The organism is Pedobacter lusitanus, assembly GCF_040026395.1.
Taxonomy (GTDB): domain Bacteria; phylum Bacteroidota; class Bacteroidia; order Sphingobacteriales; family Sphingobacteriaceae; genus Pedobacter; species Pedobacter lusitanus.
The window spans coordinates 5,767,140-5,824,810 of sequence record NZ_CP157278.1 but is presented as its reverse complement, the minus strand read 5'-3'; the positions used below and the strand labels follow the sequence as shown (position 1 = coordinate 5,824,810).

General features: G+C 37.3%; 59 protein-coding genes (2 of these 59 cut by a window edge). 22 read left to right on the top strand and 37 right to left on the bottom strand.

Annotated elements, in window-relative coordinates:
• Positions 1–541, top strand: the 3' end of a protein-coding gene (gene bioA, locus PL_RS25085; RefSeq protein WP_041887153.1) for an adenosylmethionine--8-amino-7-oxononanoate transaminase. It extends 749 nt beyond the left edge of the window; the window shows 541 of its 1,290 coding nt (coding positions 750–1,290); its start codon lies beyond the left edge, outside the window; it ends in the stop codon at positions 539–541.
• A gap of 44 nt (positions 542–585) precedes the next feature.
• Here the strand turns inward: bioA and PL_RS25080 are convergent, their stop codons facing one another.
• From PL_RS25080 to PL_RS25065, 4 genes are all read right to left on the bottom strand, one after another.
• On the bottom strand, positions 586–1,458 hold the full coding sequence (locus tag PL_RS25080) for a glycosyltransferase family 10 domain-containing protein (protein ID WP_052496643.1): 873 nt from the start codon (positions 1,456–1,458) through the stop codon (positions 586–588).
• A gap of 148 nt (positions 1,459–1,606) precedes the next feature.
• Positions 1,607–1,798 (bottom strand): cold-shock protein, encoded by a 192-nt coding sequence (locus tag PL_RS25075; protein ID WP_041887151.1) that lies wholly within the window; start codon positions 1,796–1,798, stop codon positions 1,607–1,609.
• Between the two features lie 236 nt (positions 1,799–2,034).
• The gene (locus PL_RS25070; RefSeq protein WP_041887149.1) at positions 2,035–2,598 is read right to left on the bottom strand and encodes a hypothetical protein; all 564 of its coding nucleotides are present in this window, start codon (positions 2,596–2,598) and stop codon (positions 2,035–2,037) included.
• 10 nt (positions 2,599–2,608) lie between these two features.
• Positions 2,609–3,085 carry a hypothetical protein gene (locus PL_RS25065; RefSeq protein WP_041887148.1) on the bottom strand — a complete coding sequence of 159 codons (477 nt, stop codon included), beginning with the start codon at positions 3,083–3,085 and terminating at the stop codon, positions 2,609–2,611.
• Between the two features lie 154 nt (positions 3,086–3,239).
• Here PL_RS25065 and PL_RS25060 point away from each other — a divergent pair, with 154 nt between their 5' ends.
• Positions 3,240–3,878: a glycosyltransferase family 2 protein gene (locus tag PL_RS25060; RefSeq protein WP_082036090.1), complete on the top strand. Its 639-nt coding sequence runs from the start codon at positions 3,240–3,242 to the stop codon at positions 3,876–3,878.
• 54 nt (positions 3,879–3,932) lie between these two features.
• Entirely contained in the window at positions 3,933–4,265 is a 333-nt protein-coding gene (locus PL_RS25055) for a DMT family transporter (RefSeq protein ID WP_041887145.1), read from the top strand.
• Positions 4,266–4,274: 9 nt separating this feature from the next.
• On the opposite strand, the gene PL_RS25050 is transcribed toward PL_RS25055, so the two are convergent.
• The 5 genes from PL_RS25050 to PL_RS25030 form a co-directional block, all read right to left on the bottom strand.
• Positions 4,275–5,015 carry a glycosyltransferase family 2 protein gene (locus PL_RS25050; protein ID WP_200890826.1) on the bottom strand — a complete coding sequence of 247 codons (741 nt, stop codon included), beginning with the start codon at positions 5,013–5,015 and terminating at the stop codon, positions 4,275–4,277.
• 316 nt (positions 5,016–5,331) lie between these two features.
• Complete coding sequence (locus tag PL_RS25045; RefSeq protein WP_052496642.1) at positions 5,332–6,192, bottom strand: glycosyltransferase family 10 domain-containing protein; 861 nt, start codon at positions 6,190–6,192, stop codon at positions 5,332–5,334.
• 167 nt (positions 6,193–6,359) lie between these two features.
• On the bottom strand, positions 6,360–7,055 hold the full coding sequence (locus PL_RS25040) for a glycosyltransferase family 2 protein (protein WP_041887143.1): 696 nt from the start codon (positions 7,053–7,055) through the stop codon (positions 6,360–6,362).
• Positions 7,056–7,076: 21 nt separating this feature from the next.
• Positions 7,077–7,340 (bottom strand): hypothetical protein, encoded by a 264-nt coding sequence (locus tag PL_RS25035; RefSeq protein WP_041887141.1) that lies wholly within the window; start codon positions 7,338–7,340, stop codon positions 7,077–7,079.
• Positions 7,341–7,416: 76 nt separating this feature from the next.
• Complete coding sequence (locus tag PL_RS25030) at positions 7,417–8,139, bottom strand: glycosyltransferase family 2 protein (protein WP_041887139.1); 723 nt, start codon at positions 8,137–8,139, stop codon at positions 7,417–7,419.
• 209 nt (positions 8,140–8,348) lie between these two features.
• Here PL_RS25030 and PL_RS25025 point away from each other — a divergent pair, with 209 nt between their 5' ends.
• Positions 8,349–8,639: a hypothetical protein gene (locus tag PL_RS25025; protein WP_041887138.1), complete on the top strand. Its 291-nt coding sequence runs from the start codon at positions 8,349–8,351 to the stop codon at positions 8,637–8,639.
• 21 nt (positions 8,640–8,660) lie between these two features.
• Here PL_RS25025 and PL_RS25020 read toward each other — a convergent pair whose 3' ends face one another.
• Entirely contained in the window at positions 8,661–9,398 is a 738-nt protein-coding gene (locus tag PL_RS25020) for a glycosyltransferase family 2 protein (RefSeq protein ID WP_052496641.1), read from the bottom strand.
• A gap of 223 nt (positions 9,399–9,621) precedes the next feature.
• On the opposite strand from PL_RS25020, the gene PL_RS25015 reads away from it, so the two are divergent.
• The 10 genes from PL_RS25015 to PL_RS24970 all read left to right on the top strand — a co-directional run bounded on the left by PL_RS25015 (position 9,622) and on the right by PL_RS24970 (position 14,125).
• Positions 9,622–9,879 (top strand): hypothetical protein, encoded by a 258-nt coding sequence (locus tag PL_RS25015; protein ID WP_152620405.1) that lies wholly within the window; start codon positions 9,622–9,624, stop codon positions 9,877–9,879.
• Positions 9,880–9,888: 9 nt separating this feature from the next.
• Positions 9,889–10,554 (top strand): glycosyltransferase family 2 protein, encoded by a 666-nt coding sequence (locus tag PL_RS25010; RefSeq protein WP_082036087.1) that lies wholly within the window; start codon positions 9,889–9,891, stop codon positions 10,552–10,554.
• Positions 10,551–11,246 carry a glycosyltransferase family 2 protein gene (locus tag PL_RS25005; protein ID WP_082036085.1) on the top strand — a complete coding sequence of 232 codons (696 nt, stop codon included), beginning with the start codon at positions 10,551–10,553 and terminating at the stop codon, positions 11,244–11,246. Before PL_RS25010 ends, PL_RS25005 begins: the two co-directional genes overlap by 4 nt.
• A gap of 258 nt (positions 11,247–11,504) precedes the next feature.
• The gene (locus PL_RS25000; protein ID WP_348620631.1) at positions 11,505–11,762 is read left to right on the top strand and encodes a hypothetical protein; all 258 of its coding nucleotides are present in this window, start codon (positions 11,505–11,507) and stop codon (positions 11,760–11,762) included.
• Positions 11,763–11,865: 103 nt separating this feature from the next.
• Positions 11,866–12,123, top strand: coding sequence for a hypothetical protein (locus tag PL_RS24995; RefSeq protein ID WP_348620629.1), 258 nt, complete (start codon positions 11,866–11,868; stop codon positions 12,121–12,123).
• Between the two features lie 94 nt (positions 12,124–12,217).
• Positions 12,218–12,475, top strand: a complete 258-nt coding sequence (locus PL_RS24990; protein WP_041882487.1) for a hypothetical protein — start codon at positions 12,218–12,220, stop codon at positions 12,473–12,475.
• Positions 12,476–12,573: 98 nt separating this feature from the next.
• Positions 12,574–12,831, top strand: a complete 258-nt coding sequence (locus PL_RS24985; RefSeq protein ID WP_348620627.1) for a hypothetical protein — start codon at positions 12,574–12,576, stop codon at positions 12,829–12,831.
• Between the two features lie 303 nt (positions 12,832–13,134).
• The gene (locus PL_RS24980) at positions 13,135–13,392 is read left to right on the top strand and encodes a hypothetical protein (RefSeq protein ID WP_041882490.1); all 258 of its coding nucleotides are present in this window, start codon (positions 13,135–13,137) and stop codon (positions 13,390–13,392) included.
• 97 nt (positions 13,393–13,489) lie between these two features.
• Positions 13,490–13,744 carry a hypothetical protein gene (locus PL_RS24975; RefSeq protein WP_041882491.1) on the top strand — a complete coding sequence of 85 codons (255 nt, stop codon included), beginning with the start codon at positions 13,490–13,492 and terminating at the stop codon, positions 13,742–13,744.
• A 126-nt stretch (positions 13,745–13,870) separates the two neighbouring features.
• Positions 13,871–14,125 (top strand): hypothetical protein, encoded by a 255-nt coding sequence (locus PL_RS24970; RefSeq protein WP_041882492.1) that lies wholly within the window; start codon positions 13,871–13,873, stop codon positions 14,123–14,125.
• 124 nt (positions 14,126–14,249) lie between these two features.
• Here PL_RS24970 and PL_RS24965 read toward each other — a convergent pair whose 3' ends face one another.
• From PL_RS24965 to PL_RS24940, 6 genes are all read right to left on the bottom strand, one after another.
• Complete coding sequence (locus PL_RS24965) at positions 14,250–15,815, bottom strand: S8 family serine peptidase (RefSeq protein ID WP_041882494.1); 1,566 nt, start codon at positions 15,813–15,815, stop codon at positions 14,250–14,252.
• 1 nt (position 15,816) lies between these two features.
• Entirely contained in the window at positions 15,817–17,616 is a 1,800-nt protein-coding gene (locus PL_RS24960) for an FKBP-type peptidyl-prolyl cis-trans isomerase (RefSeq protein WP_160292103.1), read from the bottom strand.
• A gap of 97 nt (positions 17,617–17,713) precedes the next feature.
• Positions 17,714–18,559, bottom strand: a complete 846-nt coding sequence (locus tag PL_RS24955; protein ID WP_041882495.1) for a hypothetical protein — start codon at positions 18,557–18,559, stop codon at positions 17,714–17,716.
• Positions 18,560–18,628: 69 nt separating this feature from the next.
• Complete coding sequence (locus tag PL_RS24950) at positions 18,629–20,002, bottom strand: RagB/SusD family nutrient uptake outer membrane protein (protein ID WP_041882496.1); 1,374 nt, start codon at positions 20,000–20,002, stop codon at positions 18,629–18,631.
• Between the two features lie 13 nt (positions 20,003–20,015).
• Complete coding sequence (locus PL_RS24945; RefSeq protein ID WP_348620625.1) at positions 20,016–23,699, bottom strand: SusC/RagA family TonB-linked outer membrane protein; 3,684 nt, start codon at positions 23,697–23,699, stop codon at positions 20,016–20,018.
• A 141-nt stretch (positions 23,700–23,840) separates the two neighbouring features.
• On the bottom strand, positions 23,841–25,061 hold the full coding sequence (locus PL_RS24940; protein ID WP_052496305.1) for a FecR family protein: 1,221 nt from the start codon (positions 25,059–25,061) through the stop codon (positions 23,841–23,843).
• 203 nt (positions 25,062–25,264) lie between these two features.
• Between PL_RS24940 and PL_RS24935 the strand changes: the two genes are divergently transcribed.
• Positions 25,265–26,584 carry a glycosyltransferase family 2 protein gene (locus tag PL_RS24935; protein WP_082035932.1) on the top strand — a complete coding sequence of 440 codons (1,320 nt, stop codon included), beginning with the start codon at positions 25,265–25,267 and terminating at the stop codon, positions 26,582–26,584.
• A 257-nt stretch (positions 26,585–26,841) separates the two neighbouring features.
• Positions 26,842–29,226, top strand: a complete 2,385-nt coding sequence (locus PL_RS24930; protein WP_041882499.1) for a family 78 glycoside hydrolase catalytic domain — start codon at positions 26,842–26,844, stop codon at positions 29,224–29,226.
• Positions 29,227–29,248: 22 nt separating this feature from the next.
• On the opposite strand, the gene PL_RS24925 is transcribed toward PL_RS24930, so the two are convergent.
• Positions 29,249–29,440: a hypothetical protein gene (locus PL_RS24925; RefSeq protein WP_041882500.1), complete on the bottom strand. Its 192-nt coding sequence runs from the start codon at positions 29,438–29,440 to the stop codon at positions 29,249–29,251.
• 827 nt (positions 29,441–30,267) lie between these two features.
• Between PL_RS24925 and PL_RS24920 the strand changes: the two genes are divergently transcribed.
• Both PL_RS24920 and PL_RS24915 read left to right on the top strand, forming a co-directional pair.
• Complete coding sequence (locus PL_RS24920; RefSeq protein WP_041882501.1) at positions 30,268–30,846, top strand: Crp/Fnr family transcriptional regulator; 579 nt, start codon at positions 30,268–30,270, stop codon at positions 30,844–30,846.
• A gap of 294 nt (positions 30,847–31,140) precedes the next feature.
• Complete coding sequence (locus PL_RS24915) at positions 31,141–31,560, top strand: MauE/DoxX family redox-associated membrane protein (protein WP_082035933.1); 420 nt, start codon at positions 31,141–31,143, stop codon at positions 31,558–31,560.
• A gap of 3 nt (positions 31,561–31,563) precedes the next feature.
• Here the strand turns inward: PL_RS24915 and PL_RS24910 are convergent, their stop codons facing one another.
• From PL_RS24910 to PL_RS24895, 4 genes are all read right to left on the bottom strand, one after another.
• Entirely contained in the window at positions 31,564–31,773 is a 210-nt protein-coding gene (locus PL_RS24910) for a DUF6965 family protein (protein ID WP_041882503.1), read from the bottom strand.
• 83 nt (positions 31,774–31,856) lie between these two features.
• A complete protein-coding gene (locus PL_RS24905) occupies positions 31,857–32,354 on the bottom strand; it encodes a DinB family protein (RefSeq protein ID WP_041882504.1) in 498 nt (165 codons plus the stop codon).
• A 65-nt stretch (positions 32,355–32,419) separates the two neighbouring features.
• Positions 32,420–33,373 carry a helix-turn-helix transcriptional regulator gene (locus tag PL_RS24900; protein WP_041882505.1) on the bottom strand — a complete coding sequence of 318 codons (954 nt, stop codon included), beginning with the start codon at positions 33,371–33,373 and terminating at the stop codon, positions 32,420–32,422.
• Positions 33,374–33,382: 9 nt separating this feature from the next.
• Positions 33,383–34,030: a DUF1269 domain-containing protein gene (locus tag PL_RS24895; protein ID WP_052496306.1), complete on the bottom strand. Its 648-nt coding sequence runs from the start codon at positions 34,028–34,030 to the stop codon at positions 33,383–33,385.
• 145 nt (positions 34,031–34,175) lie between these two features.
• Here PL_RS24895 and PL_RS24890 point away from each other — a divergent pair, with 145 nt between their 5' ends.
• The gene (locus PL_RS24890) at positions 34,176–34,415 is read left to right on the top strand and encodes a hypothetical protein (RefSeq protein ID WP_041882506.1); all 240 of its coding nucleotides are present in this window, start codon (positions 34,176–34,178) and stop codon (positions 34,413–34,415) included.
• Positions 34,416–34,606: 191 nt separating this feature from the next.
• Here PL_RS24890 and PL_RS24885 read toward each other — a convergent pair whose 3' ends face one another.
• Positions 34,607–35,290 (bottom strand): substrate-binding periplasmic protein, encoded by a 684-nt coding sequence (locus PL_RS24885; protein WP_041882508.1) that lies wholly within the window; start codon positions 35,288–35,290, stop codon positions 34,607–34,609.
• Positions 35,291–35,478: 188 nt separating this feature from the next.
• Positions 35,479–36,195: a DUF92 domain-containing protein gene (locus tag PL_RS24880; protein ID WP_041882509.1), complete on the bottom strand. Its 717-nt coding sequence runs from the start codon at positions 36,193–36,195 to the stop codon at positions 35,479–35,481.
• A 72-nt stretch (positions 36,196–36,267) separates the two neighbouring features.
• Between PL_RS24880 and PL_RS24875 the strand changes: the two genes are divergently transcribed.
• A complete protein-coding gene (locus tag PL_RS24875) occupies positions 36,268–37,485 on the top strand; it encodes a BamA/TamA family outer membrane protein (RefSeq protein WP_348620620.1) in 1,218 nt (405 codons plus the stop codon).
• Here PL_RS24875 and PL_RS24870 read toward each other — a convergent pair.
• The 11 genes from PL_RS24870 to PL_RS24820 form a co-directional block, all read right to left on the bottom strand.
• Positions 37,482–40,043 (bottom strand): DUF5686 and carboxypeptidase-like regulatory domain-containing protein, encoded by a 2,562-nt coding sequence (locus PL_RS24870; protein WP_041882510.1) that lies wholly within the window; start codon positions 40,041–40,043, stop codon positions 37,482–37,484. The two genes, PL_RS24875 and PL_RS24870, sit on opposite strands and share 4 nt — an antisense overlap.
• A gap of 249 nt (positions 40,044–40,292) precedes the next feature.
• A complete protein-coding gene (locus PL_RS24865; protein WP_041882512.1) occupies positions 40,293–41,207 on the bottom strand; it encodes a helix-turn-helix domain-containing protein in 915 nt (304 codons plus the stop codon).
• A gap of 62 nt (positions 41,208–41,269) precedes the next feature.
• Entirely contained in the window at positions 41,270–42,373 is a 1,104-nt protein-coding gene (locus tag PL_RS24860; protein ID WP_052496308.1) for an efflux RND transporter periplasmic adaptor subunit, read from the bottom strand.
• 64 nt (positions 42,374–42,437) lie between these two features.
• Complete coding sequence (locus tag PL_RS24855; RefSeq protein WP_041882513.1) at positions 42,438–45,719, bottom strand: efflux RND transporter permease subunit; 3,282 nt, start codon at positions 45,717–45,719, stop codon at positions 42,438–42,440.
• A gap of 14 nt (positions 45,720–45,733) precedes the next feature.
• Positions 45,734–47,131: a TolC family protein gene (locus PL_RS24850; RefSeq protein WP_041882514.1), complete on the bottom strand. Its 1,398-nt coding sequence runs from the start codon at positions 47,129–47,131 to the stop codon at positions 45,734–45,736.
• Positions 47,132–47,452: 321 nt separating this feature from the next.
• A complete protein-coding gene (locus PL_RS24845) occupies positions 47,453–48,085 on the bottom strand; it encodes a class I SAM-dependent methyltransferase (RefSeq protein WP_041882515.1) in 633 nt (210 codons plus the stop codon).
• Positions 48,086–48,115: 30 nt separating this feature from the next.
• Positions 48,116–48,964 carry a hypothetical protein gene (locus PL_RS24840; RefSeq protein ID WP_235324532.1) on the bottom strand — a complete coding sequence of 283 codons (849 nt, stop codon included), beginning with the start codon at positions 48,962–48,964 and terminating at the stop codon, positions 48,116–48,118.
• Positions 48,965–49,079: 115 nt separating this feature from the next.
• Positions 49,080–49,547, bottom strand: a complete 468-nt coding sequence (locus PL_RS24835; protein WP_041882518.1) for an RES family NAD+ phosphorylase — start codon at positions 49,545–49,547, stop codon at positions 49,080–49,082.
• Positions 49,548–49,555: 8 nt separating this feature from the next.
• Positions 49,556–50,002: an antitoxin Xre-like helix-turn-helix domain-containing protein gene (locus PL_RS24830; protein WP_052496309.1), complete on the bottom strand. Its 447-nt coding sequence runs from the start codon at positions 50,000–50,002 to the stop codon at positions 49,556–49,558.
• Positions 50,003–50,086: 84 nt separating this feature from the next.
• Positions 50,087–52,663 carry a M1 family metallopeptidase gene (locus PL_RS24825; protein ID WP_041887305.1) on the bottom strand — a complete coding sequence of 859 codons (2,577 nt, stop codon included), beginning with the start codon at positions 52,661–52,663 and terminating at the stop codon, positions 50,087–50,089.
• A 12-nt stretch (positions 52,664–52,675) separates the two neighbouring features.
• A complete protein-coding gene (locus tag PL_RS24820) occupies positions 52,676–53,719 on the bottom strand; it encodes a CobW family GTP-binding protein (RefSeq protein ID WP_160292176.1) in 1,044 nt (347 codons plus the stop codon).
• Between the two features lie 204 nt (positions 53,720–53,923).
• On the opposite strand from PL_RS24820, the gene PL_RS24815 reads away from it, so the two are divergent.
• Positions 53,924–55,120, top strand: coding sequence for an aminopeptidase C (locus tag PL_RS24815; RefSeq protein ID WP_041887304.1), 1,197 nt, complete (start codon positions 53,924–53,926; stop codon positions 55,118–55,120).
• 65 nt (positions 55,121–55,185) lie between these two features.
• Here the strand turns inward: PL_RS24815 and rpiA are convergent, their stop codons facing one another.
• Positions 55,186–55,920, bottom strand: coding sequence for a ribose 5-phosphate isomerase A (rpiA, locus tag PL_RS24810; protein WP_052496667.1), 735 nt, complete (start codon positions 55,918–55,920; stop codon positions 55,186–55,188).
• Between rpiA and PL_RS24805 the strand changes: the two genes are divergently transcribed.
• The gene (locus PL_RS24805) at positions 55,919–56,932 is read left to right on the top strand and encodes a Gfo/Idh/MocA family oxidoreductase (RefSeq protein ID WP_041887323.1); all 1,014 of its coding nucleotides are present in this window, start codon (positions 55,919–55,921) and stop codon (positions 56,930–56,932) included. The genes rpiA and PL_RS24805 overlap by 2 nt on opposite strands.
• A 54-nt stretch (positions 56,933–56,986) precedes the next feature.
• Here PL_RS24805 and PL_RS24800 read toward each other — a convergent pair whose 3' ends face one another.
• Both PL_RS24800 and metE read right to left on the bottom strand, forming a co-directional pair.
• Positions 56,987–57,373 (bottom strand): acyl-CoA thioesterase, encoded by a 387-nt coding sequence (locus tag PL_RS24800; RefSeq protein ID WP_041887321.1) that lies wholly within the window; start codon positions 57,371–57,373, stop codon positions 56,987–56,989.
• 57 nt (positions 57,374–57,430) lie between these two features.
• A protein-coding gene (gene metE, locus PL_RS24795) for a 5-methyltetrahydropteroyltriglutamate--homocysteine S-methyltransferase (RefSeq protein ID WP_041887329.1) crosses the window boundary here: on the bottom strand, positions 57,431–57,671 show its final stretch. Its footprint extends 2,084 nt past the window's final position; only the last 241 of its 2,325 coding nucleotides appear in the window; its start codon lies beyond the right edge, outside the window; its stop codon occupies positions 57,431–57,433.

Here is a 57,671-nt window from a genome sequence, read left to right as displayed (position 1 = left end):
TACAGGAAAACTCTTCGCCGCCAACCACCTGAAAGAACAGCCTGATGTCATGTGTTTTTCAAAAGGTTTAACCGGGGGAACAATGCCTCTGGGCGTAACAACTTGTTCGGAAGATATTTACAATGCATTTTTATCTAAAGACAAGTTAAAAACACTGTTTCACGGACATTCTTTTACGGCCAATCCCTTAGCCTGTACTGCAGCTTCGGCAAGTATTGACTTACTGTTACTGGATCAGACACAAAAGCACATCGAAAGAATCTGCCGCAAACATGCAGATTTTGCCAGAAGAATTGCAGATCACATGCGGGTTAAATCAGTAAGACAGACCGGAACAATTCTTGCAATTGAGTGGCGCACTGAAACCGGTACTTCCTATTTTGATGACCTCAGGAATTTATTATATGATTACTTTTTAAATAAAGGTATTTTAATGCGTCCCCTGGGAAATGTCATCTATATTTTACCCCCATACTGTATCAGTGATGAAGATCTGGATTATATCTATGCTGAAATAGAGGGAACCCTGGAGCTTTATTAAAGTATAGGAAGGAGCCGTTTATTTTATTGACAGCTCCTTCCTGCTTATGAATCATAGCGTTTTTCAATAATAATCTCTTTCAGCTTCTTATACAGATTATAGTTATTATAATAAATGGCCTTATTCACGTCAGAAACAGGCGCAGGTTCTGCGATAATCTTTTTGATATCTTCTATTATGGACGGACTGTCAAGATCTATTTTTCTGAAATAACGTTTATCATAGATATCACTGATATTTGGGGCTCCATTATAAATGGGAATAGTATTACATAAAACACAATCCACAAATTTCTCAGTGACGTAATTTATTTCATTGGAATTTTCAATGGCAATAGAGTATTCATAAGGCAGCAAGCCCGTAAATTTGTATTCTAAAGACCCTTTATATCTTCTATCCTCTATTTCCAGTCTTTTGCCATAAATATCGATATCCAGATCTGAAGCCAATATCTGATTTAAAAGACCTGTACGCTTACCATAATTCCCCTCCGGTTTATTCAGATAAGAAACAATCATAGATAATTTCCTTTGTTTTTCAGTACTGGCAGCCGATTCAAAAAAAGCCCTGGGTACATGGTCATGATAGAACATAAAGGAAGGAGAAGTAATCACATCTCCTCCGATATGCAGATTATGCGTTTGCTCAAACAACGCGGGATCATGTACAATCACATAATCACTATGCAATAAAAAATCAATGTATTCATGTGCTTTACTCCATGAAGGTTCCTGGATAACCGTAATTACTTTCGCTTTTGGATTAACGGGTTCATCAGTACGGTTGAAAACTACTGCATAATCATAATCATTTGCAATAGTGAAGCTCAGATCACTATCATAAATGGCATAATTTGCTTTAAACCGTCTTAAAAGGTTCTCTGAACCATCGTAATTGGAGAGAAATTTAATCTTCATATAGTTAGCTGTTTTTGTCCTAACTAAGATAAAGAATGCGAAAAGCAGATAATAGTCTCTGCAAATTTTGGGACATTTGTCCTTATTGCATAAAAAAACCGGTCCGATAAATCGGACCGGTCAAGGTCAATTATATAGTTATATAAACTTAAACTAACTGAACATTAACTGCGTTAAGACCTTTACGGCCTTCTTCTACATCATAAGTAACTTTATCGTTCTCACGAATGCTAGCCATTAGGCCTGTTGAATGAACAAAGATTTCACTGTCACCATTAGATGGTACGATAAATCCGAAACCTTTAGTCTCATTAAAAAATTTTACTACTCCTTCTTGCATTGTATTATTATTATAAATATTCACAAATGTAGTTATATATTTTTAAATATAATTAAAAAGACGAATTATATTTTTCTTACTGCATTAAAATACAGGTGTTATCATGTTTTATGACGCTTAAATAACCGGTATATGATCTTATAATAACTTTTAAGATTGTGTTTTGCATATAACCTGGCATAACAACTCCGATATCTGTTATATCTTCCGTAATTAAATTTGTTGATATATCCCATTTAATATAATCCTAATGCTACTTCCACCTGATTGTCCTGGATCAGATCCAGATTATTCAACTGCTGCGCCATATAAATACTGGTTAACCGCCCTGTTCCTTCTACTGCCACATATGGACCTATTTTGTCAACAGCTAAAAGAGTTATCCCCTGCAACTTTACATCCCTGTCCTTTAACGATTGATAAATCCCACTGATCCTGGCATCCATATCAGGCATTTCATTAATATTTCTTGCAGCATCGGCAACCAGAAAAGACCCATCTGTATTTTTCTCCCATCCCGGTAATTGCAAAGTATAAACCATATCCAGATCAGACTTATTGATTTCCAGTATTGCCCTGTACCACTTTACATACAGGGATATAGAATCTACCAGATTTTGCTTAAATTCCAGAACCATATCTATAGCCTCTCTTTCCAGATAACGGCTGCCGGATAAAAGCATTTTCATGGTTTCATCTCTGCCAAACTCATATAGAGGATTAAAAAACTCAGAATACACTTCTCCTATTGCCCATCTTCTAAGGACTTCGTGCCGGTCAATTTTTTCTATTAGTTTCATTTTATATGTTTTACCAGTTAAAGTCTACTTTCTCGAATAATTTGGGTGTTCCCATTGTACCGGGAAGTTCCACTACGTTAATAAAGAAGTTGGTATCGCCTATGTATAAAGGCACCCTGAATACGGTCTGTTCTTCTTGTTCCTGAGTTATTGACGTAATATCAAATGTTATTCTGCCATAGCTTAATTGAAATAACTTACAATCTTTGCCGTAGCCTACCGCTCTGCAATCCAGTGAGTGAATCAGTGCGCCAAGATCAGGGAGTATCCACCGGATAGGATTAAAATAGAGCACATAAAAGATATCCGGAAGATATAAGAACTGCTGTTCGAAAAATCTACCCAGGCGATCCTCTTCAGTTAATTTTTTCGGCATGAAATATACATACTGAGGAACAGGTGTTTCTTCAAAAGGATACATAATAATTCCATCAACATGCTTTAAAACACGGTTTTTGGTCTTTGCATAAGCTAAAAAGGATGTCATACTACACATAACTGATCTCAGTTTACAATTAGGTTCTACGATTAGTTCCAAGTTACAAAGAAATCAAAAGCGTGCTTACCGGATTGGTTTTTTGGGACTTTTGGCCCTGTAATGCGGATACAATCATTTCTAAATTGACCTCAAATAAATCACTATGGAACAACCGCTAGTAAGCTGCATTATGCCCACTGCCAACAGGCAGAAATTCATTCCTTTTGCTGTCAGCTATTTCTTACAGCAGAACTACCCTAACACCGAACTCATAATTATTGATGACGGCAAAGAGTCTGTTGCACCTTTATTGCCTGATTTTTCAAGCATCAGGTATTTTTACACACCTCCGCTGGGTACAATCGGAATAAAGCGCAACTATGCCTGTGATAAGGCGCAAGGACAGATCATTGTTCATTGGGATGATGATGACTGGTATGCTTATGACTGGGTTAGTCAGCAGGTGAACTTTCTGATTACTTCTGGTGCGGATATTTGTGGCATAAGACATAGTCACCATTATTCTGCAATTACCAATAGCTTCTGGCAGGGCGATGCACATAACCGGAATAATCCTAACTCAAAACCATTTCTGGGTGGTGCAACTATTGCTTACTGGAAATCTTTCTGGGAAAAACATCCATTTAAAGATCTGCAGAAAGGTGAAGACGAAGCTTTTGTTGAAACGCCCGGAGCCAAAATTTTCGCCCATGACTATATAGATGGAATGATAACTATGCTACACCCCAATAATACAACTATAAGAGCATTTGAAAATCCAAATCACAAAAAGAAACATTAATCAATTCAGTTTACTGTAATTTATTGGGGATATTTGCCGTTCAGCAACCTGTTTATGAAAACATATATATTTCTATTTCTTGCCATCGTTTCAGAGATTATCGCTACCACAGCCTTAAAGGCTTCTGAGCAGTTTACCCGGTTCTGGCCTTCTGTTGTCGTGGTCTGCGGTTATGCTATTGCTTTTTATTTTCTAAGCCTGACCCTGAGAAAGATGGACCTGGGAATTGCTTATGCAATCTGGTCAGGCGTTGGTATAGTTCTGGTTACGGCTTTAGGTGCCGTATTTTACAAACAAAAGCCTGACCTCCCTGCTGTTATTGGCATTGCATTTATTATAATCGGGGTGCTGATTATTAATCTGCTATCAAAAAACTCAGGCCATTAACTGACGAAATCACACACAGGTCCAGCTCCCCATACTGCGGTGATTCCATTTTTTCTCCAGATAAAAGAACTCACTGGAGGCAATTGCTGCCTCCTCTGCCTGACTATCCAGGGTACAGCTATCCAGATGATCTACAACAGCTGAAGAAACAAGAGCATGTCTGAGTTTCAATGCAGCAAGTGTATTTGCATAATCATTGTCAGCACACCAGAACTGGTAATTTTCGTCGAGCTTACCGGTTAGCCTGAAAACATCCCGTTTTAAAAAAAGACACCAGCCGGCAACTTCATACCTGCTCCTGTAGCCTGTATAGATTCCATTGTTTTCTTCAAACCCCATTTTTGGATGATGAAAAGAGCAAAATGGCGAAGCGCTGGAAAGATCATAATACTTATGAAAAGCCTTTAATATCTCCGTAGCCCAGCCCTGGTGAAAACGCAGGTCGTTATTACATAAACAGACATATTTGGAAGAAGTCATTTCAATACCCATATTCATATAGCGGTGATAGCCAAACTCTTCATCGGGATAAACTGTCTTAGTGTCCGGATACTGATATGGCTTCATATCTTTTTGAGATTCAATCACAACAATATTGAATTTAATCTCGTCTTTATCTTCAGATGCTACTAAAGAGCTGATACATTGTTGAGTAATCAATTTTAATTCTTCGCTTTTTGCAAAGCTCAGGATGATAATATCAACTTCAGTTTTACTTTTCACAAATAGTTCTATCTGGCGTCTTTTCACGGTAGTTTGATTAGATGTATAAGATTCACATGTATTTATAATAACAAGTTACAAACAAAATCACAGGGTAATCTACATTATTGAATTTGGGGACATTTGACCCTAAATAACTTGTTTTTAATAAATTATGGTACTATTGACCCATCCAACGAAGCCTTCAGTCAGTTAAATTTAAGGCTATGGCAAGGCTCATCAAAATCACTCTGTTTATATTACTGCTGGCAATAATTGCAGATCTGTGTCTTTATATTTATAGCATAACCCAATTGCAGCCGTCTCATAAGAAAGTGAATCCGCATTCCGTATATTCCGGATACTAACCATACACAATCTCTTTTATTTTAGTGTACAGGTTATATTGTTTGAAATATATTTCTTTGTTTACACTTGAGCTGGGTGCACGATGAACAATAATTTTTTTAAGATCGTGAACAATTGTCCTGCTATCCAGATCTATTGTGCGATAATAACGCGAATCATAAACTTCGGCAAGATTTGGTGCTCCGTTATAGATAGGTATCGTATTACACAAAACACAGTCTACAAACTTCTCTGTAATGTAGTTTTTCTCGTTCGAGTTTTCTATCGCAATGGAGTATTCATAGGGCAGCAACCCTTCGTATTTATATTGCAGTTCTCCTTTATACCTCCGGTCTTCAATACTTAATCCTCTTCCATAAATATCAATATCCAGGTCAGATTCGAGTATCCGGATTAATACTTCAATACGTTTCTGATAATTGGCCTGGCTGGAGTATAAACCTGAGACAATAATAGATAGCTTTTTCTCCTTTACAGCCTTTGCTGCATCCTTATAAAACGAATGATCTACATGATCGTGATAAAACATCAATGCGGGAGATTCGATAACCTTCCCTCCTAATTTCAATTGATGTGTTCTTTCAAATAATTCCTTGTCATGTATAAATATATAATCGCTATTGGTTAAGAATGAGGTATCCTGATGCGCCGGACTCCAGGATGGTTCCTGAATAACGGTAATAATTCCGGCTCCGGATCTGATTGGCTCACTTGTGCGGTTAAACACTACAGCAAAATTGTAATCATCGGCTGTAGTAAAGTCCAGCAAACCATCATTTATGCTATAATTAGCTTTGAATCTTTTCAATAGATTTTCGGAAACCTCGTAGTTGGAAAAAAACTTAATCTTCATCATTTTATCTTTTTTTTGCTTGTTCCTAAGATAAAAAATAGTGCACCGAATAGCTTCAGTGATAAGATTATGGGACTTTTGACCCTGTTGTGAATCATTAAAAAAAATGCCTCTTAGCCAGGCTTTCCAAATATCCGGTTAAGAGGCATCCTTTTATAAATTCAGTTGAATCAGGCTTCTACCAGGCCACGAACATTAGCCGTAACCTCATCATCCAGAAGCTCACTTTGTTTTAAAAAATATTCATAATGTGCATAATCCCAGGTATTCCCACCGTGATAGATATAGATATACAGGAATGGTGCATCTTCAATATGATACAAAAGCTTCCTGGAATCCAGGAATTTAATAATATGGGTATCCTCTGCTTTATTCGCATTTGCATACTGATTCTGCATGATTATTTCTTTTCTGCACAATATACTACCATCCCAGGTATAAGGAAAAGAGGCATAGGCTTTACCTGTTGTAGTATCATACAGGATTACATAGGTCAGCACGCTTGCCTGATATCCCTGTCCTAAGGTCTGCATACTTTTAAACTGATAGGATAACCGGCTTGGATGATACCAGTCATCATCATCCCAGATACAGATATAATCTCCGCCAGCCTTTGCTACTGCATGATTCCTGGCATTACCTACAGACTCATCATCATCACGTTCAATTATCAGTATTTTCAACTCTGATTCTTTGAGTACTTCATCCAGAATTTTTCTTGTAGATGGGTCCTTTCTGGGATAAGAGACAACCAGCTCTTTGTTAGGATAGTTTTGTTCCTGAAAACATCTTATTGCTTTCTGAAGCAGTGCCGGCCGGTTATTAGTAATGCAAATACAGGAGATTAGTGGATCCGTTAATTTCATAAATTAATATTTAAACAAAAATTAATACCTTAAATAAACATATTTTCTGGCGTCGAAGGGGATATCGGGCTGGATATAGCCGGTAGCCAAAGCATCTTTAATATAGAGCTGCATATTAGGGCTCAAAGGATGCATTGGCCGCATCAGCTCTTCATCGGGATCATCTGTGGCATAAATCGCACAGATTTTATCTCCGCATAAGCAATTATGCTTGTTGGTTATTTTAAAATAGTTTGTAACATCAGTAGGATTACCTCCCAGAAGAGCATACCATGATTTTGCCATAAGGGTTGACATTAAGATTTAAAATAAAATTATATAATTTATCGTCTGACGAATAGGGTCAAATGTCCCAAAACGCTCAGTTCATTAGAACCCAGCCGTCACCCATACGGGGTTTCCATTTCTTTTGCAGATAAAAGACCTCTTTTTCTGTCAGCTGATCCTGAACTTCTTCGGTCTGATTGATGAGGGTTTTATTTTCCAGATGATCAACTATAGAAGAGGTAACCAGTACATGATAAATTTTCAGTACCCAAAGCGTATTTGCATAATCATTATCTGCGCACCAGAATTTATAATTCTCATCTAATTTCCCGGTAATGGCCAGCATCTCTCTTTTAAAAAAAAGGCACCATCCGGACACTTCATGTCTGATCCGGTAACCCAGTTTAAGTCCGGAATTTAACTCGAAATCCATTTTAGGGTGATGAATAGAACAAACAGGAGAAGCACTCAGCAAATCGGCATATTCTTCAAAAGGCTTCAGTATCTCTGTTGCCCAGTGCTGATGAAATATCAAATCATTATTACATAAGCAGACATAGGGCGAGGATGTCATTTCAATACCAATATTCATATAGCGGTTATAACCAAACGGCTGATCGGAATATACTGTTGTACTGTTTTCATACTGATAAGGTTTCAGGTCCTTCTGAGATTCAATAACAACCACATTAAATTTAATCTCCCCGGGATCTTCTGAAGCCATCAGAGAATGAATGCAGTCAATTGTAACTTGTTTTAAAGCATCGGTTTGCGCAAAGCTTAAAATAATGATATCGATTTCTGTTCTATGTTTCATAGTAATTATTAATTGATCAGGTTTAGATTCACGACAGTGATTTCAGCGTATAAACCCAAGTTACAAAGAATAGAAAAAAGTAAACACGCAGACCTGATTATGGGACATATGACCCTATTACACCGATTTATTCATTTTTAAATTGCTGTCCTTAAAGGGCGATACCGAAAACCCAGAAAAGAGTAGGTAAAACAAATAATTCTTATAATATGCCGTGGTATCAATTAATTAACAATGATTTGGATTTGTGTAATCCTGAAAGCTATACAATTTTGGAAAAAGCACCGGAACATGTAGATGGCCCCTATCTGAATGCTATTTTTGCAGATGAGATACCTGAAGATCCAGAGCGCAGGCCAGACATTGAAGGTACTCCGGGATTATTATTTTATATGATCAGAGCACTTGCCAGGGGAAAAGGACAACCTTCATCAACTTTCCCCCCGGTACCCCTGGAGGTTAGAATGTCAGCTCATCCGGCAAACGGAGAACTGAAATAGAAATACAAAGGGAGAATGGAATTAATTCTGCTCTCCCTCTGCTAATACGCTCCAGCCAGCGTAACCCAGACGTGAATTCCATTTTTTACCAAAATAGACCAGATCTTCATCTACATAACTCTGTTGTTTTTCAATTGGCTGCGAACTTAAGGTTCGGCTTTCCAGGTGATCCACAATAGAAGAGGTCACGAGTCCATGGGTAATCCCCAGCATAAAAAGTGTATTGGCATAGTCATTATCTGAACACCAGAATTTATAATTCTCATCCAGCTTACCCGTTTTTTTGAGCAGTTCACGTTTGATAAAAATACACCATCCTGAAATTTCCTGTCTAACCTTATAACCCAGGTGAACACCGCTGTTTAAATCAATATTGACACCTGGATGATGGTATGGGCAAACCGGCGAGCCACTCGAGAGATTATAGGTATTAAATGCAGTCAGCATTTCTGTAGCCCAGTGCGGATAAAAAATAAGATCATTATTACATAAACATATATAAGGTGCAGAAGTTAGTTCTATTCCTATATTCATGTATTTATGGTACCCGAATTCTTTATCGGTATAAATTGTTTTCGTACCTCTGTACTGATAACTTTCGAAATCTACTGCAGATTCAATGACTATAATATTAAATTTTATAGTCCCCGGATCTTCAGAATTGATCAGTGACTGAATACATTGATCAGTCATCTGTTTAAATTCTGGTGTTTGTGCGTAGCTTAATATAATGATGTCTATTTCTATAATATCGTTCATAAAATGAGCTGATTTTGAATGTTTTAATAAGTAAATCCAATTTACGCACAAAACTGATTGATCCTTTAAATAGTTCGATTCTGGGACTTTTGGCCCTATTTGTCACCTTCAAATTTCTCTAATTTTATTCTGTTCATTTGGGAGAAGCCGAATACCCTGAAAATAGTAGGCATAAATTAAAGTTTTATGATAGCTTTTTGATCTATAAAAGCATCCTATGATTATGGATAATTGCAAGTCAAATAAGAGACAGTGGTACGCTTTTACACATGGGGACCCCTTAATTGCAGAAAACTATTTTCGGACAAACGTTCAACCTGCATTCGAAATAGGAGAACGTATCTGCGCGGTATACACTAAAGATAATGGTATACATCCCCGTGGATTCACAAATGAAATGAAATCTATTATAGCGGATGCATTAGTTACTGGTATACCGCAGCCAACCAATGCTGTTCCTCTTGTATTATTAAAACCCTAAAACTTACTTATGAATTTACCACTTGTTTCTTGTATTATGCCTACTGCTAATAGGCAGAAATTCATTCCTTTTGCAATTGATTATTTTCTGAAACAGGATTACCCGAATGCAGAGCTGGTTATCATTGATGACGGTATCGAATCAATTGCACCTTTGATTCCTATAGATAATCCAAAGATCAGATATTTTTATTCAGAACCGATAGGAACCATAGGTATCAAACGTAACTATGCCTGCGATAAGGCACAGGGGGAAATAATTATGCACTGGGACGACGATGACTGGTATGCTCCTGAATGGATTAGCAGGCAGGTTGATGCATTAATAACATCAGAAGCGGACATAACAGGATTAAACAGGGTAATTTTTTATTCTCCAACTGTGGAAAGCCGCTGGGTATATGAAGATTCTGACCCGGAAAAACCATGGTTATGCGGAGCAACAATGGCTTACAGGAAGTCCTTTTGGAAGGACCATTTATTCATAGACCTCCAGGTAGGTGAAGATTATGATTTTGTCTGGAATTCCAATGCCAAGATATTTGCTCATGACTTTTTTGAAGGTTTTGTGGCCTTATTACATCCTAATAATACCAGTATTAAACCTATTGAAAATCCAAAACACAAAAAGAATCCTACCCCCTGGAAAGAACCAACAAAAGAGCCTGAATTATGAGTTCACCACGTATTTCATGTATTATGCCAACTGCTGACAGGGAGAATTTCATTCCGTTAGCCGTTGGCTATTTCCTTAATCAGGATTACAGGGATGTAGAATTGATCATTGTAGATGACGGAAAAAAATCTGTGAAAGACATGCTTCCTGATCATCGCAGAATCAGATATTTCTATGTTGAGCCTCTGGGATCTATTGGGAATAAGCGAAATTTTGCCTGTGATAAAGCTAAGGGCGAGATAATCATGCACTGGGATGATGACGACTGGTATGCCTACGACTGGATCAGCAGACAGCTTGAGGTGCTGGAAAATTGCAATGCAGATATCTGTGGATTAAATGATATTACATTCTTCTCCCCTTTAACTGGTAAATACTGGAGGCATACAGATCAAAATAAAGATCGTCCATATATCGCGGGAGCAACCATGGCATACAGAAAAAAATTCTGGGAAAAACATCCTTTTAAAGATGTACAGATAGGTGAAGATTATGATTATGTGTGGAACTCCGGAGCCACTGTTTTTGCTCATGATTATACACAGGGATTTATTGCAACTCTTCATGCAAGAAACACAACATTAAAGCCATTTGAAGATCCCAGGCATAAAAAACATGCCATTGAATGGATGGATATTCCATTCAACGAAAACACAGAAAACTCTCTATCCAGCAATGGATTAAGTCAATAAAGTTTGAGACTTCTGACCCTACCAACCGAGGTGATATTGGCGTAAATTAGTACTAAGATTTAGTTCTCACAATATTTACCGGTGAATAATTACTGCTTATAAAAACAGTAACAATACAAGAGAATAATTTCGGAAAACAAGGAATTTAATTGAACCTGATCAGTCAGTTAAATGGGCGATGCTGAAAACCCCAGAACAGAGTAAGCGAGAAACTAAAGTTTTTGTTCTCTTTTTGATTTATAAAAGGATCATTTTATTATGGCTAGAGCATGGTATTCATATGATGGCGTAGGTAGTGTTATTGCACCTGGAAGTTATCTATATACACCAATAAAACCTGCATGTAGAAATGGTTTCGACCTTTGTGCGATTTATGCAGTTTATGGTGGACAATTCCCAACAGTGGTTTCAGCAAATTTGAGAAAATATATTGCTCAGGGATTAACTAACGGAGTACCTGAACCACAAATTCCTGTTGGTGCAATACAATACATCTACATGAAAACTAACTCTTAATCAGGTTATTTAGTAAAGGGGTTAGGCTGAAAACCCCAGAACAGAGTAAGCGAGAAACTAAAGTTTTTGTTCTCTTTTTGATTTATAAAAGGATCATTTTATTATGGCTAGAGCATGGTATTCATATGATGGCGTAGGTAGTGTTATTGCACCTGGAAGTTATCTATATACACCAATAAAACCTGCATGTAGAAATGGTTTCGACCTTTGTGCGATTTATGCAGTTTATGGTGGACAATTCCCAACAGTGGTTTCAGCAAATTTGAGAAAATATATTGCTCAGGGATTAACTAACGGAGTACCTGAACCACAGATTTCTGTAGATGCAGTGACATATGTCTACATGAAAACTAACTCCTAATTGAGTTTAAAGGGCGAGTGCTGAAAACCCTGAACAGAGTAAGCAGGAAATAAAGTTTTTGTTCCCTTTTTGATTTATAAAAGGATCATCTATTATGGCTAGAGCATGGTATGCATATGATGGCGTAAGTAGTGTTATTCTACCTTCAAGCTATCTTTATACACCAATCAAACCTGCATGTAGAAATGGTTCTGAACTTTGTGCGATTTATGCAGTTTATGGTGGAGCGTTCCCGGTAAATATTTCTGCTAATATCAGAAAATATATTGCTGCCGGAATAACTAACGGGGTTCCTCAACCACAGATTCCTGTAGGCGCAGTGACATATGTCTATCTAAGGCCTAACTCTTAATCGGGTTATTTAAAAGGGATACGCTGAAAACCCTGAACAGAGTAAGCTAAAAACTAAAGTTTTTGTTCTCTTTTTGATTTATAAAAGGATCATTTATTATGGCTAGAGCATGGTATGCATACGACGGTGTAGGTAGTGTTATTGTACCTGGAAGTTATCTTTATACTCCAGTTAAACCAGCATGTAGAAATGGCTTCGACCTTTGTGCGATTTATGCAGTTTATGGTGGACAATTCCCAACAGTGGTTTCTGCGAATTTAAGAAAATACATTGCCCAGGGATTAACTAACGGAGTACCTGAGCCACAGATTCCTGTAGGTGCAGTACAGTACATTTACATGAAAACTATCTCTTAATTGAGTTAAATATCCTGAACAGCGTGGGCTAAAAAGCAAAGCTTAGTTACTCATGGTGGGATGGAGAAATAAGCTCTGCCCTGAAGTTATCTTTATTCAGACAATATAGCTGCAGTACAAACCACTCTGGTAGATACTACAAACTACGTTTCTTTAAAGTATAACTAATAATCAGGGGTATTAATTATTCCAGTAGCAATGCTTCTGGAATAATTAAACTTATCCGGATAAAGTACTGATAACGCTGTATAAATTAACAATAAAGTTTTTGTTCCTTTTTGATGGATAAAAGGTTCATTAATTATGGCTAGAGCATGGTATGCATATGATGGTGTAGGTAGTGTTGTTGTACCTGGAAGTTATCTATATTCACCAACCAAACCTATATGCAGAAATGGGTTTGACCTTTGTGCGATTTATGCAGTTTATGGCGGACAATTCCCAACGGTGGTTTCTGCAAACATTAGAAGATACATTGCTAATGGATTAGTTAATGGGATACCTGAGCCACAGATTCCCGTAGGTGTAGTGACATTTGTGTACATGAAACCTAACTCTTAATCAGATTTTTCAAAGGGAACTCGCTGAAAACCCTGAACAGAGTAAGCAAAAACTAAAGTTTTTGTTCTCTTTTTGATTGATAAAAGGTTCAATAATTATGGCTAGAGCATGGTATGCTTATGATGGCTTTGGAAGTTTAGTTTTACCTTCCAGTTACATTTATACACCAGACAGACCAGTATGTAGAAATGGGTTTAGTTTATGTGCAGTATATGCAATATATGGAGGACAATTTCCAACGGTTATCTCTGCAAATTTAAGAAAATATATCGCCGCCGGGCTGACTATTGGTACTCCACAACCTCAGATACCAGTAAATGCACTGGCTTATATCTATTTGAAAGATGGGTAATGATAAAATAATCTCTGGAGGAGTCATTCTTTTTTAATAAGAAGGGAGCACGCTGAAAACCCTGAAAAGAGTAAGCAAAAACTAAAGTTTTTGTTCTCTTTTTGATCCATAAAAGGTTCATTTATTATGGCTAGAGCATGGTATATATATAATAATGCAGGAAGCCTCGTTGTTCCTTCAAGTTACCTTTATACTCCAACAAGACCAGGATGTAGAAGTGGGTTTAATGTTTGCGCTATTTATGCAATATATGGTGGGGCATTCCCGACGATTATCTCTTCCAACTTAAGAAAATATATGGCTAATGGACTTATGGACGGAGTACCTGAACCGCAACTCCCTCCAGGTGCAATCCAGTATGTTTATATGGTATTTCATTAAATATAGAAATGGCTACTCATTGTTACAAGTAATGAGTAATAGATAAGGTTAGAGCATTACGCCCTAACCTTTATTCAGAAATATTTATAAACCGGTCTAAAATTAAGGCATGAGTAATATCACCTCAATAAGTTGCTGCAAGTTGAAGTGCATTATAGGCATTTACAACCCCACCAGAGATGCACTTATCCTTTAGTGAACCTGCCTTGATCACAGTTTTCATAATAATTTCTTTTATCTGTCTGGCAGTTAATCCGGGATAATATGCTCTGATTAGTGCTGCAAGTCCTGCAACAACAGGAGTTGCCATACTGGTACCTGTATCATTTAAATAAGCCGATCTGGGGATAGTTGAAATGATTTCAACTCCAGGGGCATAAACATCTACTGTCTTATTTCCATAATTTGAAAATTTACCGGCCAGTTTATCATCATTCTTCAAACCTGACGCACCCACTTCAATCCAGCTGGCTGCGACTGCCAATCCATCCGGAGTTTTACGATCAGGATAAACATTCATGTCATCAAGATATTTATTCTTATTTCCAGATGCATGTACAATAAGTACGTCTTTGGCGACAGCATATTTTATGGCTTCACGTAGCTCCTGTGAAGTCATCGCCCAACTTTCTCCAAGGCTCATATTAATCACTTTGGCTCCATTATCCGTAGCATAACGGATTGATTTAGCAATCGCCAGGCTTTGTTTATCATCAGCTCCACCTTTCAGAACCAGCTGTTCATTTCCCGCAGCATCTTCGGGAATTGGATTAAAGCCGGGAATTGCTCTGATTACCATAATTTTCACATGATCAGCGACACCTCTGATTCCAATATTATTATCACGATCTGCTGCGATAATACCGGCAATATGTGTCCCATGATAAGCAGTGGGCCCTCCTGTTATCAGATCATAACCCTGATTATTATAAAAAGCAAGCTGCATTTTATAATAATCAACTGCTCTGATCAGATTTGCTTTTTTATAGGTTACATAACCAGGAAATTCTCTCAAACCATTTACAAGGTCCATTTGCATCCCGAGTTCTTCTGCACTCCCCGGAATATATTGTTTAAAATCATTTGCTGACAGTTCAGTTTTATTAATCTTATGAAGAATCTGTTCCAAAACGCGCTGTTTCGACTCTGTTTCTTTCAATTTATTAATTAAAGGCTGCAGTTTCTGATTTAATGAAGTCTTAAGAAGCTTATAATCCTGATAAGCCAAAAGGTCTTTTTTTGACATTTTGCTGCTATCAGTTTCTTTATGTGCAAGTTGATAAGCATTGATCTCTTTAGCAAGTACAGAAATATCAAATTCCTCATCTCCTTTTTGCATGGTACTATAAAAATTCCAGCCATGGACATCATCAATATATCCATTATGATCATCATCTTTTCCATTACCCGGAATCTCATTCGGGTTTGTCCAGATTACAGTTTTCAAGTCCTCATGTCTGACATCTACTCCCCCATCAATAACAGCAACAATGACAGAATTAGCTTTTTTATTTTTCAATAATTCGTTATAGGCTTTCTCGGTACTTATGCCAAATACGTCATCAGCCCTTAAATCCAAATTCTGCCAGTTTACGTTTTTCTGGGCTACAGCCTGCGCAAGAACACTTAATGGATCTGACAAGCTGAAAAGAAACAACCCTGCTACTAATACGCTGTTTATTTTCAACATCTTATTTCAGAATTTTAAGTAACTCCAATTCAAATATTAAATTACTGTTGGGTGGAATTGTATGATTTGCTGTATGTTCAGCATATGCCAGGTTAGCAGGAACATAAATTTTCCATTTTGATCCAACCGGCATTAACAATAAAGCCTCCTGCCAGCCCTTAATCAAATCTCTTATACTTTTAATAAAAGGTTTCCCCCCCAGCATTGAGCTATCAAAAATTTTCCCGTTTACCAGTGTACCAATATAGTTTACGCCTACTTTACTGTTTAATTCAGGTTTCGGGCCATTCCCTTGTTTCATAATCTGGTACTGCAGACCAGAAGGCAATACAACAACACCTTTTTTAGTTTTGTTGGCCATCATAAACAAGTTATTTTCTTCCGGTGAAGGACTTTTCAGATCCTTTTGTGCTGCTATTTTCTTTTCTATTTCACTGATCATCTTTGTATCTACTATACGAACATCATCCACTTCTGAAAACACCAGTTTATCCACTAACTTTTCTTCCTCCTTTAAATCCAGGCCATATGGCTTTAAGGCTTTACGAATTGCCTCAATTGCTGTCCAGGAAGGAAAGTTAAGATCCATATCAACCTTCCCCTGATAATTACTCCCGTCAAATATGTATGGATTATTCCGTTCCTTATTCATTTTCGCAACAAATGTACCCAGACCAATATCCCGCAACTGATGTAGTGAACCCTTGGTTACAATACGCTCATCATAAAAACTTGTTAATGTTTTTTTACTTTTCAACCTATCCTCCTGAGTAGTGCGGATTAAAACAAAGACCTTTTCTTTTCTCCTTTCCCAGGCTATATGTAACCCGAATAATCTGTTTAAATCATCAATACATTTTTTTGCAATCGTTTTATCATTCTGTCCGGTATCCGGATACAAAGATTCAAAGCATATATAATGTTTTCGTTTCCAGTCTTCCATATAACCAGACCCCGGCTCATAAATATATTTAGAACGATCAATAACATTCCAGACAATTTGATTTGGTTCAGGTAATAAACTTGAAGGTTTTATCAGGGAATCAGCATTAACCACATCCATCAATTTATTAACATAAGAATTATAAATGGACTGATTAGTAATATAGGTACGTATAGTCTTTCTTTTTGCATCCTTCACAACCTCAGCTCCTGTAGAAACACCATTTTTATAATCACTAACTGCTGCATATTTTAATGAAGTTGAGGCTATATCAATCTGATTAGAGTCAGGTCTGAATAATGGCTCCAGAGAAGGATTAAAAACATAGTAATCGTTTTTCACAGGCCAGTTAACAACGTCACCGGACAATACTTTTTTTATATTGCCGGCATCTACATATTCAGGTTGGGTAATGGCAATAATTTTCCCTTTATAAATCCAGACTTCATGCGGATCCGATTTGTGTTTAAAAAGATCATTAAGTTTCCTGTCTTCCACTATAACCGGCAATGTGAGGTTCTTTGTTAGTCTGTTATGCTGCCAGAATGTTTTGAGGATTGCCTCTGATTCATTTGTAATCCAGAAAATCTTAATCTTCTGATTAAATTCCTTTTGTAAGTTATTCATTCTTGGCAATGCCTCCACACAAGCTGTACAGGAAGTAAATCCAAAATCAAGAATCAATAACTTGTCCTTATAGTCTGAAATAACAGCGCTTCTTTTAGGGTCATTGAAAATTTTCTCAATTTTAATATCCGGCATCATGTCACCAACCTTTAAAGGTGTTTTTTGCTGGCTGTAACTCTGATGGAAAGAAAACAGGATTAGAACAAATACGATATAACTGACTCTTATCATAAATTGATGAGGCCGGTTTATTTTTTGATTTCTGATCTTCATTATAAAATTTATTATTTCTGATATTTTACTACTTAATACTGGTCTGATCATCTTATTAATTTACTTCTTTAAGCACCCAGATATTGCGTTCACGAACTTCTTCCTTTAAATCAAGGTCATATGCCGCTAAAGCCTTACGCAAAGCGGGAATATCTGACCAGTCTTTTACTTTCAGATCCATATCAACTGCATCTGTATAATTAGTTTCGTCAAAGACTTTAGGCATATTTGCCACTTTATTTAAATTATATATGAGAAAGTAAAGACCAGAGTTTTTTAAATATCCATCCTTACCATCTGATCTTACACCTTTATTGTCTGATTTGATTTTATCAACTGACGACGTTCTTACTAAAATCAGTGTTTTAAGTTTTCTGCTTTGAAATTCAACTTTAACTCCAAAATAATTTTCCAGCTCTTCGCGGATCAGATCTGAATTTATAATGCCACGGGGAACCATATATTCAAAACAATAGGCATTTTTTCTCATCCAGGCATCTTTATCTCCATATGCAGGAATATACCTGTATTTGGAAGGGTCTTTCACTTCCAGAATCATATCATTCGGATCTGTCGGGAAACCTATAAACATGTCCTGAATAGATAAGTTCATCATTACGTATCTGTAGGTTTGCAATTGTTTATCGTAATCCATAGCAAAGTTTGAATCCTGCTGTCCAACAATAGGTTTAACTCCTTCACGGTAACCACTCAATGCCGAAAACCTCAATAAACGATTGGTATTAGCCTTCTGTTCATCTCTTAACTCCAATACAGGTTTATCATACCTGAAATCAAACAGAGGCTTCCGATAAGTGAAAGATGAATTCTGCTGGGCATTCACCATACTTATTCCTGAAGTCAGCAGAAACAGCGCAATTTTTTTAAGCTTCTTTTTCATTTGTGTTATTAAGGTTAAAGCAAATACAGCTATCCGGATTAATTTTGGATAGCTGTATCAGGTTATATATTATCTGGGATTTTGAGCAAGATTAGAGTTCATTATTACCTGATTTGGTATAAGTAATGTGTACCTTAAATCATTAGGTGGTAAGGTATAGGTTGTACCATTGACAACTCTTGTTAAAGTAACAGCAAATCTCGGATCTTTATTTAATCGTCTCAGATCTGTCCATCTTGTACTGCGCATGATCAGCTCTTTCCTTCGTTCAACCAATACTTTAGCTAAGGCATCATCTGCATTGGCTGCTGACATATCAACATATTTCCCTGTTTTCCATCTGCTTTTTAGCAAAGTGTTTAAATCAGACATTGCTGATGCTGCATCTCCCGCCCGGGCATAACATTCTGCACGTGTCAGGTAAACTTCATCTACTGCCAGACCATTGAAAAGGGTCATATACGCAAATGGCTCATAATTTCCTGTGAAATGGAAAGTTCCATCACCATTGTTTTTCAGAAAAATAACTTTTCTCAGATCATCGGTCTTATAAGAAGTAACTATATCTGTACTTACTTTTGCATAGGTAGGATCTATCAGCATAGTACTATTCGGATTTGTTATATCGTTAGTCAGTGAGTGAAAATATACTTCTGCATTAAAGCGGGCAAAAGGACTTTCCGTATTCACATCAAGCGTATTAAAATCTATCAGCTTATTATTGATCTGTAAAGCAGCGGTAGCATTACTCAAAGCAGCAGGATAATTCTCCATTGTTAAATAAACACGCGCCAGCATAGCATAAACTGCACCTTTACTTGGTCTGGATGAAATTGTTGCTGTTGCTGGTAATAAACCGGCCGCTTCCTGTAAATCCTTAACCATCTGGTCATAGGTCTGCTGTACAGTACCTCTCGATGAGACATCGTTAATATCTGACGTCAATCTTAAAGGAATACCAGGATCCTGACCAGCTGTTGCCGCGTTATAGGGTTTGGCATATAGCTGAGCAACCTGCCAAAATGCATATGCCCGGAAAAATAAGGCGGCTCCTCTCAATGGATTTAAAATAGATGGATCGGTACTGCCTTTTAATTTTTCAACCGTTTCCATGACAAGATTTGCATGGTAGGCTACCAAATACGGATTTTGCCATTGAGGGACAGCTCCCGCACGGATAGCCGAAGATTGCCAGGTATAAATGCTCTGATCTTCCTGAACCTGCTGATCATAGCCATCTGTAAGATAATAATCATCTGATGAATTCTCAGCATCACTGGGATACTCTGTATTCATGATCGAATAATTATCCAAAAGTCGCTGACAATCAGTAGCGCTTGAAATATAAACCAGAGAATTATTCTTTTTTACATCGAGATATTTTTGGCATGACACTAATGACAGGCAAAAGAAAAGAGCTGACATCATTTTAAGTGTTTTCATAATTTTAATTTTCTTAAAAGTTAGCACTGAAACCAAAACTGTAACTGCGTGGATGTGGATAATCAAGAACTGAAGGGTCAATTCCAAATTTATTTGCTTTCCAGATTATTCCAAGATTAGAGACGTTCAAATATATTCTTGGATTTTTCACAAACCAGTTCGGCTTATTATTAATACCATAAGAAAGATTAATTTCCTGAAGACGGATATGGTCCCCTTTCATTACGTTAATATCAGCAAATTGATAAAATGTATCCCTGTATGTACTTGTTGTAAATACTGCAGAAGGAACATTGGTTGTTAGTTCGTCACCTGGTTTTTGCCATCTGTTAGCATATTCCGCAGCAGCTGGTTCCCCTGTATTATATAGATTCCGGTAATTCACAACTGCTGTAGCTGGCCTTCTGAGAAAATACCCCAGTTTATACTGAATATTTGCAGATACAGTTAATGCTCCGTAAGAGAATGTATTTCTGAATCCGCCAAAATAAACTGGCACAGCAGAACCAAAAAAATGTGCTTCAGATCTTGGCTGGTTAAAAATATTGTTGATCGCAGTAACCCCTGCAGCATCATTAGAAATTCTGACAGGCTGTCCATTGACATATCCTCTCGGATCTCCTGTAGCAGGGTCCAGGCCGGCCCACTTAATCGCAAATACACGGGTCAAATCAGCACCAACATTATAATAACCTCCCGAATCCCCCTGTATGACCTGACTTACTGTTTCAGCACCATCTACAAATAATTTGGTAACCTTGACCCTATTGTAGCTAAACAAGAATGCACTTACCCAACTAAACCTTCCAAGTTGCAGATTTTTAGTATTTAAACTAAAATCTATCCCCTGACCACGAAGGTTGGCTGTATTATAGTATAGCGTAGAATAACCGGTTGATGGATCAAGCGGACCATTTGTGATCAGATCCGTAGTTTTTTTAATGTAATAATCCAGACTACCGGATATCCTTCCTCCTTTGAAGCCAAAATCCAATCCGGTATTCCATACACCAGTTCTTTCAGGACGCAATTTATTATTGGTAGCACCATCAGCAATAAAGGTATAGGGTAATCCTGTATAAGGGTCAATAGGCGAAGTTGGACTATTCAAAAGTGTAGGTTGGGCAGTGATAGCTGGATTAACATTTCCATTGTATCCATAGGTCATCCTCAATTTCAAAAAAGGGATCAGTGAAGATTTGTAGAAAGACTCCTTGTTTATATTCCATGCACCACCAAATGAATAATATGGAGTTCCGGTTTTATTAGTTCCCGGACCAAATTCACTGGAGCCATCTTTACGTATACTTGCAGATAAGGTATATCTTTTCTTATAAGAATAGTCAGCATTTGCAAATTCACTCAATGTTCTGCTATTAATGAATGAAAAACCAGGGTTTGTAATTCTTGGAATCGCAGCTCTGGAACTACCATCAGGTGCAGTAAACAACTTGTTGGTCTGAACAATATAATTCAAAACATTATTAGTACTAAGGGTATTTGGATCATAGCCGAAAAACTGATCAACCATGGTATTGGAAGTCGATTTACTAATATCAACACCTGCTATTGCGGTTAACTGATGTACATCATTCCAATTTTTATTTGCGGTAAACATTCCTCTGAGTGTTTGATTCGAAGTCTTTGAATTAGTTGGATTATAATACCCTCCCAATGGAATATTCCGAACCAGTGTGACAGGATCAGTAAAGGTGTTAATCAGATCTCTCATATACCAGGAATCCGGACTATTATACCTGACACGTTCACTCAGACCTCTGGTATAATTATAACTCAGATTCGCAGAAAATACCGGGCTAATACTATATGATGCATTTAAAATTGCAGCCATAGTCTGATTTTTGTTTTTCATATATCCCCCATTTTTCAGATTATCTAAGGGTTTAAAAGTATAATCAAGAATCTTACTGCCGTATTTTGCATTCAAAAGATCTATAAATCCGGGACGATAGGTATAAGGAATAGCCAAAGGATTACCCTGATCATCAGCCAGTCGGGTATACATATAATATGGCGCTGACCGGGTACTTACGTCAATATTATTTTGCTGGGATGGAGAATTGGTATGGGCTAATATATAAGTCAGAACTGAAGTGAACTCTATTTTCTTAAATAGCTTAAATGAAGTTGAGTAATTAAGATTAAAACGGTCAGAACTGGAATACTTAGTATTATTTAAGTTATTATTATATGATCCGGATAACCGGTAAGCGACCTGTTTCGAGCCTCCATCAATCGCCAAAGAGTAATTCTGCGAAACGGCTGGCCTAATGAGATATTTTTCCATATCATTACGGATATCATTACCTCTTAATGCATCCAGCTGTACTTTACCCTGAGCAGCAGTAATCGCTCCTGTTTTCATCTGATTCATAATTTCTGCAACAGGTGAAACTACAGCTCTTGCCTGAGTTGCAGAAAAAGCAGGGAGAGTAGCTGTTCCTTTGAATAAATTATTATAGGCAAACATCTGTGCATCTACGTAGTCAGACGTACTCATCAGTTTTCGGTAAAACAGATCCATCTTCTCTGTCACATCAATATTGGTGTTAAAAGACACCCTGGTTGGTCTGCTATAACTTCCTCTTTTTGTTTTAATAACGATAACACCATTTGCTGCCCTGGAACCCCAGATAGATGCTGAAGCTGCATCTTTCAAAATAGTAATGCTTTCTACATCATCCGGACTTACCTGATCAACAGAATACGCGCTGGCAATACCATCGATTACAACCAGGGGCTGACCACTGGTATTATCCGGAGTGTTAAAGACATTCAATGTATTTTTTCCGCGAATAGTTAAATTTGCCAGTGGCGATGTTCCGAAACTACCTGCACTTGAGTTAGTAGGATTAGTTATCGAATTCGTTCTAAAGTCAAGACTGGTCGTTATTCCATCTAATCTTTTTAAAATATTCGGATCATTACTGTGTTGCAGCTGTTCTTTTGTCACAAGTTCAAAAGCTCCGGTCGCACTCTCCTTACTCTTATCCTGATAACCCGTACTTACAATATTAACCTCTCCCAGTTGTTTTGAATTAGGGGCCATGGTGATTTTCAGAATACTATTTTTATCCGCAGCTGTCACACCAATTTCTTTGTTAATATAACCCACATACGAAATAATAAGCGTTGCTCTGGCAGGTCCTTCTATAAAAAAATTACCTTCGGGTGTGGTACGGGAAACGTTTTTTCTCCCTTTAACTTTAATTGTGGCCCCCAGTAATCGCTGTCCGTTTTCATCAAACACAGTACCATGGTAAAGTACAATCACAGAATCTGCAGGTCCCGAAACCATTATATGATCTGTAGTGGAATTCTGTTTCTTAAAAATAGCTATGGTATGTTCATCACTTGTAAATCCAAGATCTAGTCCGGCGATACATGTAGAGACAACTTTATCTATAGGCGTCTGGACAAATTTTACAGTTATTTTTTTTTCTGCGTTCAGCTGTCCCGGCTGCCATAACACATCATACCCAGTCTGGATTTTGATTTCCTTAAAGACATCTTTGATCGCGATATTTTTTCGTTCGAGGCTAACTTTCTGTCCGTAAGCAGTTGCATATACCTGCATTACCCCAGCCAATAATAAAGAAATAACCAGTCGCATGATCCACAACAATTTACGCAGGTTACCTGGAAGATAACCTGGGAGTTTAGTAAAAAAATTCATATTTTTGTTAGCTTGGTTTAGCTACAAAGAGGTCTTTACAAGATCAGTCTCTTTGTATAGGTTAGGTTATTAATAATTTAACTTAAAGCCTTAAGAAGTCAGCGGATGTTAGCGCATCCACTGACTTATATATTAAGAGCATTATATTTTATGTAGATATGGGGTTACAATAATTTTCCTCCCTTCGGTTTTAAAATGAACAGATTGTAACAGTTCCAATTTCTTGAGTACTTGTGAAGCACTCATATATTTAGATAGGGTTCCACTAAACAACTGATGTTTTAACTCGTCATTCTGATATTGAATATCAATATCATACCATCTGGATATCTTTCTTAAAACACTTTCAAGTTCTTCACTATTAAACATGAAGTAACCATTTTTCCATGCTACCGCTTCGTCTATATCAGTATTATTTACTTCAATTCCTGATTGACTATGACTGTTTTTATGAATAACTGCCTGCTGTCCTGGCCTGATTACAGTATTCACACCTAATGATGTATTTGTAACTCTTACGCTTCCTTCAAGTAAAGTAGTTTTAACTGAGGGATCATTTGAATATACATTAATATTAAAATGCGTTCCGAGTACTTCCACAATCTGACTTTTCGAATGGACTTTAAAAGGTCTGGTTTTATCCTTCGCTACTTCGAAATATGCTTCTCCGGTTAATTCTACTTTACGTTCATTACCCTGAAACGCTAAAGGGTATCGTAAAGAAGATGCGGCGTTTAGCCAGACCTTTGTTCCATCAGGCAAAACCAACTGAAATTGTCCTCCATTAGGAGTCTCTATAGCATTGTATGCATATTTATTTTCAATTGGCGAGCCGGAGTTACGGTAAACTAACTGACTATCTCCCTTTTTAGTGAGGATAGTACCATATTGAGTCATAACCTCTCCATTTTTCGTATCAGTTAACGATATTTTCGAGCCATTTGCCAGAATTAACGTTGCCCTATTTCCACCAGGTACAATTTCTGCTACCGAATGACTATTATCGATATCTGATTTAGGTTCACCTAAATTACTCCTGTATAGATAAACACTCATAAAAGTCAAAAATATGGCTGCTGCTGCCATATACAAATACTTTAAAGAAGCGGAGGTCACAACTTTACTTTTTTTTTCTAAGTATTCCCATCTGGTAATGTCCTGATGAATTCTGGAATGCATAAGATTACAAATATTTTCAGTTTGTATAATATTCTGAGATTCTAAAATTTCGTCCAATTCCGCGAAAAGATCAAAGTATTGCTCTAGAAATAATATTTGACCTTCATCCGCAGTATGATCCAGATAGGCTTCAACCGCTTTTAAAAATACTATTTTAAATTTTTTAGACTTTTTTGATTTCATTAAAACATCCAGGCTTTAGATGCCCTTCCTTATAACAGTATGTTATAATAATAGAATGTCCTATGGCGTCTGAAAATATTTAAAACATAGTCATATATTTTTAGGCGAAGATTAATAATCAACTTATTAAGCACCGCTTATTTTGGGACATTTGTCCCACGCAACCTCTCCAATTACTGCCTAAATTTAAAGAAAACCTTAATATGGATTTCCCACTCGTTTCTTGTATTATGCCTACAGCAAACAGGCAGATATTTATTCCTTATGCTATTGATTATTTTCTGCACCAGGATTACCCCAACGCAGAACTTATTATTATTGATGATGGTATGCATTCTGTGGCTTCGTTAATTCCAAAACACCGACGTATCCGCTATTATTATTTTCGTCCTATTGGTAGTATTGGCGCAATAAGAAACCTGGCTTGCGAAACTGCTTCCGGGGATATTATTATTCACTGGGATGATGATGACTGGTATGCTCAGGACTGGATAAGTCACCAGGTTAACGCACTGATTAAATCCGGAGCTGACATTACTGGGTTAAGCAATGTAAACTACTTTTCTACCCTGGTAAATAAACGATGGTGTTATAAAAATAAAGAGAACAATATATCATGGGTTTATGGCGGAACACTAGCTTACTGGAAATCCTTCTGGAAAAAACATAAATTCAACTCCCTGCAACTAGGAGAAGATAATAACTTTATCTCAACTTCAAAAGCTAATGTATACCCTCATAATTACACAGAGGGTTATCTTGGCATAATCCACAGATATAATTTATCAGCAGAGATTTATGAAGATCCTAAAGATAAGCTTCAATTAGAAAAATGGCTGCGGAAAATTGAAACTCCTGAAGAATGTGGACAGCACTCTATTTTATCTACCAGCTCTGATCTTCCTCTGGTAAGCTGCATAATGCCTACTGCTAACCGCAAACAATTTATTCCTTCAGCAATTGAAAATTATCTGAAGCAGGACTATATGAATACAGAACTGATTATCATTGACGATGGAGAGGAATCGGTTAAAGACCTGATTCCCGATAATCCCCGCATTCATTATTTCTATTTTTCACCACTCGGTCCAATAGGTACGAAACGTAATATTGCCTGCGAAATAGCTAATGGAGAATTAATAACACATTGGGATGATGATGACTGGTATGCTCAGGATTGGATTTCGCATCAGGTTCAAGCACTAATTAGTTCAAATGCAGATATTTGCGGAATAAATCAGGTACAATTCTTTTCGCCCGCTCTCAATAGCTACTGGATGACCAAAAATAGTAATTCAAAAAGACCATGGTTAACCGGAGCCAGTCTGATTTATAGAAAGTCATTTTGGGAAAAACATCCTTTTAAAAATCTTCAGATTGGTGAAGATGACGACTACGTAAGAAATTCAGGAGGAAAAATTCATGCACATGACTATTTCCAGGGATTCATTGCTACGTTACATCCTAATAATACCAGCATAAAATTTTTTGAAGACCCAAAAGACAAAGCTAAAATCAACTAATAATCTTCTCATCAGAATTAACCCTGAAAATTTGTTTTATGCTAAATGCTTTTATTTTTTCACAATACCATTTAGTAGAAAAAAACGAGATTATAATCGTACGTATTTATACTTGTTTTTTAAACTAACTACCTTAAATATAAAGATTTATGTAAATTAGCCGCACTGATTTTCACATTTATATAAATGTATAGAATTGGTTTTTACACCTTTGAAATAAACCAAATATATCCACCCCATTTGTATAAACTGAGCTTATGAAATTCAGATTAGTCATTGTTATATGTATAATCTTTTGCAAAATAAACCAGACTGCAGGTCAGACAACATTACAGATTAATAATCAATTACTAAAAAGTTCCTGGCCAGCTTTCTGGATTACTTCTCCCAACTCACAACAACGTGAGTATGGGGTATATCATTTTCGAAAAGTCTTTCTCCTCCCTACATCAGGCATACCAAAATCTTTTTTAATCCATGTAACTGCAGATAACCGTTACCGTTTATTTGTAAATGGGAAACCAATCTATTCAGGTCCTGCGCATGGTGACCTGTTTAACTGGTTTTATGAAACCATCGATATCGCTGCTTATTTGAAAGAAGGTAAAAACACAATTGCGGCTTTAGTATGGAACATGGGAAATATTGCACCTGTTGCACAAGTATCTAATCAAACAGCTTTTCTTTTGCAGGGTGACTCTGCAGCTGAACAAATGGTTAACACCGATGCGAGCTGGAAAGTAGAAAAAAGTAAAGCTTATACACCGTGTTCTTTGGATAATAGAGAAAGACTAAAAGCATATATGGTTGTTGGCCCGGGAGATCAGTTAGACGGCAGGCAATTACTATGGAACTGGGAAACAACAACATATGATGATTCATCATGGAATACTGCGGAGGAAATCACTCATCCTGAACCAGTAGGCTACGGAACTGATAACAGATGGACTTTAGCGCCAAGAAATATTCCATTATTCACAGAAAATCTACTTCGCTTCCCAATTATGCGGCGCGCCACCGGCATAAAGGTAAATCAGGAATTTCTAACAGGTAAAAGAACATTAAAAATCCCTGCCAATCAAAAGGTAAGTATTTTACTGGATCAAAAATTCATGACAGCGGGATATCCGGAATTGATGGTTTCCGGAGGAAAAGGGTCAAAAATTAAACTCACCTATGCGGAGGCTTTATTTAATAAACAGGGAGAAAAAGGAAACCGAAATGAAATAGACGACAAAGAAATCAGAGGAAATTATGATGTTTTTATACCGGATGGAGATAATCACCGAAAATTCAGGCCTTTATGGATCAGGGCTTACCGCTATCTGCAGCTGGATATCACAACTACAGATGAACCCTTAGCGCTGAATGATATATATAGTATGAAAACCGGATATCCTCTTGCAATGAATGCTGCATTTTCCAGTAACGATCCCTCACTTCAGGAAATATGGAAGGTTGGCTGGCGAACGGCGCAGCTCTGTGCTGGTGATATGTATTATGATACGCCTTACTATGAGCAATTGCAATATACAGGAGATAGTCGCATCCAATCACTAATTTCCTTATATACCTCAGGTGATGACCGTCTTATGCGAAAAGCTATTCTGGATTTTTATCACTCCCGTACTCCAGAAGGGCTTACCCAGGGCCGTTATCCCAGCAATAGATTACAAATTATTCCTACATTCTCTTTATTCTGGATCTCAATGATTCATGATTATTGGATGCACCGTCACGATGATGCTTTCGTAAAGCAATTTCTCCCTGCCATTCATGAGATTACAGAGTGGTTTCGTGGACGTATTGATCAAAAGAAAAAGATGCTTGGGCCATTAACGTGGTGGAATTTTGTAGACTGGGACAATTTCAATGACTGGGGTACAGCCCCGGGTTCGGACACAGGAAACTCTTCAATTATAACTTTACAATATGCTTATACACTCAATCAGTCTGCAGAATTATTCAGAGCTTTTGATCTTCCGGAACAAGCCAACGCTCAGGAAATGCTGGCATTTGAATTAAATAATCATACATATTGGTATTGTTATAATCAGGCAAATGGATTAATTGCTGATACACCGGAGCAAAAGTCATATAGTCAGCATGCTGCAATATGGGCGGTATTAAGTGGTGCTGTATCCTTATCAGAATCTCAGATCTTAATGCAAAAGATTCTTGAAGATAAATCAATAGGTCAGGTAACATTTTTTTACCGTTTCTATCTGACACAAGCATTAAAGAAAGCCGAAATGGCCGACCATTATTATCAACAGCTTACTCCATGGCGGAATATGCTTAACCTGGGACTAACAACTTTCGCTGAAAAGCCGGAACCCACACGATCTGATTGTCATGCCTGGAGTGCAAGTCCGAGTTACGATTTTCTTGCTACAATCTGTGGTATTATGCCTCAGGCGCCCGGATTCAGTAAAGTCTTGATTAAGCCTGCATTAGGTAATTTAGTTGAAGCAACAGGCTCCATCCCTATTCCAGCTGGAATGGTATCTGTAATCTTAAAACGAAACGGGAAAAATGGAATATTTGCAGAAATAGTTATTCCCGGGAAAACTACTGGAGTATTTAATTGGAAAGGGAAAGAAATAAGACTACATGAAGGAAAACAAACTATAAAAATTTAAAAAAACCAGCTTATGCGATTAATTAATCTATCGGTTCCCACCGTACAATCTCTGACCAGATATCATACCAGACTTCATCGTCCACCCTGAAAATATCTTCGTCTGCAACATAAACACCTTCATGCCATATACCATATAATTCTTCCATTACAACCTGAAATCTTACACGTTGTTTATCTGCAGGCAGACTCTTGTGATCTAGTTTAATTTCCATATACTAAATATTAAAATCAAAATTATCCGGGGTAAAAAAAGATATTTACGAAAGTAAGAACCACTTGGTTTTTATGATATACATTTTTTTTACTACCTCGAGTTATTAACATTCTATTGGTCTTAAGGTTCCATTAGATTTAACTATCAGGATAGCACACATACAGAATCCATACAAGAAACGATGTATAGCTAAGGAGAATTCAATACATAAAATTGCTTTTCTTCAGGGAAATTAATCCAGATTAAAACAAATTAACCATTTGACAACTAAATAATTACAATAAACAAACTTAACAACAAACGCAATTGACAGGCCAAAATGAACTGTTAAAATTCACGAAAGTAATTAGTTATAATATGCTTTCTTCAAAATTCCAAATTATTAATGACAGACAAAAAAATCACGTATAAAAGAAATGGAATAAAATTAAGTAACATTAATCACGATGTGTCAAATGACACATCACTTATATGTGTATAAATGAAAGATTTTTTCCATACAGAATTGCTTAATATTTTTGAAAAAATCAGATTAATAAGGTTCTAAGCAATGTTTTGAGTATAAAGAGAATATAAAGTTCTTAATTGATAGATAATTGTTAATACATTTATTTTTATAATAATTAAAGTAAATGATATTTTTCGTATTTTGTTGATTATTAACCTATACCATCGAATATGCATTACAAACTACTGGTTCCTACTTAAGAATAAAATATTGAGTTATTTTATAATTGATTTGCGTTGATGCCAGATCCTAACAAAATGCAGATCAGATTTACAGACTAATTAATAATTCGTGTCATTTTTAAATTATAATATGAAATGGAAAATAAGGAATTGTTCAGACTGCTAGCTGGAAAGAATTCTTTGCGTTTAGAGTTAGAATTAAAACTCAACGACATGATTAAGAGGGAGTATTATGCCAAAAGTCAGATTATTTTAAAACCTGGTCAAATCCCTAACCGGGCATGGTTTATCGAAAAAGGGTCTGCAATGGGCTTTGTCTTTAAAGAAGAGAAAAAAGTGCCTTTTTGGTTCTGGAATGAGAATGATATCATGGTTCCGCTTAATAGCTTCTTCAACCAGATTCCCTCCGAAACTTATATTGAATTGTTAGAGCCCAGTATTCTTCTGTCCATCTCATTTGAGGACGTACAGGAAATATTAATAGGTTTTCCTGAATCAAATGATTACGTGCGAAAAATCATGCAGGATTATCAAAAAATGAGCGAAAAGAGAATACTTGAATTTGCTGCATATACGCCTGAAGAACATTACCTGCATTTAATGAGAGATTGCCCGGCTATTTTCAGAAAAGCATCAGTAGAAAGTATTGCAGCATATCTTGGCATTTCCAGAAAAACTCTTAACCGCATCAGATCCAGAACCAGGAGATTTTAGATTCAGCAGTTTAGCCGTTCCCCCTCTTAATTCTAAATTATTTTATCAGCTGGTAATTTCCGGCCTTTCAGAGCTGTACCCTTTACTGTAGGGTTGCAGCTTTTTTTATAGCGAAAATCTATTCCTTTTGGGACATTTGTCCCTTTTTTTCAGCAAAAAGCCTCCGTAAATTGCTCTTATCAAACAAGATAATTAACAACTCCATTAATTGCAGACTGACAAAAATATGTCTTTACACGTCTTTCCCTAGAATGACTATTTCGTTCAGTGCTGCAATTAATTGATTTAAACTTAATGCAGAAAACTATGAACCCACATCCATTTATTATCATTATTACTGGTTTGCTCGTTTTGTTATGGGCTTATGCATCTTTTTCCAAAATCTTTAATATGCATAAGTTTCAGCATGCACTGATGACGCAGGTATTTCCACGCTGGGTTGGAAAAATCCTGACTTATGTGTTACCGTTGACTGAACTTGCATTTATTGGGCTTCTTGTTATCCCACAGACAAGATTGATAGGAATGTATTCATCTCTGTTCATGATGACAATTTTCACACTGTATGTTGGTGGTGCAGTTTTTCAGATCTATGAGCGTTATCCATGCGCATGTGGCGGATTATTTGCCAGAATGGGGTGGTATAAACATTTCAAAGTTAATATAGTTCTTACACTGATAGCTCTTGCTGGAGTAATATTAATGGAATCATAAAAATTAACCATTCATCTCTTCCAGTCTTTCTTTGAGTAGATGCAAGCGATATATAAAAACTTCGGTAGATTTCAAATCACCTTTTAACTTTACATAACTTAAATGCGATTCAAGAAAAAGTGGCAGATCTTTCACAACAACTCCTTGTTCCAGTACAATCTGTTCAGGCAGAGTTATTCCGGTAAAATAGGCTTCTAATTCTTCTATTGACATGCTGCGAAGTTAAAATAAATATCTAAAAAAAACAGCCTTCACTTATTTGCAAAGGCTGTTTTTTTTTAGATAGCCACTGATTACTAGAAACCCTGCTCATCGGCACTTGGTCCGTAACTACCAGGAATAGGTACATCGAGTAAACGCAAATAAACACCTAACTGAGCACGATGGTGAACGATTTGGCTCATAGAATGACGAATAACTTCACCTTTTGTTTTTGACATCAGGACCTGATCACCATTTCTTAGTGTCCAGTTTAGCTGCAAATCTTCTTCTTTCCCATTTTCCAAAGATGTTTTTGCACCCTCCAGAGCTTTTTCAAAGATTTCCAACAAGTCTGAATTGGAATTCCATACAGGTGACTGATAAGGATAATCTGCAAAATTTAATCCATCAGTATTGAAAGTCATGCTGATCCAATCAGGTAGTTCGGCAATATGTCCTGCAAGCTTCTTGATAGACATACTTTTTTCATGAGGCTGCCAGTCATGTTTGTCGGCCGGAATACGCTCCAGCATCTTACGGGTGACTGCTGATTCTTCAATTAATTCTTTTAATAAATTTTGAATGGTTGACATAATATTCGTTTTTGTTTGTTAAACCAAAGAAACGAATGGCAGGTGACAACCCTATGTCAACAGTATTATCTGCTGACCAGATTTTTTTCTATACCAGAGAAAATATTCTTAACCTGATCTAATAATACTTCCGGCTGCAGGACAAAAGCATGATCCGCAAAAGTGATAAACCAACGGGCAAAACCTTCTATAGAATTAGTGAGAAATTGCATTTCTACACAATCAGGGAGGTGGTTTTCCGATACAAACCCATGGTAATACTTTTGTTGTCCAAGATATGGATACGCATTTTTATCTACCTTAATAGTTACTTCCACCAGTTTGACTTCCCTGAACATATCATGTAAATAACTTTTAAGTGATGGATGACGGTCAGGATATAGTTCTGATAGCGTAGTGATTTCTGTAATCCTGTCAAACCGAAAATCTCTGTATGCTTTTCTTTCTCTGCAATAAGCAATCAGATGCCAGTAATTATCAAGATAAAACACACCAACTGGTTCAATTTGTCTGAGTGTATGCTCCTGCCTGTAATAGGCAAAATAATTCAGCTGCAATACATTCCTCACTGCAATAGCATTCAAAATCGTTTGCAGAGGATTTTTATCCGCCCTAAGTTCGGGTGTGTGGCTCGATTTCAGGAATTCAATTTTGTCATCGAGATTCTCCAGATGATCTTTATCAGCACTTTTCAGTACTGCTCTGATCTTATAAAGTGCGCTGCTATAAGAGTTACTATTTGCAGTATCTGTCAAACCTATAACTAATTTTTCTGCAGTAATGAACGCCGTTGCTTCTTCACGGGTAAACATGATTGGAGGTAACCTGTAGCCATCAGTCAAAGAGTATCCAACTCCTGCCTCACCTATTATTGGTATGCCTGCTTCTTCAAGTGACCTGATATCTCTGTACACAGTTCTCAAACTAATTTCAAAACGCTCAGCAATGTCCTGGGCTCTGACTGTTCTGCGTGATTGCAATTGAATGAGTATAGCAGAGAGACGGTCTATTCGGTTCATAGTCCAAATCTACCTATCTTTTCGCAATTGTTCCAGTCTTGATTTCTGTTCAGCAATCCGACTGGCAAGAAGGTCATGCTTTTCTTTTGTATGTCCTTCATTTTCTCCTTTGCTGGTATTATACTCCTGGTGATTATTTGCCCATCGGGACAATTGATCTTCTCTGAGCGCAACAAGTTTTGCAGGTGCTGGCTTAATAAAGCTCTCATCATCTACATCTGTACGGTTAATATGCTTTGTTAACGGACTTAATACTGTATCAACTGGTTTCTCCAAATCTTCCCAGACATGAGCTATCAATAAGAATTTGCCGTTGGGAATATTCGCAGATACACTATCCAGATAATCAGAAATTCCTTCCGCTCTGATAGTATCACCTACAGAACCAGCCACCATACCCGCCCCTATACCTACAAGAAAACCAAGTGGTCCGGCAAGTAATCCAATCAATCCACCGATTATCCCGCCTCCTATCGCACTATAGCCCTCCGCCTCATCTTTAGCAGAACGAATAGCAGTATTTCCACTTTTATCCTTACTTAGTACAAAAGACTCCCCCAGAGAAATATCCTGTGATTCATCCAGTTGTTCTATCGCCTGCATTGCCTGTAGTGCCTCTGATTCCGTATTGAACAGCGCCTGAATTATTTTTTCCATAATAAATAGTTTATTTTATTCCTACATATATTATAAAAGCAATCAGGAATCTGTTTTGTTTTGCAAAAAGGGTGGATTATATAGGGTAATAGTCTTTTAATATAATTTTTTTGAGCGCCGTAAACACGATTATTAAATTTATATCATGAGATACTTAGCTATTAATATCAACTACAAACTGGATCAGGATTGGTACTGCAGATTAGGATCTGTTGTGGATTGCCATGAATATTTTAACAGCCTTGGTCCTGGACATGGCCCGGGCATTGCCATCTATGATACTGAAATAGGACAATACATGTGGCTTGAAGAAACGTACACCGACGACAACCCTCGATTGAGTGAGATCATAGCAAATGCATTGAAGTCAGTAAAAGTAAAATAACTGTCTTTATCTAAATGGACAATTATCACAACGTTTGCCTTTTTTATACTTCTCACAACATTCTTTTTTCTTTTTAGACTTAGAATGCTTTTTGTCTTTATGTTTTTTCTTATCCGACATACACTATCTTACAAACCTCACGAAGAAGAAGAATATAAGATACAAATTTACAATTAATTACTGAAATGATTTCAGACAAGTTTAATACTATTAAACCATTTCTCATAGATCGAATCATAAACGCCATTTTTCCTTAATAAAGCCAATGTTTCGTTTATCTGATGTTTAAGTGTAAGATCCCCCTTTTTCATTGCTATAGCATATTCTGATTCTGTTCCGGGCATAAACATACCTATTTCCAGATTTTTGTGTTTTGCCAGAAAACCGCCAACAATAGGTGAATCATCTATCAAAACATCTATTTTATGAGCAAGCAGTTTTTTATATAATTCGTCATTCGTATCTGTGTGAACTGTTACATTAGCTGGAAATTGCGCCATAACGTATTTTTCAGCTTCCGTAGCAGTCCGGATACCAATCTTTTTATTAGTAAAATCACTTAAATCAGTCAGATTATTGCCTTTATTAATAACTGCACATAATTGGAATTGCAGGTAAGGTTTACTGAACTCCAGAATCATTTGTCTGGAAGTGGTCATGGTGACCGCAGAGCAGATCATATCAAGCTCTCCTTTATATAGTTTTTCGAGGATAGTTTTCCATAATGAAACCTCATATTGCAATTCAAGGTTCAAAACTTCAGCAACGGCTTGAATCATGTCTACCTCAAATCCTTCAAAAACAGATGAATTATAATCGCTGTGTAAAGGAAAAGGGGCCGCAGAATCCAGTCCTATCTTCAATATTTGTTTCATAATAAATAATTTCAATTCTCAGGACAGCATCTTCGCTTCTATCCTTTCTTTTATTCATTTTTTTCAATGAATTTTAGCAGTCTACATCAACCGACTATTTTATTCTGACAATTTTAGTTAATTTTAAGGGGCTTTTTCAATAATTTACAATATAAATATTTCATTTGACGATCAGAAAATTATGATCATCAGAAAACACTGAGTAATAACAGAGTTACACTAACAGCAAATAACGTACTGAGAAAATTTACCCAGTCATTATCAAGAAAATGACGTCGCTCCAGGGTTGCTCCCATCACAGAATCCGAAAAATTACCAGCAAAACCAGCAAAAATCAGAATCAATAAGTGACTATATGTTAAAGTAAAAGCAGCATAAAGCATCGAAATCAGTCCGGCTCCTGCAATACCTATCAGCGTTCCCTCCAGACTTATTACTCCATCTAAACCCTTCGCTTCTCTTTTCCAGGTCAGACAATTATAAAACCTTTTACCGTATAACACACCCAACTCAGATGATAACGTATCTGCAGTGCACGAGGCAAAACCTGCCGCTACAAGCAAAAGTAAGACCTGTTCATATTCAGGAAAAATTATAGCCAGAAATGAAAGTAATGTTGCAACTCCTGCATTAGCCAGTACCTGCCCTGGTTTCCTTTGAACTGAGTCGCCGGTTTTGTCCAGTTGCTCTTTTACCTTCCTTCCCCAGGCAGTTACCATGGTCCCCAGTACAAAAAACACAGTCAGTAAAGCCAATCCCACATAACCAGTGCCCAGGTAAATAATTATTCCACATATAACTCCAGTAATCGCTGCCGCTACAGTTAGTTTTTTGGTATAGACACTGATGTAACCACCTGCGGCAAGTAAAATGATAACCAGAAGTACTTTCAACTGAATGAACATGATTAAAAGTAATGAAATTTATGAGACAGCTTTGACAAGATTGAATTTATTCTTTGTAATTTTAAAAAATATATGTTTCGTTATTTTCTCTCTGCCTCATTATTTTTTCTGAGTACTTCGTGTGCATTATTTGCGCAAGAAAAAGCGGCTTTAAAAGACACTGTGGCACAGCAGGATGTAAATGATATTTTTAAAATACTCTTCAAAAAAAACAAAAAAGCAGATACAGTTCTAAAAAAAAACAATAGTCTGGCATTACTGCCTACTATTGGCTATACCCCAAGTACGGGCTTTATGTTCGGTGCGGAAGTTACTAATACAAGAGTATTTGGTGACCCGAATACAACAACATTATCAATATTTGATGTTTTTGCTGCGATGTCTACCAATCAGCTTGTTTTTATACAACTCAAGCATAATGTTTATTCTGATGCTAATAAATGGAATGTTGAGGGAAGTTGGGAGCTGGGAAAAACTGTAGTACTTGACCATGGCATCGGCACAGGCAAAGATGATCCGGGTGTATCACCAATAAAGTATACTTATATCAAACTATACGAAAATGTGTACAGAAAGATATTTGATAATTTTTACGCCGGTGCAGGAATTGCCTTTAATTATTATACGAATATTGATGATGAAAAACATGATGCGATAAACTCGAAAACACGTAATCATTTTTATAGCGTTAAAAATGGTTTTCCCACATTCGGCTATGCAGCAAGTGGCTTACTGCTCAATCTTCAGTACGATACAAGAGATCAGCCTTTCAGAGCGTATAAAGGACTATATGCCAATGTAACACTCAGGTCAAACAGGAAGTGGCTTGGCAGTGATCATAATGCAACACAGATAAAAACTGAGTTTAGAAAATACTTTTCACTTTCCAGGAAAAACCCTGAACATGTACTTGCCTACTGGTTATGGGGTTCGTACTTATTAAAAGGTGCTATACCATATCTGGAATTACCAGGAACCGGTAGTGATATTAATCAACGCATGGGCAGGGGCTATACAATTGCCCGTTTTAAAGGTCCTTCCTATTTTTACAATGAATTAGAGTATAGATTTCCAATCACTGCAAATAAGCTGATTAGCGGAGTCACTTTCTTTAATATGCAAACAGCAAACAATCAACGTAATATTCAATTATTCAAATATTGGGAGGCAGGCGGAGGAGCCGGACTACGGATATTATTCAATAAACATACCAGGACTAATTTGTGTCTGGACTACGGATTTGGTAATGGATCAAATGGGGTGTTTGTTGGTATCAATGAGGCATTCTAGAATTCAAACTGTACCCTTGCTCTTACACCATATTTAGAAATACCAGGGTTTTGTAAATAGTTGAATCGTCTGACTAAATCCAAACGAACAACTTTAAAAATATTCCCGATTCCCACACTTCCCTCAATATATGGTAATTTACCCAGAGAATAGGTTGTTTTCACTCCATCTCCATTGACCGGGAATTGTAGCAGAGCAGGATCCTGATTTGGATCATTCTCTTTTCTTAAACCACCATATAATCCTTTAAAAGTAATATACTCCCTTAATTTCAGCTTCTTAATTAAAGGTATCCTGTTTAAAATCAATCCGTTGAAATTATGATCAATATTCAGACTTACATAATGATCACTGACAAATTCCATAAAATTCATCAGATTATAGGCATAAGTCTGATAAGAATAACTCTGATTAGCTCTATGAATATCAAGTAATGGAAAAGGGACTTTACCAACTATATACCCTCCCTCTAAACGAAGATCTGAACGGCCAAACTGAGATAAATAGAATCTTTTATCAATTGTGCCCATAATATTCTGATAATTATACTGACCACTAAATAATCCTTTTACACCCACCGCATAGTTGAGGTTAAATACAGGATATTTTTCAATTAACCGCTCACGGAAAGTTTTCCCCTGGTAGAATCTTTCATGCGGAGCATAACGCAAATCCAAACTAAGCTCTGAACTTGTTACGCGGTCAGTACGAACAATCTGATTATCCTTATAACTGTCAAAAACAAGACTACCCGCAGCTGTTTGTGTCCACTTTTTAAATCCGAGATTAAAAGAAAAATGGTTACTATATTCCTGCATATATTGAACTCTGTAATAGTCACTATACAAGAACTGATTACTTTCCCCACGTTTAAATGAAGAAACAAAATTATCTTCCGGAATGATATTTTTGGCTCCATCACCGGGAATATCTACGTCCCTTTGAAAACTGGCTCTGATAAAACTCTGTGGGAAAGTGTAAATAGATTTATTATTGAAGGCATAAGCCCCGCTTAGATACCCTTTCCATCGTTCATCTTTGAACCCATAGGCAGCATAAGTATCAAAATAGAATCTTTTACTAAAATCAGTTGTCGTGCGCCCGCCAAATCTTAATCTGAATCCTTCCAGACTATTAAAACTGTAAAAAGTATAAATGGGGCCAACTTCAACAGGACCATATTTTTTGTAACCAATAAAAAGGAAAGAAGCTACATCCATCATCCGTTTAAAGGATTTCATCTTGCCCAAACTATCCATATTATGATATATTTTGACCTTTTCATTGGCCAGAGTATCCAGTCGATTCTGTGCCCAGAACTGGTCCGATCTGTTTTCTGCCTGCGGATCTACAACCATGCTCTCTCCTTTATAGAGTATATCCGGCTGCACTACATTTGTTTTATAGTCTTTAATAATAACAGTTCTTTCCCCTTTAAATCCCCTTCCTCCGTCAGCACCGACACCAAAATCCATTAACAGATGACTTTTACTCAAATGAAACTTTCCTAAAGAATCCTGTTCAAAATTAAGTTTAACCTCCAGAGCCCTGATAAAATTTATGTTTACTCCTTTTCCCGTTTTTAATAAAGCATTCTGGACAGCATATCTTCCATCCATTGTGATATAGATCTTCCCTTCAAACAGTAAGGCATTTTTGTTTCGGGGAACAAAAGAAAGTTCTATTAAAGCAGGTTTACTGGTTTTGATCGTATCCGTGATAAAAAACTTATAAAATGCAGGTGCACCATCAGCAATAGGACTTAAAAACTGACTATTGGTAAAAATAATATTGTTGTCGTAAATATTTACGTCAGCATACATTCTTTCAAAATAATTACCGATAGCATTATTATCTACCAGTCCCTGATCAAAATTCACATGCTTGTCGGCCAGTATAATTACCTTCGTTTTTTCAGGGTCTTTACGATAGTAGTTTTTAGACAATCTCTCCCGCAGATAAATAGGCATTATATTTTTGCCTCCAATTTCAGAAGAGTCCTGCTGATCGAAGAGAAACTGATATTTACGAAAGATTTTTTTGTTTTTAAATTTCTCTGAAAGATTACTGAGCGAAAACTGCATCCAGTCATATTGCTGATATTCTACATTTTTCGCACTTTCCAGTCTGTTCATCGGCTTATGCTCAATGACCTTTCTAATCAATTCAACAGCAGGATTATCCTTATTCCGATATGGAGCTTTTTTATTTGAACTGATATTTACTTCATTCAAATTCTGTGATTCTTCCTGCAACTTAATGTTCAGCACTTGTACTTTACCAGGAATTATAGGCAAATAGCGTGTTTTAAAGCCAACATATTCAACCTGTAACTGACTATAACCTTCAGTAGTACTAATAGTATATTTTCCATTAGCATCAGTTTTAGTAACTATTTTTGATCCTTTAAACAGAACAGTTACGTACGGTATAGGAGTTCTATCCTTAATATTTGTTATTACTCCTGAAATTTCAGTACTCTGGGCAGCAGCCTGGAGTGTAAAAAGGAAAATCAGTACTGTCAATACACAAAAAGACTTTTTTTGGAAATCAATCATAATTTAAAACGCCGGGCCTAAGTCTTTTTTTATTAATACTAGCGGAAATAATAGCTTAATCTGCAACGCATATTAAATTATATCATATAATATCAATTCTGTATTATACGGTAGCTCTAATTAACCAAATCTTTCTGAATTAAGATGTTAATGTATGTTAAAAAACCCAAAGATTTCCAATCTGTACATAAAATACCAAAAAATAAAAAATATATAATATGATATAATTTCAACTACAGAAATACAACACTAACTCAAGCCAATTGTTTTCTCTCTGAATGATTTTGGCACTGCCATAGTCTGGCGTTTGAAGAAAAGATTAAAGTTGGCAGGATATTCAAAGCCAAGACAATAACCAATTTCTGAAATATTCCATTCGGTATGTTTAAGTAACGCAATAGCTTCATTTGCTATACGGCCGGAAATATGTTCTGAAGTAGTTTTACCTGTCACTTCTTTAACAGCATGATTAAGATGATTCACATGAATAGACAGACGTTCAGCAAAATCATTTGCTGTACGGAGCTGCAATACATGATCAGGAGAATATATAGGGAATTGTCTTTCCAGCAACTCAAAAAATAAAGAAGCAATACGGGAAGAAGCATTGTTTGATTTAACCTGTCTCTCACATGGCTGCAGCTTCATTGCTTCATGAATCAGCAGGTTCACATAATTCCGGATCAGATCATACTTATAAGTATAATCACTTTCCATTTCACTCAGCATTTTTTCAAATATCCTGGCTACAGTCTCCTGTTGTTCTTGATTAATATACAATACAGGATTATCCTGTATTTTAGCCAGCAGAGAATTCTTAAGAGGCTCTGTCCGCTGACGCATAAAGTTTTCCGTAAATAAACAGAAATAACCAGACTGGAACTCTGAAGTAGTTTCCCAGGAATATGGGATGGTCTGATTGGTAATCATCAGGGCGCATCCGTCAATTTCTATCCGCTGGTTTGGATAATGAAGAACTCCTTTTCCAATGATATAAGCTATTTTATAAAAATCCCTCCTGTTATAAGGTGAAGGATTTAATGTACAATAACCAAACCTTTTAAAAACATTAAAATGGCCTGTATGTGCATCAAGTATAGGATTTGGAATGATGACATCTGGTCTGTTGACAGCAAACATCTCATAAAATTCCTGAAGGGACATACTTTTTTTCACGCATTAAAATTGCATAAATTTTAAGATGTCCCTATATTTTTTGTGTAATATTATGGTTTGATAACATCACCGGCATGAATTTCTTCATTCGCCTGACTAACCAGGATATCTCCTTCTTTAATATCCCCGAATATCTCTATTCTGTCATCAGCTTCCCTTCCCTTTTTAACGCTTAATTTTTCTGCTTTTCCATCTTTCGAACGAATCACATATACCCCCTCTGCACTATCAACTATAGCTGTTTTTGGTACAGTAAAAGTACTTGCATTTGCAGGAAGCGGCATAGAAACATCTGCTACCATCCCCGGTAAAAGCTTTTTAGTCAGATTGGGAACATCCATTTCTACTCTTTCAGAACGTAATCGCTGGTCCAGTGCACCAGATAACCTTTTAACTTTAGCAGTGAACAATAGATCAGGCTGCGATTTTACCGTGAAAGTTACTTCATCTCCTTCTTTCAGATAACCAGTATACAGTTCAGGAACAGAGATGACCAGACGCAAATGTTTTTGCTGTTGTATCGTAAATAACGGGAATTCAGATCCTTTGCCCGAAGGCCCTACATAGGCACCCAGATTTACATTTCTGGAAGAAACGATACCATCAAACGGAGCTCTGATCTCGAGATAATTCTGAATAGAGCCAACTTCTTTATAAGAAGCTTTTGCTGCATTAAACTGTGCCAGATCAGAATTCCTTTTTGCAATAGCCTGATCCAGATCATTTTTTGATATAGTACCAGGTGTTTTGCTCGTTTCAAACAAACGTTCATAATTTGCTTTGCTGGCCGTATAAACAGCTTCCTGAGATTTAAGACGGGAATCTGCTGCTGCCAGCTGTGAAGTCAGTTCGGGAGCTTCAAGTGTCATCAACAGCTGACCTTGTTTAACTTCTGAACCGATATCCGCTTTTAAAGTTTTTACAAAACTGCTGACCTTTGCATAAAGATCAACCTGCTGATAAGCAATCAGCTCACCAGGTATCTTCAAAGAAGTGGCCATTTTTTCTTTACTCAAAACAAAAGTCTTAATCTCAGGCTTTTTTTCAGCAGCATTATTTTCTTTCTTCTCCTCGTGATGGCAACTGCTTATCAGAGCTGTCAATGCGATACTGCTTAGAAAAAGGGAAGTCCGGCTAAATATTTTTTTGTTCATTATATGATAGTCTATGTACCTGTTCAATTTTTTTATTTATCGTGTTTTTAACACCGTGATTTGATTACTTTTCTTTTAATCCTTTAATAAAATGCACGCTTTCTTCGTCTTCCGGATCTAACGATAAGGATTGCGTGGAAACTTTTCCCTGCACCCATGCAAACACCATAGGCAAGATAATTAATACGGCAAAAGTTGACGCTATTAATCCACCAATTACTGCTCTTCCCAGAGGGGATACCTGGTCCCCTCCTTCTCCATGTCCAATTGCCATAGGAAGCATACCTGCCACCATCGCCACACTGGTCATAATAATAGGACGAAGACGTAATCCGGCAGCTTCTCTCGCTGATTCCAGTGCATTACCATTATGTTTTCTCAACTCTTCAGCATTGGTGATCAATAATACAGCATTGGCAATAGACACACCGACAGACATGATAATTCCCATATAAGACTGTAAATTAAGTGTTGAACCGGTAAGTTTCAACAAGAGCAATGCCCCCAGCACAACAGCCGGAACTGTAGCAAGAATTACCAGAGGTACCCTGAAAGACTGGAAATTAGCTGACAACATCAGGAAAATCACTACAATAGCAACCAGTAAACCATTCTGTAAACTACTTAAAGTCTCGTCCAGAACTTTTCCAAGTCCTATTTGTTCCACAATAACTCCTCTTGGCAGTTCCCCTACATTTTTTATAGCCAGGGCAACATCTTTATTTGCAGAACCCAGATCCTTATCATTCAGATTCGCGGTCACAGAAAGATATGGAGTTGCTCCAAGATTATCATTTTCACCATAAGTAGTATCCGGCTTAATAGTCGCCACATCACTTAATACAGGTCTGCTATTATTTCTGAGCAAGGGAATTTCTCCCAGATCATCTTTACTGTTCATCTGGTTTAATGGCACCTGTACCTGTACACCATATGACAAGCCAATTTTTTCGTCTACCCAGTTATTTTTATCTGTGTATCTCGAAGACGAAGTCGAAGCAACCAGTGATTTCGATATATCACTTAAATCAACCCCCAGCTGCGCTGCCCTTACCCTGTCAATATTAATATTTAAGGAAGGATATTTTATCGGCTGTGCAATCTGCACATCTCTCATGTAATTGATTTTCTTTAGTTCAGCAGCAACTTTGCCTGCATATTCTTCATTTATCTTTTTGTTTTTACCTGCTATTCTGACTTCAACAGGAGTCGGAGAACCCTGACTCAGTACTTTATCAGTTAATTCAATAGGCTCAAATGACAATTTCAAATCCGGACTTTGCTTTTTAACCTCATCACGCAATTTATCTTTAAGCTCATCCATATTGACATGGTAGTCTTTCAGTGCAATTTGGAAAACAGCCTCATGGGGCCCACCCATGAACAGATAAATCGGATTCACAGAAAACAGAGCCGGGTGTTGCCCTACATAAACAGAAGTGATGCCTACATGCTCAGGTCCAACGAGTTTTTTCAGTACCTTAAGAATCATATTTGCTTTTTCTTCCGTTCTTTCCAGACGTGTACCATCCGGAGCCCTCATCCTCAGCTGAAACTGGCTTGAATTCACCTTGGGCAATACATCCCGGCCAATATTTGATAACAACAAAACTGCCGAGCAAATCACTACTACCAGGTAAACTATAACCACAGGTTTACGAACCAAAAATAACCGGTCAATAAAACGCATAAACCTGTTTCTGAATTTATCAAACAAGGTCACCTTTCCATCTTCATTATAACCTTCTCTCTCTACCAGAATCTTTTTCTGATTCAATGTTTCCTGCTCAGATTCAAGCGTCAGCCCAGTCTGATTAAAAGCATCTTCGTCATCAGTAATTGCAGGATCAGTTTTTTTATGCGGATGCGGATGTGCCACCATTAACCAGTTGGCCAGTATAGGCACAAAGGTCTGGGAGAGTAAAAAAGAAATGATCATTGAAAATCCAATAGCCAGTGCTAAAGGCAAAAATAATGCTCCCGGTATTCCCGTCATGGTAAATGCAGGTGCAAATACAGCCAGAATACATAGCAGAATCAGCAATTTCGGGAAAGCGATCTCTTTACAGGCATCCCATATCGCAAGTGCTTTAGGCTTACCCATATCAAAATGCTGGTGAATATTCTCTATAGTTACCGTAGATTCGTCTACGAGAATACCAATTGCAAGTGCCAGCCCCGAAAGAGACATAATATTTATAGTCTGACCAAATAATTTCAGGAATAATACCCCTGCAATAATCGAAGTTGGAATAGTCAGGATCACAATTAATGCAGCCCTTTTATCTCCCAAAAACAACAATACCATTAAACCAGTCAGAATAGCTCCTATAGCTCCTTCACTGATTAAACTTTCTACAGCATTAATTACAGATACGGACTGATCAAATTCATAAGACAGTTTTACATCTTCAGGCAGCGTATTCTGAATTTTCGGCAGATTAGCTTTCAGATTCTTTACTACATCCCAGGTTGAGGCATCCCCCGATTTGGCAATACTCAGATAAACTGAACGTTTACCATTAATCAGTGCATAACCATTTGTGATATCAGCACCATCTTTTACACTCGCAACATCACGCAGATAAAGATTCTGAACCCCACCCTTAAATAACGGGATATCCTCAAAATCCTTGATATTTTTAATCGTATAATTAGTAGGCGTAATATAATTTTTGTCTCCGATACGCACATTTCCTGATGGAGCAGTCTGGTTATTTGTACTGATAGCACTTACAATCTGTTCAACGGTAAGGTTGTGTGATCGCATCAAACCTGGATTAACATTAATCTCTACCGTACGCGGACTACCTCCGAAAGGTGCAGGCGCCAGTAATCCAGGGATAGCAGTAAAGGAAGCACGTACATAAGTATTCGCTAAATCCTGCAATTCATTATTACTGCGGGTCGGGCTGCTTAATACCAGTTGCCCGATAGGCAGTGAAGAAGCATCAAATCGAATGATAAAGGGCGGTTGGGACCCGGGCGGAAAAATTGCCTGCGCACGATTAGACAGTGCACTTAATTCTGAAGCTGCCTGCGCCATATTTGTCCCCTCATAATAGGTGAGTTTCATCAGCATCAGCCCTTGTGTATTTTTAGTTTCAATACTCTTTATCCCATTGGCAAAAAGCAGTACATTCACATAGTTCTTAGCAAAATAAGACTCCATTTGTGTAGGTGTATATCCACCAAACGGGTGTGCAATATAGATCACCGGCAAATTCATCTGCGGCAAAATATCCACTTTGATACTGGTCATGGAGCTAATACCAAAGAACAGTAATCCGGCAACAAACACCATTATAGAAATGGGTTTCCGCAATGCAAAACGTATTAAATTCATATCAGGGTAGCGGCTTAAAATTCGTTAATAAATAGATTATAATCGCCCGTTGCGGCCGATTTCAGCAATAGAGCCTGCCATACATTCGTATAAGCAATATCGCGATCTGTTTCGGCCCTGTTCAATGCATAAAGAGCCTGTGTCAGATCTACAATTGTAGTCAGTCCATTCTTATACAAGGTGCTTTTTTGCAGATAAGCTTCACTCGCAGCCTTAACCTGTACCGGCGCCTCATTATAATTGTCCATGGCATTTTTAATCTTACTTTCTGCCAGCAGCAGCTGAGCATGTAATTGCTGATCAATCAGTTCATACTCGTTTTCCAGACCACTTGAAATATAACGCTGTGCTTTAACCTGCGGAGAATTACGTAAAATAGTAGTTAAATTCCAGGTCAGCCCAACACCAAACAAATAGTTACCACGGGTTGGATTAATTCCATCACCATAACTATGCGAGTAGGCATTCAGGTCATTCGGATAATTAGTATCAAATCCTGAACCTCTGCCCTGAAATACCCCAATGAAAGAAAATGTAGGATAAGCTAGTTTTTTATAATAATTCAACTGCTGATTACTTACATCAATTCTGTTCCTGTAGTATTTCAACAAAGGATGTTCTTTAAAATTCACATTGGTATCTGTGCGTAAAATTGACTGAGGCACATGATTGATTAAAGCTGTATCTACTTTAAAAGCAGTTGCTGTAACCCCCATTAAGATGCCCAGTTTATTGGCCTGCTCCTGTTCCAGATCAATTGCTTTGGTCAATGCAATTCTGGCGTTCGAAACTTCAGCAACAGCCAATGAAGAATCTACACCCGCAATCAAGCCATTTTTCGCACGCAGAGCCGCATTATTTTTAAATACAACCGCTCTTTCCAGGTTCTTTTGCTGAGACCTGGTTAGTCTTTGAGCTGCCAGTAAATTCAGATAAGCAGCCGAGACCCGTACTTCATGCTGAAAAATCTCCTGATTCAGATCATTCTTATCCCTTTTAAGGATTTCTTTCGAAACTTTGATCTTTTCACGGATCCTTCCGAAACTAAAAAAATCCCAGTTTATATTACTGAGATAGAGTGCACCAAAAGCAGCATTCCAGTTTTGCCTGGCTAATGCAGGACCAGACGAGGCCGTGCTTAATCCACCTAAAGCAGAAAGCGGTCCGTTCTGACCATTGATTGTACCGTAATCCTGCTGTGCAGCAAGGGTGAAATTAGGGAGATATTCCCTTCTGGCCTGTTCAACTGTTTGTTTAGAGGCACTAACGTAATTATCTTTTGCCTTTATAGTTCCATAATTGGTAATTGCTGCATTGACTGCATCCTTCATATTTAAGGTTTGAGCAGTGGCAGATACAGCAGTACACAGGAAAGAGGAAAAAAGAATTGTAGAAAATGATACTCGGGGCATTAGATTGATGTTAAATTAAATCGATATTCTACTTAGTGTTTATTGTACAGGCAAAAATATCTGTTATAACGTCAAACGAAAATATGCGGTTCAAATCAATACTTATTAAATTCAAATAATTGCGTCAGAAATTATTAAATTCAAAGATAATGCAGACTAATTGTCTCCTTTTTGAGCAAAAAAACAAGGAAAGTCGGTAAAAACAGTACTCTGCGAAACGACAAATGACACTATACTGACTTATCAGACCACAGAGAATATATTAAAACAAAGAAAGCCTTTTCTATTTCACGTTCTTTCTGCAGAATTAGCAATAATTAGCTAATCAGGCTTCCGGTAAATTATACTTTTAATAAAACGACGGTAATAAAAAGATGTATTGAGTGGAGAATACAGCCTTTCTTCAAAGAGATGTTCTGTATTAATCAGCGATTTTGCTTCAACAGCAGAAATCTTACTAAAAAACGAATACATTGCCTGTAATAACAACCGCTGCCATACTTTTCCAGACTTTTCAGTGTAATAAAAATCAGAAAACAACCACAGACCACCGGATTTCAGCAAACCATTAAGCTGATTGAAGACAGTGCCTACACTATCCGCAGCAAAATTATCAAAAAAGAAAGCTGTAATTATAACATCATAAAGAGCTGTTGTTTTAAAATCCTCCATAGCAGAATGGATATAAGTTACAGTATTAGCTTTTACATCCCTTTTCTTTGAAATGTCAAGCATTTTTGAAGAGATTTCGACATAAGTGATCTTTAAACCGGAAGGATGTATTCTGGCAATTTCCTCCAGTATCCAACCCGTGCCTCCCCCTGCAATTAGGATAGTACTGTTTACCGGAATAGCACTCAGCTGATCAATCTGTGCTTTCATCTGAGCACGAAAATAAACCATCCGGCTCAGCACATCATAATATCCGGCTATACGATCATAATTATTTTTCATTCCCTCTGGATTATCAGGACAAACTCATTTCTAAATAAACTGCATTGCAATGATACCACAAATGGCCTTTACCATGATCAGTCCATCAATAACAATAAGGTAATAAAATATTTTCTTTCTGCTATTCATCGAATAGGCAACAATTGCAGTAAGTACAAACGGAATCAGGTTAATTAAAACCCTGGGCAGTGGAAACTTTTCAATACCAGCAAACACCAGTAAAGATAAAATCCCGGTAATCAAAAGAGGAATTAAGACATAGAATATGGTCTTTTTGAGTCCTATTCTAACCACAAATGTTTTAAGCTGACTGTTAGAATCAATCGCATAATCCTTCATGTCAAACATAATTGCATTTACTGTACAGAACATCCAGTTTTTCACAAAAAGAAAGTACCAGAAAGTTGTTTTAGCAACGTCCGTATCAGACTGTATTTTGAGTAAAATCAATGGCAGCAGGTTTGCCGTGGCGGCCCAGACAAAGCCGATAATGAAGGGTTTAAGCCATCCCGTATTCCTTAAGTTGAGATTAAAGAAGAAAACAGGTACAAGCCCATAATAGAGAACAGCCATCCCTATCACTAGACCTACAATAATCCAGTATTCAAGAGGCAGATGCAAAATAGCCTGAAAATTACTGATAACCATATAGGCAATCAGTCCCCCGCAAACCAGACTTAGCAACAGCTGACTCAACCTTATAAAATTACGATGTTCTGCATACCATGCTGTCCGGGGATTTTGGGTATTAATACTACTTTTTGCCCCCATATAAGCATAAGTATAATAGACAATTGGCGCAAAAAACAATAAGATATAATAGGTCAGTGAATTAAAAGGTACTTTTAACTGCAGGGTAGATTCTATGGTTAAAGCCACGGCAAGGAGGCCTATAAAATAGTTACCGAAAAATATAAATTTTATAATCTTTAAACCCATTGTAAGATTTCCTGGTCCGATATCATTTATATTAACTTTCTGTGGTATAAATAATTTAATGATATTTTTTGAGGATATCTTCTATTCTTACGTCCGGTACAAGATCTGTAACAGCAATTAGTCTGATTCTTTTAAAATCAGGATGCAGCGTATTCAGCACGTAGTTATTACACTCAGGCATGACAGCCGATGGAACTTTGAGCACAGGAAATCTCAGGTCGTCAAACCATTTATTTCCTATTGGCTGACAATGACTGTAATCATAAGGATCACGCCAGTCAGGATCCAGTTTACTTTCCTCGACAGTATTAATTAATAAATCATCCGGAATTTCAACAAAAACAGTTTTAAAGTCCTGATTGAAACCTACCCCCTGTCTCCGTACCATATTTTCCATGAAGGCCAGTGGTATGTTTTCTGCGCAATAGATTACCCGCTTACCAGCAGAGGCCCATCTTCCGTTTACCCCTGATGCAGTGAGTGAACCCGCATAATTTTTATGCCCTATTCTGAATACAATCATCTGTAAACTTAAACGGCATCACCATAAGCCATTTTTATCAGTTCATCTGCTACCAGGTCTACCCCTCCCGGAGTTGTTAACCAATCCATAGGACGTTCTTTTGAATTCCAGAAAGGTTTGTTTAACCAATAGCTGAATTCATCAACTGAGCCAAATAACTCTACTCCTTTTTTATAAAGACCTATTAATTTAAGCAAATGCTCCCCATAAACAGGTTCCAGTAATTTCTTTTGTTCTTTATAGTTACTGATGGTCCTGGAAGATATATTAATCAGATCTGCCAGTGATTTATTAGAAATATTAATCGCTTCAGCAAAATCATAGAATAGCCCTGGCTTTAGCCCTTGTCTTGCATATTGAAAGACCTTCATATCATCACTTACGTCAATTGCATTAAACTTGACGCGAAGTGTTTCTGTCCGTTTATCCGAAAGTAATACACTTGTAGTTGACATATCTTCGAGTTTTAAAACACTAATATACGAATATTTTCAATATCAATGTTGAAAATATTCGTATATCCATTTAGCCTATTCCACTTATTTACTCCGTTGTGACGATAACCGGACTGTTCTGAACAAATTATCTGTCGCCTGTAGTATTTTTGCCTTCAGTCTGGGATTAAAATCCGCATGATTTTGGAGAAATTCACTGACAATGACTCCGGCTTCTTTACTTTGATAAGTACCAAATGTAGCCTGTAGCCACGACTGAGGAAAGAAAATATCCCCTGTAGACTGAATTTCCTCTAACAATCCAAGACTTTTCTCCAGATAAGCAACACTATATTGCTGACGTAATGGATGGTGAAGATAATAAAGGGCCGCAAGCACATTAGATTCTTTCGCTCTGTTGGCAGGATATTTCAAACTATCAAAGAAATCATCCCTTACACTTTTCCTGCCTGAAACAGCAGGGATGATAAACTCAAAACGCTTTTTGCGGTCAGGATTTGTGATTCTTGAATCCTGCGTGCCTAAAATATGATCATCCGCATCATCCCTTACTGCCAATGAAAGCGCAAGGCTGGTATAATCATCCTCCGAAAGCGTTATTCCGGCAGGAGCCTTCATATTTTTCCAGATCTGATAAAGTCTGTTTCTGGCTACCTTACTTAGAAAAATATCCTGATAAGCTTTAAAAAGCTGCTTTTTGTTATTACTACTTTTCTGAAGCGCTATAGCAGACCACAGTTGATCTTCCAGTACATCTGCTATCGCCTGTCTTTCTTTCGCATCACTAAACTGCCAGTAAATAGTACTGATATAATTACTCAGCAATCTTATATTAAGTTCTTCATCCTCTTTTATCAGACCACTACTAAATAAGGTCAGCAAAGCTGCAGGCCGGATATCTTTTCCGCTCAGCATCTGTTCATATAATGAAATATAGGCCACAGCTCTTTGCAATGGTTTTTCCAGACTGAATATATGCGACTGAATTGCAGGATCAACCGGCCACCGGCCATAGCCATCTCCTGCTGAATTGAGTAATATAAATAAGGGCTTATCCAGGCCCACCGCTTCTTTGAGATCCAGTTTATCTGTAGCCAGATCAGCCTGAAGTACCTTAACCGAACCAGGATAAAACAAAGTCACCTCAAAAGTTTGCGGCCATACTCTTTTTTCCCCATATTCTGCCTCCTGGGTAATAGTCATTGCACTGATTTTATCCCCCTGGTAAGTGATATCGTAATTAATTACAGGTCTGCCACTTTCATTTACCCATACCTTATTCCATTTTTCCAGATCTACGGCAGTATGATTATCCAGAATATGAATTAAATCAGGCCAGGAAGCATTACTGTTTGCAAATTTCTTTAAATACGCTCTTACACCCTCTCTGAATTTATCCTTTCCCATCAGACTTTCCAGCTGCTGCATCATAATTGGAGCTTTGTGATAAATAATATTACCATAAAGCGTTCCTGCATCCTTCAGATTATCTAATGGCTGACGAATAGGATTTGCTCCTGCAGTACGGTCAACAGCGTAAGCAGCAGGAAAGTGATCAATCAGAAATTTAAGTGAATAATTAGCCTTCCCTCCTGATTCTTCTGTGCTTTTATCTGCCATAAAGTTAGCGAACACCTCCTTCATCCATACATCAGAAAACCAGTCCATCGTTACCAGGTCACCAAACCACATATGTGCCGTTTCATGTGCAATCAGATTATTACGGGCATTAAGCTGATCTTTTGTGGCGCCCGCGTCTAAAAATAAACTGGCCGATTTATACTGTATTGCTCCGGGATGCTCCATTCCGCCAAACTGAAAATCAGGAATGGCAACAAAACCAAACTTCTGAAAAGGATAGGAAATAGCAGTCCAGTCTTCAAAATATTTTAGTGCAGCAGTGTGAATATCATATATAGCAGGCAAACTTGGCTTAAGTTTGGCCCCATCCGTTTCCCTGTATAGAAAATCTGTATTCAACTGATTTACTTTGCCACTGTGCAATTGAAATTTACCTGCGGCAAAAGCGAATAAATAAGTACTTAACAGATCCGAGGTCTTATAGTGATAAGTTTTACGGTACTGCTCCTGCACAGAATCTCTGAGTTCAGCATTCGCTATCGCCTGCCAGTCTTTGGGCAGATGAAGCGTAAGTGTATAATTTGCTTTCAGATCCGGCTGATCAAAACATGGAAAAACAGTTCTTGCTCTGTCTGGCACAAATAAAGTATACAGATAATCTGCATTTCTGTTTAAAGCTCCCTCTCCTGCACGGAATAAGATACGTACCTCATTATCTCCTTTTTTCAAAAACTGAGGCTGCAGAATCAAATGTTCTCTGCTATGTGTTACTGTAACATTTTTACCGTTAATTGTAAGCAGACTGATTTTTGAAGGATCTTCCTTAAAATCAAGCTGCAAAGGTAATCTGACAGTATTCAGTTTAAAATTCAGTACCTCATGTGCCGTAATTGCCTCAGTCTTTTGAGCCGGTATATTCAATTCAAGTTTATAATGAATGGCAGAAAGTGCTGTTTTTCGATAAACAGCCAGCGATCTGCTCACACCATTTTCAACAACAGGGTCAGGAACTACTTTTCTTGATGAGCAGGAAGCAAGTGTAACAACCAGAAACAACAGGGCTTTAAATCTAACAGTCATGCAGGCAATTTACTATTTTTGTTCAGATTCAGGATACAGACAAGTACGGAACATTTTGTCAAAACCATATACTTTGAGATCTTTCCCGATCACAACAATCTTTGTTTCTCTGATTTCATCAGGCAGCCAGGTATCGCCCAAAGTGATAGATAGCGATTTACCTACAGTCTGTAACACAATTCTGCTCTGAAAAACATGACTGTATATAATTCCTTTAATCCGGTATACATTAGCTGACTGTGCAATCAGAAACACCATCATTCTATGTTCCAGGGCTTCTATATCCAGACTTTCTTTATATTTTAAAAGTATAGTCTCAATATCACTATGTTCATGCCGGTTATGAGAAGCAGCAAAGGCCATTAAAGGTTGCTTTTCAGCAGTGCCTGTTCCCAGACTGAACATTCCTTTCGGGGTAGACACCGGTTTGGGATTACTGTAAAAATTAGCAAAACGTTCTCTGGCAAAAAGCTTTCGGACCTGAAAATCTTCTCTTGTAGCAATCAGAATTTCTGCAAAAGGATTAATAGCCTTTAAGACAGCCTGAAGTTCTTTGATATAACCATAACTTACCCGCTCTATCTTGTTTAGCAGAATACTATCACTAAAAGCAATCTGCTGAATTGCTTCAGGACGCTCCTTTAACTGATCTTCAATCAGCTCGGCATCTACAATACAAATTACTCTTTTTAAATCATATCCTCTTTTAACCTGATCCATGGTCAGAAAAGGATGGGCTATATTTGCCGGATCAGCGATCCCGGTTGCTTCTATAATCAGGTGATCCCATGAGTCCTTCTTTTCCCACAGGTTATTTAAAATATCAAACAAATCATCATTTAAAGTACAGCATATACAGCCATTATTAAGTTCGACAACATCTTCTTCCCCTTTAATGATCAATCCTGCATCAATACTTTCCGATCCGATTTCATTCTCTATAATAGCGAAACGTGTATCCTTCATTTTAGAAATTACTGCGTTCAGAACTGTCGTTTTACCCGCTCCCAAAAATCCTGTCAGGATCGTTACTTCTTTTGCCTTTATATATTTCATTGTTACAAACTTAAGATATCCGTCCATCTTCTGCCAAATAATATAACGTTCAACAGTTACCTGTGTAAATTTTATGTTGTTCGGCACATTTTCCATTTAATATTTTTCCAATACTGTATAAAAGATGTACATTGCCCTACAAATATACACAAATGCAATAATGTTGCGCTCAAATATCACACTGAATACTAATTAATACACAATATGAATAAATTAATATTTAAACCCTTAGTCCTTGCTTCCGGACTATTATTTAGCTCTACCTTTGGATTTGCTCAGGATAACCTGGTAAATTCTTTAAAAAACAATCAGTCAGCAAACAGTACTTCAGGTTTCAAATTCACAGATGTGATTAACCTTGAAAATACACCTGTTAAAAATCAGGGTTCTTCAGGAACCTGCTGGAGTTATTCTACCAACTCTTTCCTTGAATCAGAAATGATCAGGATGGGAAAAGAGCCTGTTGCTTTATCAGAAATCTTCTCAGCACGTAATGCTTATGTAGAAAAAGGTAAAAATTACGTACGTATGCATGGAGCTGTAACTCTTGGAGACGGTGGTGCTTTACATGATGTAATCAATATGTTCAGACAATATGGTGCAGTTCCACAAGTAAACTATACAGGTTTAAACTATGGTACCAAAATCAATAAGTTTGGCGAAATGGGTGCAATTACTACAGGAATTTTAGAGGCCGTAGTTAAAAACCCTAACAAAAGCTTAACTCCTAACTGGTTAAAAGCATATACTGCAGCAATCGATGCTTATTTAGGTCAGGTACCTGAAAAATTTGATTACAAAGGAAAAAGCTATACTCCTCAGACATTTGCAAAACAGGTAGTTGGTATTAACCCTGATGACTACGTAGAATTATCTTCATTTAATGATCATCCTTTCTACAGCAAATTCACTTTATTAGTTCAGGACAACTGGTCATTTGATCAGGTTTACAATGTAAAGGTGAATGAGATCACTGACATCATTGACAATGCATTGAAAAAAGGTTATTCTGTAGCATGGGCTACTGATGTAAGCGAGAAATCATTTTCATATAAAAATGGCGTAGCTTATATTCCGGCTAAACCATACGAAGAAATGACTGAACAGGAAAAAACTACTATGTTCAGTGAGCCAAAACCTGAAATGGAAATCACTCAGGAAAACCGTCAGGCAGCTTTTGACAATTATGAAACTACTGATGACCACGGTATGCATATCGTAGGAATAGCAAAAGATCAGAATGGTAAAGAGTATTATATCGTGAAAAACTCATGGGGAGTAACTAATGACTATAAAGGTTATTTATATGTAACCAAGAACTATGTAAAATATAAAACTACAGCGTTCTTACTAAATAAAGGTGGTATACCGGCAGCAGTAAGAAAAAATCTGGGTATTTAAACCATAGCAGGTTTTCAAAAAGAAAGGGTTAAAGATGTACATCTTTAACCCTTTCTTTTTGAAAACTATAATGCAGCTACCATTACCTTCGTTCCATTTTTGCCTGCAATCACAGCTTTTGAAGCCAGTCCATAAAAAAGAGAATGCTCAACTACTCCCGGAATCATTTTCACGGCAATATTTAATTCACTTAGTCCGGGTAGCGCAGTAAAATAAATATCGGCCAGTAAATTTCCATGATCAGAAATAAGTGCACCATCCTTCTGGCTGCTCATTCTCAGTTGAACTGATGCCTCAGGATATCTGGTTTTTATCTGCCCCAGGACAACCTGTAACGCTTCAGGCAAAATTTCTATGACCAGAGGATAAGTATGATCCAATTTTTTCACCATTTTACTTTCATCACCGATTAAGATAAACTCATCAGCCATGGAAGCCAGTATTTTCTCGCTTGTATGAATACCACCTCCGCTTTTTAAGGCATTCAGTGCCGGATCAAACTGATCACATCCGTCAAAATAGATATCTACCCGCTCCAGCAAGGCTGAAAACTCAATTTTCAGTCCTTTCTCCTGCAGATAAGCACGGGTTTTAAAAGAAGAAGATACAAAGGTTAAAGATGCAGCCATTTTCTCCTCTTCACTTATCAGATTAACCAGATGTACAATTGTACTTCCTGCTCCCAATCCGATAACCTGTCCGGTTTTTATAAATTTTAATGAAGCTTTTGCAGCCTCCAGTTTGTAATCAATCATCTGAAACGAATTAGTATCCGCGCTAAATTTAATATATTTATCCATGCAAAAACCTATAAATACAGGCATATTATCCTTTGGAATGTCTGGAAAGCTGTTCCACTCCCCTTTTGTAGACGCACATTCCGGATTTAACCTTACCGCAGTAGTAGAAAGATCTGAAAAGACAGCACAGCATCGTTTTCCGGATATAAAAAGCTATGATTCGGTAGATGAACTTATTGCAGATCCGGCAATAGAACTGGTGATCATCAATACACCGAATTATACGCATTTTGAATTTGCCCGCAAAGCCCTTCGTGCCGGTAAACATCTTTTGGTAGAGAAACCATTTACAGTCACCTCTGCAGAAGCAGTAATACTTTTCAACGAAGCCAAAGAAAAAAATCTTCATATTCTTCCTTATCAGAACCGTCGCTATGACAGTGATTTTTTAGCTGCAAAAGATATAGTAGACAGTAAAAAATTAGGGCGGCTGGTAGAAGCTCATATCCGTTATGACAGATACCGGTATACTATAGGGCCTAAAGTATTCAAAGAAACCCCGATGCCGGGAAGTGGATTGCTTTATGACCTTGGTCCGCATTTGCTGGATATGGTATTTGCTTTATTTGGTCAGCCACTGGAATGGACTAAAACTCTCGGACATTTTCGCCCGGGTACACAGGTTGACGATTATGCCTGTATTCATTTGAAATATCCTGAAGATTTACAGGTATTTATTACTATGAGTATGCTTGTTGTAGAACAGCAGCCTGCATTTATTATTAACGGAACCAAAGGCTCGTATGTTAAACACCGTTCAGATATACAGGAAACACAATTACTAAAAAACATGAGTCCTGATGATCCTTCATACGGAATTGAACAACCTGGTAAAGAAGGTATTTTAAGTACGATCGATGAAAATGGTACGATTACCAGGGAACTTATTCCACCAGGAAAATCGTCCTATCTTCACTTATTTGATGCTGTTTATCAAACGATAAGAGAAAACAAACCTTATCCCGTAAATCAGGAGCAGATCATCAGGCAAATCACTATACTGGAAAGCTGAAGACTAATAAGAAAGGGCCTTATTGAATAATAAGGCCCTTTTGAATAAATATTCTTACTTAAGAATAGCTGTAGGTTTTTTATGTTCATCAATAGCTACAAATGAGAATTCACCAGTAACCGCTTTTTCGCGTTCCTCAGAATACATCTGCTCTACATAGATTTCTACTTTTACTTTCATACTGGTATTTCCAATATGACTTACGGTACCCACCAGTTCTACAATGGTACCAGCAGCAATTGGCATTTTAAAATCAATTCTGTCGCTGCTTACAGTTACCATTCTCTGGCGGCTAAACCTGGTAGCAGTAATAAATGCCACTTCATCCATCATATGCATAGCTGTACCGCCAAACAAAGTATCATAATGATTCGTAGTATTAGGGAATACGGCTTTAAAAATTCTGGTCTCTGATGCTTTAATCTTCTCTTCAATAGTCATATCTGTAATTTATTTTAATAAAAACAGGCGGAATGAGAACAAACCGCCTGCTTAAGGCTACAAACTTACTGGTTCTTTTACGGATAAACGCAATTCTTTTGCGGCTTCAACCATTTCAATCAGTGCTTTTTTAGTCTCATCCCAATGACGGGTTTTTAAACCGCAATCCGGATTAACCCATAACTGACCGGCCGGAATTACTGCTTTTGCTTTTTCCAGCAGCAATACCATCTCATCTCTTGACGGAACTCTTGGAGAATGAATATCATAAACTCCTGGTCCTATTTCATTTGGATAA

What these genes read in the sequence shown, in the direction of transcription:
- PL_RS25080 (WP_052496643.1), bottom strand. Translation starts at nt 1,458, where the DNA reads ATGAAGATTAAATTTCTCTCCAATTACGATGGTTCAGAGAACCTTTTA.
- PL_RS25075 (WP_041887151.1), bottom strand. Translation starts at nt 1,798, where the DNA reads ATGCAAGAAGGAGTAGTAAAATTTTTTAATGAGACTAAAGGTTTCGGA.
- PL_RS25070 (WP_041887149.1), bottom strand. Translation starts at nt 2,598, where the DNA reads ATGAAACTAATAGAAAAAATTGACCGGCACGAAGTCCTTAGAAGATGG.
- PL_RS25065 (WP_041887148.1), bottom strand. Translation starts at nt 3,085, where the DNA reads ATGACATCCTTTTTAGCTTATGCAAAGACCAAAAACCGTGTTTTAAAG.
- PL_RS25060 (WP_082036090.1), top strand. Translation starts at nt 3,240, where the DNA reads ATGGAACAACCGCTAGTAAGCTGCATTATGCCCACTGCCAACAGGCAG.
- PL_RS25055 (WP_041887145.1), top strand. Translation starts at nt 3,933, where the DNA reads ATGAAAACATATATATTTCTATTTCTTGCCATCGTTTCAGAGATTATC.
- PL_RS25045 (WP_052496642.1), bottom strand. Translation starts at nt 6,192, where the DNA reads ATGATGAAGATTAAGTTTTTTTCCAACTACGAGGTTTCCGAAAATCTA.
- PL_RS25040 (WP_041887143.1), bottom strand. Translation starts at nt 7,055, where the DNA reads ATGAAATTAACGGATCCACTAATCTCCTGTATTTGCATTACTAATAAC.
- PL_RS25035 (WP_041887141.1), bottom strand. Translation starts at nt 7,340, where the DNA reads ATGGCAAAATCATGGTATGCTCTTCTGGGAGGTAATCCTACTGATGTT.
- PL_RS25030 (WP_041887139.1), bottom strand. Translation starts at nt 8,139, where the DNA reads ATGAAACATAGAACAGAAATCGATATCATTATTTTAAGCTTTGCGCAA.
- PL_RS25025 (WP_041887138.1), top strand. Translation starts at nt 8,349, where the DNA reads ATGCCGTGGTATCAATTAATTAACAATGATTTGGATTTGTGTAATCCT.
- PL_RS25020 (WP_052496641.1), bottom strand. Translation starts at nt 9,398, where the DNA reads ATGAACGATATTATAGAAATAGACATCATTATATTAAGCTACGCACAA.
- PL_RS25015 (WP_152620405.1), top strand. Translation starts at nt 9,622, where the DNA reads ATGGATAATTGCAAGTCAAATAAGAGACAGTGGTACGCTTTTACACAT.
- PL_RS25010 (WP_082036087.1), top strand. Translation starts at nt 9,889, where the DNA reads ATGAATTTACCACTTGTTTCTTGTATTATGCCTACTGCTAATAGGCAG.
- PL_RS25005 (WP_082036085.1), top strand. Translation starts at nt 10,551, where the DNA reads ATGAGTTCACCACGTATTTCATGTATTATGCCAACTGCTGACAGGGAG.
- PL_RS25000 (WP_348620631.1), top strand. Translation starts at nt 11,505, where the DNA reads ATGGCTAGAGCATGGTATTCATATGATGGCGTAGGTAGTGTTATTGCA.
- PL_RS24995 (WP_348620629.1), top strand. Translation starts at nt 11,866, where the DNA reads ATGGCTAGAGCATGGTATTCATATGATGGCGTAGGTAGTGTTATTGCA.
- PL_RS24990 (WP_041882487.1), top strand. Translation starts at nt 12,218, where the DNA reads ATGGCTAGAGCATGGTATGCATATGATGGCGTAAGTAGTGTTATTCTA.
- PL_RS24985 (WP_348620627.1), top strand. Translation starts at nt 12,574, where the DNA reads ATGGCTAGAGCATGGTATGCATACGACGGTGTAGGTAGTGTTATTGTA.
- PL_RS24980 (WP_041882490.1), top strand. Translation starts at nt 13,135, where the DNA reads ATGGCTAGAGCATGGTATGCATATGATGGTGTAGGTAGTGTTGTTGTA.
- PL_RS24975 (WP_041882491.1), top strand. Translation starts at nt 13,490, where the DNA reads ATGGCTAGAGCATGGTATGCTTATGATGGCTTTGGAAGTTTAGTTTTA.
- PL_RS24970 (WP_041882492.1), top strand. Translation starts at nt 13,871, where the DNA reads ATGGCTAGAGCATGGTATATATATAATAATGCAGGAAGCCTCGTTGTT.
- PL_RS24965 (WP_041882494.1), bottom strand. Translation starts at nt 15,815, where the DNA reads ATGTTGAAAATAAACAGCGTATTAGTAGCAGGGTTGTTTCTTTTCAGC.
- PL_RS24960 (WP_160292103.1), bottom strand. Translation starts at nt 17,616, where the DNA reads ATGATAAGAGTCAGTTATATCGTATTTGTTCTAATCCTGTTTTCTTTC.
- PL_RS24955 (WP_041882495.1), bottom strand. Translation starts at nt 18,559, where the DNA reads ATGAAAAAGAAGCTTAAAAAAATTGCGCTGTTTCTGCTGACTTCAGGA.
- PL_RS24950 (WP_041882496.1), bottom strand. Translation starts at nt 20,002, where the DNA reads ATGAAAACACTTAAAATGATGTCAGCTCTTTTCTTTTGCCTGTCATTA.
- PL_RS24945 (WP_348620625.1), bottom strand. Translation starts at nt 23,699, where the DNA reads ATGAATTTTTTTACTAAACTCCCAGGTTATCTTCCAGGTAACCTGCGT.
- PL_RS24940 (WP_052496305.1), bottom strand. Translation starts at nt 25,061, where the DNA reads ATGAAATCAAAAAAGTCTAAAAAATTTAAAATAGTATTTTTAAAAGCG.
- PL_RS24935 (WP_082035932.1), top strand. Translation starts at nt 25,265, where the DNA reads ATGGATTTCCCACTCGTTTCTTGTATTATGCCTACAGCAAACAGGCAG.
- PL_RS24930 (WP_041882499.1), top strand. Translation starts at nt 26,842, where the DNA reads ATGAAATTCAGATTAGTCATTGTTATATGTATAATCTTTTGCAAAATA.
- PL_RS24925 (WP_041882500.1), bottom strand. Translation starts at nt 29,440, where the DNA reads ATGGAAATTAAACTAGATCACAAGAGTCTGCCTGCAGATAAACAACGT.
- PL_RS24920 (WP_041882501.1), top strand. Translation starts at nt 30,268, where the DNA reads ATGGAAAATAAGGAATTGTTCAGACTGCTAGCTGGAAAGAATTCTTTG.
- PL_RS24915 (WP_082035933.1), top strand. Translation starts at nt 31,141, where the DNA reads ATGCAGAAAACTATGAACCCACATCCATTTATTATCATTATTACTGGT.
- PL_RS24910 (WP_041882503.1), bottom strand. Translation starts at nt 31,773, where the DNA reads ATGTCAATAGAAGAATTAGAAGCCTATTTTACCGGAATAACTCTGCCT.
- PL_RS24905 (WP_041882504.1), bottom strand. Translation starts at nt 32,354, where the DNA reads ATGTCAACCATTCAAAATTTATTAAAAGAATTAATTGAAGAATCAGCA.
- PL_RS24900 (WP_041882505.1), bottom strand. Translation starts at nt 33,373, where the DNA reads ATGAACCGAATAGACCGTCTCTCTGCTATACTCATTCAATTGCAATCA.
- PL_RS24895 (WP_052496306.1), bottom strand. Translation starts at nt 34,030, where the DNA reads ATGGAAAAAATAATTCAGGCGCTGTTCAATACGGAATCAGAGGCACTA.
- PL_RS24890 (WP_041882506.1), top strand. Translation starts at nt 34,176, where the DNA reads ATGAGATACTTAGCTATTAATATCAACTACAAACTGGATCAGGATTGG.
- PL_RS24885 (WP_041882508.1), bottom strand. Translation starts at nt 35,290, where the DNA reads ATGAAACAAATATTGAAGATAGGACTGGATTCTGCGGCCCCTTTTCCT.
- PL_RS24880 (WP_041882509.1), bottom strand. Translation starts at nt 36,195, where the DNA reads ATGTTCATTCAGTTGAAAGTACTTCTGGTTATCATTTTACTTGCCGCA.
- PL_RS24875 (WP_348620620.1), top strand. Translation starts at nt 36,268, where the DNA reads ATGTTTCGTTATTTTCTCTCTGCCTCATTATTTTTTCTGAGTACTTCG.
- PL_RS24870 (WP_041882510.1), bottom strand. Translation starts at nt 40,043, where the DNA reads ATGATTGATTTCCAAAAAAAGTCTTTTTGTGTATTGACAGTACTGATT.
- PL_RS24865 (WP_041882512.1), bottom strand. Translation starts at nt 41,207, where the DNA reads ATGTCCCTTCAGGAATTTTATGAGATGTTTGCTGTCAACAGACCAGAT.
- PL_RS24860 (WP_052496308.1), bottom strand. Translation starts at nt 42,373, where the DNA reads ATGAACAAAAAAATATTTAGCCGGACTTCCCTTTTTCTAAGCAGTATC.
- PL_RS24855 (WP_041882513.1), bottom strand. Translation starts at nt 45,719, where the DNA reads ATGAATTTAATACGTTTTGCATTGCGGAAACCCATTTCTATAATGGTG.
- PL_RS24850 (WP_041882514.1), bottom strand. Translation starts at nt 47,131, where the DNA reads ATGCCCCGAGTATCATTTTCTACAATTCTTTTTTCCTCTTTCCTGTGT.
- PL_RS24845 (WP_041882515.1), bottom strand. Translation starts at nt 48,085, where the DNA reads ATGAAAAATAATTATGATCGTATAGCCGGATATTATGATGTGCTGAGC.
- PL_RS24835 (WP_041882518.1), bottom strand. Translation starts at nt 49,547, where the DNA reads ATGATTGTATTCAGAATAGGGCATAAAAATTATGCGGGTTCACTCACT.
- PL_RS24830 (WP_052496309.1), bottom strand. Translation starts at nt 50,002, where the DNA reads ATGTCAACTACAAGTGTATTACTTTCGGATAAACGGACAGAAACACTT.
- PL_RS24825 (WP_041887305.1), bottom strand. Translation starts at nt 52,663, where the DNA reads ATGACTGTTAGATTTAAAGCCCTGTTGTTTCTGGTTGTTACACTTGCT.
- PL_RS24820 (WP_160292176.1), bottom strand. Translation starts at nt 53,719, where the DNA reads ATGAAATATATAAAGGCAAAAGAAGTAACGATCCTGACAGGATTTTTG.
- PL_RS24815 (WP_041887304.1), top strand. Translation starts at nt 53,924, where the DNA reads ATGAATAAATTAATATTTAAACCCTTAGTCCTTGCTTCCGGACTATTA.
- PL_RS24805 (WP_041887323.1), top strand. Translation starts at nt 55,919, where the DNA reads ATGCAAAAACCTATAAATACAGGCATATTATCCTTTGGAATGTCTGGA.
- rpiA (WP_052496667.1), bottom strand. Translation starts at nt 55,920, where the DNA reads ATGGATAAATATATTAAATTTAGCGCGGATACTAATTCGTTTCAGATG.
- PL_RS24800 (WP_041887321.1), bottom strand. Translation starts at nt 57,373, where the DNA reads ATGACTATTGAAGAGAAGATTAAAGCATCAGAGACCAGAATTTTTAAA.